This is a genomic window from Umezawaea tangerina (genome assembly GCF_003002815.1).
Lineage (GTDB): Bacteria > Actinomycetota > Actinomycetes > Mycobacteriales > Pseudonocardiaceae > Umezawaea > Umezawaea tangerina.
Window position 1 is genome coordinate 224,775 of the sequence record NZ_PVTF01000014.1, and the last position, 52,421, is coordinate 277,195.

Here is a 52,421-nt window from a genome sequence, read left to right on the forward strand (position 1 = left end):
CACCGTGCAACGCACCGGAACCAAGACCACCGGCCGACGACTCGACGGCCGGGTACACGACGCGTTTCCCTCCGAGGTGACCCGATGACGCGCGCCACGCCCATCACCGGCCCGTCCCGCGTGGCCATCGCCGAGCTCATCGGCCGCCTCGCAGCTGCAGGCCTCGACGACCCCACGATCGCTGCCCGCCTCGGGATCAAACCCCGTCAGGTCGCGGGCATTCGCAAGGACTTCGGCATCGAGCCGGGGCACCGTCCGTGACGACGGAACCACTGGTCGAGGACCGCGGGGGCGACCTCATCGAGGCCGCCTCCGCAATCCTCAACGCCGACCGCACCCATCGCTACGTCCTGACCCGTTGGTGGGCCGACGGGCCGACGTGGATGTTCATCATGCTCAACCCATCCACGGCTGACGCGTTCGCCGTCGACCCCACTTTGACCAGATGTCTTCGCTTCGCGCGCCGCGGCGGCGCGGGCACGCTGGTGGTGTGCAACCTGTTCGGTCTGCGCTCCACTGACCCCAGCGTGCTGGAGCACCACCCTGACCCGATCGGCGCGAGCAACGACCAGCTGCTCGTCGAACAGGCGGTGGCGGCCGACATCGTCGTGGCCGGATGGGGTGCGCACGGGCGCCTACACGACCGCGACCGGACCATCGTCGAACTGCTTGACGGGCACGTCCGGTGGCGGTGCCTCGCGAGCAACAACGACGGCTCCCCGCGGCACCCGCTCTACATCCGGGCCGACGCGCCCCTGTCCTACTTCAACCCCCAGACGAGGTGGTCATGACGAATCCACGCGGTACCAGCAACGCCCTGCCCGTCCCCCAGCACCTCGCGCACCGGCCGACACAGGGCGGCCTCGTCGTGCCGTGGGTGTCCGTCGAGCTGGCCAACGGCACCTTCGACCTGGGCAACATGAACAACACCCGTGCGAACCAGTGCTTCGTGCGGCGACGCTGTCAGGTCTGTGGGCAGAGGATCGGCGCCCGCGCAGTGTTCCTGCTGTCCGAGTCCGCCCTGGAGAGCATGTCGGCGGGCGAGCCGCCGCTGCACCCGGAGTGCGCCGCGTACTCGAAGGCGGCGTGCCCGATGGTCGCCGGGCGGGTGGACCACTACCGCCGGTCCCCAACCCGGACGGAAGGCCACGCTGGCGAGGAATGCGCTACGCCGGGGTGCGACTGCGCAGGCTGGATCCCGACGCCGGGCGGCGGCGACAACACGGGGCGGCCCGCCGAGCCGTGGCACCTGGTCTGGTGCGCCGGCTACGACATCACCGTGCCGGACAAGCGCACCGGCCAGCTGGTGAACCGCGGCCTGGTGCCGATCGGCGTGCGGCTGCGCGCACGGATCTCCGCCCCGCTGAAGATCCGGCCGATAGCAGGATGACGGGCGGTGGTGAGCAGGACGACGGTGCGGTTCAGGCGTTCGTGACCCGAACCGGCAGCCTGCCGTCGTCCTCGGCCGCCTTGCGGATGCGGCGGACCAGCTCGCGGTCCTGGCCGCACCTCCGGGCGATATCCATCGTCTTCTCGCCGCGGCGATACGCGGCCACGACCTCGTCTTTCAGCTCTGCGTGGAGCCTGTCCGCCCTGGTCTTGGCGCTGCGGTACGCACGCCCGATGCGTGCGAGGGTGTCATCATCCATTGCCGGATGGTCCCACGATGGTGTCGGCCTATCAAGTTTGCCTACCCTGTTGACATGCCTACTGGGTAGGCCTACCGTAGCGGCATCACCCACCGAGGAGGCCGAATGACCATCGCCCTGGAGGACAACGCGGGGGACGTCGCGGCCTTCGCCATGCCCATCGTGTCCAGTGTCCAGCACGTTACAGCTGTAACACAGGACGGGCGACCGGTTGTCGTCGACAACGCCTCGTACGCCTGGCGCAACAACGAGACCAACCCCCTCCGGCAGCTCCACGACGACCTGGTCCAGGACTACCGCGATGACCTCGACGACGCGGCCATCCAGCTGATCAGGCCGCTGCTCGCCGAGGTGTGGGCCGAGCGCGGCTACCAGGTCCGGTGGGGCACCGAGGACGAGGTGGACCACCTCCCCGACCAGCCCGACACCACCACCTACAGGTCCGTCTGGGACGAGGCCGCGAGCCGCGTCGACGTCGACCAGGTGGTCGAGGACGCAGAACTCGTCGCGGTCATGCGCGCCGCGTACAGCGACTGATCCTCCAGAGAGGACACCATGCTCAACACCGCCACCGACCACCGGAACCCGCTGGTCACCGCCATCACTGACCGCCTCGACGAGCTGGCCGAGAACGCTGGCACCGACTACGCCGAGCAGATCGTCGAGGGCCACCGTGCAGACCTCGACTCCGGCCAAGGCCTGGTGCGGCTCGCGCTCGAACTCGACCTGGACCCCAGCCTGCCGTGCTACATCGCCCGCGCCGACGGCTGCCGGCCCGCCGGACCGTTCGACTCGCTGACCGAGGCCAACGACTGGACCGCCTCCGACGACTGCTGGGACGTCGAGCAGATCACTGTCGAGGACGCGGCACGCCTGTTCCCGGCCTGCCGTCCGGTGGCGCAGGCCACGCCAACGGCGCTTACCGCACCGGTGAGGATCCCGCCGACCGTCCGCGAACGGATCCTTGGCCGCGTCCGCCCCAAGCAGTCCACGGCCGCGCTGGAGTCGCAGGACGGTGCATCGTGATCGCCCGCGGAAAGGTGTACGTGGACCTGGCGAACCGGTCCGCCACGATCGTCGACACGAACGGACGCTGGCGAGGCACCTGGTCGGGAGTCAGCCGAACCACCGCCGGCGACCGCATCGCCACCGACGGCTGGAAGTTCACCGACAACAGCTGGCGGATGACGACCGACGGCGGCACCCGCAAGGTATCCCGCTGGCGCGTTCCCGCCCGCGTACGCAGCTGTGCCGCCACCGGCGGCGCGATCCTGGCCCTCATCGCCGGGGTGGCCCTAGGCCTCGTCGAGCGGCCCGTGCCCCGCGCCATCACCTGCGCCGTGCTCGGAATCTCCAGCGCCGCAGCCGTCGTCTGGATGTGGCCGAGGTGAACCCCGACCCCGTCGGTCCCTGGGGCGTCATCGCCGCCGTCATCCTCGTGGTGCTCGGCGTCAGCGTCGCCGCATGCGCCGCCGTCGTCGTCATCGGCCGTGCCCTCCGCCGCTATCGCTTCCGCCTCGGGCTCTCCCGCGACGGCATTGACCACGTGCACGACAACGCCGGCCGCCTGTGGGCCGAAGGCCCCGACGGGCTCTTCGACCTCGTCGGCTCCGCCGACCCGGCCGAACAGGGCTGGACCTACAGCCAACTCGACCGCGTCCACGGCCGGCTTACCCGCGCCACCCCACCCGAGTCCACAACGGACACCCGATGAAGGTCCGACACCTCGCAGCCGCCCTCCTCGTCGCGCTGGTCGCTTGCACAGCCTGCGAGGACGAGGTCCCCAGCGACACCGAGACCGTGCCGGGCGCGGCTCCCGCGCCCTCAGCCGCCGTCATCAACCCCGTCGCCCGAACCCACGCCACCACGGAGGACACCCACTTGAGCGCCACGACCACCGCCGCCGCCGAGCAGTCGACGTTGGCACAGCAGCAGGCCGCAGGACTCCGCGCCCTGGCTGACATGATCGAGGCCAACCCCGACCTCGCAGACCTCGCGTGCTACCTCAGGTCCGCGGATGTCTTCTACGCCTGGTCGAAGGACGACGTTGCCAAGATCGTCCGGGCAGGCCTGGCCCACGGCTTCGGGATCGCGAAGAACCACTTCGGCGCGACCCTGAAGGTGACCCTCGAGTACGGGCCCCTCAACTTCACGATCCTCGGCGACCGCGAAGCCGTCTGCGAGAAGGTCGTCACCACGGAGACGGTAACCCGCACCGTGCCCGACCCGGCAGTGCTCGCCACCGTCCCGCTGGTCGAGGTCACCGAGACCGTTGAGAACGTCGAGTGGGTGTGCAAGCCGCTGCTCGCGGGCACCGCCGAGACGACGGCGTGATCGGCTTCCTTCGCTCCACGGTGGTGGTCCTCTTCGGGGCCATCACCGTGGGTGGGCCCGTCGGCCTCGCCCTCGCCACGGAGACCTCGCCCGTTCCGATACCTGCGACGCACGTCCTAGCCCACGCCCGCACCACCTGCCACGTGGACCGCTTCGACGAGCTGGAGCAGACCACCGCTGCCCGATGGTCGGACCTGACCGACAGCGCCCTCAGGTGCGTCCTCGCCGCGGTCGACGCCCCCGCCGACCTGGCTGGCGAGATGGTCGACCGATCGCCCGGGTACGGCACCAAGCCATGGGACACCAAGACCGGCCGGTGGACCGCGGCATGGAAATGGGGCCCGGCCGGACTCGTCGTCACCATCCGCCTCATGCCCACCACCCCCTCCTGATCTGCCGCCCAGGGAGCATCTCCATGCGCACCATCACAAACCACACCCCCGGACCCATCGAGCTGATCCTCAACATTGGCGCTGGCACGGTTGAGGTCCACGTCGAGAACCGCGACCACGCCGAGCTAATCCTCACCCCGGTCACCGCCGACGACACCACCGCAACCGACCTGATCAACCGCGCCAGCACCACCCCCCGACCTGGGGCGCTCCAGGTCGCCGTCCCCCGGCCTCCGGCCACCAGCTTCGGGAACCGCAACTCCCACGTGAGCGTCAGGGACAGCGGCGTCGTGATGGTGTCCGGCGGCAGCGTGAACATGGTCAACGGGCGAATCGTCAGCGGACACGGGGCCGTGATCTTCAGCAGCGACACGGACGGCGCGATCCGAACCACGGTCCGGCTACCCCTCGGCTCCAAGTTGACCCTCGACACCGACAACGCGGACCTCATCACCCACGGCCACCTGAGCAAGCTCCACGCCAACGTCGAATGCGGCGACGTCGAGACGATCGGCCTGGTCGACAAGCTGTACGTGGTGACCGTGACTGGCGACGTCACCGTCGCCCAGGCTGGGCTCGCCGCAGTGGACTGCCTGTCCGGCGGCATCCGCATCGACCGTCTCGACGGGACCGCTCACCTCCGCACCATGTCCGGTGACATCCGGGTTGAGGCCCAAGACGGCACCAAGATCCGCGCGGAGAGCATCTCCGGTGACATCACCGTGCACGCCATCGGCGGCGGGACGGTCGATACCGACGCCCGCACGATCTCGGGCCGTGTCCGCACCACCGGCGGTGCCCGATGACGACGCCTCAGCGCGCCACCGCCGCGGCCAACCCACACATCATCAACCCCGGTGACCGGTTGTCCATCGCGTTCACCGGCACCTACCGCAGTAGCCACCCCATCGACCAGCGCGCCATCCTGGTCTCCGCCGACACCGAAGCCGCACACCGCGAGTACGTCGTGCCGGTGTCCGCGCTACGTAGCGCTGGCGCCATTGACGTGTCTGAGGACGCGTACACCGCCGCCATCGCGGCTGGCCGCGATGCTCATGACAATAGCCACCAGCCAGGCCACTTCGACTGCTGCCACTCGTACTCCGAGATGTTCGAGACGATCCGTGCCGGAGTGAGCGCGGCCGCCCCCGTCCTGACCGTCGAACAAGACGTCGAGATCGCGCAGCTGCGAGCCCGTGAGGCCGCGTGGCAGGAGTACGCCCGCACGCTGGCCGACCGGCTCAGCGACATCTGGGCCCTCGTCGAGGGGCCCGCCAGCAAGGGCAACGCGTTGGAACACCGCGACGCGGTCGCGATCACGGAAATGACCTACCACCCGGAGAAGCCCGAACTGCTGCGCGAGCCCGCGGCGACCGATGAGGGGCAGCCGACGGAGGCGCCCAGTGACTGACACCTCCACCTTCACCGACGCGCTGACGTTCTCCGAGCGGGAGACCGCCGAGCTTGCAGCCGCGGGGCTCACCAACGCACAGATCGCGAGGCGTCGGTTCACCACCACTAGCACCGTCGAGCAGCACCTCACCAAGGTCTATCGGAAGCTCGGAATCGCAAGCCGCCGCGAGCTCATGGAGATGCGCCGTGGCTGACTGCACCCGACCTGGCTGCGACAAACCCGTCCACGCGCACGGTGCCTGCCGCACCTGCTACAGCAGGGAACGCCGCCAGGGCATGCACCGCCTGCGCGACGGATACCTCGCCCGTACACGCCTCATGGCGCTCCGACGAGCGGGCTGGACGACGCAGCAGATCTCCAACGCCACCGGGATCGAGAGGGCCAACGTCCAGAAGATCCAGTCCGGCCGCACTAGGTTCGTCCAGCAGGAGACCGAGCGCCTCGTGCTGGCGGTCGACATCGCACCACCACCCGGCCCAACACGACACGGGATCGACCCCACCGGATCCCGACGCCGCGTCCAAGCGCTCGCGTGGATGGGCTGGCCCGCAGCGGAAGTCGCTGCCCGCGCTGGCACCACCAAGGGCACCCTGCAGTCCGAACTCGCGCGGAAGCGCAGGATCTCCGTCTCCCTGGCCTGGCGAGTCGCGGCGGTCTACGACGACCTCTGGGACAAGCCCGGTCCCTCAGCTGCCGCAAGTGCTGCCGCGCGAGCAGGCGGGTTCGCACCGCCCGCCGCATGGGACGACGACACCATCGATAACCCCGCCGCCCGCCCGCGCGGGCTGGTTTCGGTGGCAGGCGGTGGGGAATCGTGATCCGCTTCTACCTCGGCACCCACCAACCGCACTGGTTGGAGACCGCGGGCGTCCCGCTGTTCGTGTCACACCGTCGTCTCGCGAAGCGCCGCAGCCTGCCGCGTGCGGCAGCCCCGTGGGCGCTGGACTCCGGCGGCTTCAGCGAGCTGTCGCTGTACGGGGAGTGGCGCACCACCCCGGCCGAGTACGTCGCCGCGGTGCGCCGCTACGACGAGGAGATCGGCTGGCTCGAGTGGGCCGCGCCGCAGGACTCGATGTGCGAGGACGCTGTGCTCGCCAAGACCGGGCTCACCGAGCTGGAGCACCAGCGCCGCACGGTGATCAACTTCCAACGGCTGCAGGACCTCTGGTACGCGGCCACCAGCGACGAGTCACCGTTCATGCCCGTCCTGCAGGCCAAGGACCGCGACGGCTACCTGCGGTGCGCCGACCTCTACGCCGCGGCGGGGATCGACCTGTGCGACTACGAGCTGGTCGGCGTCGGCTCGGTGTGCCGCCGCCAGGCAACCGGCGAGATCCACGACATCGTCACCGCGCTCCGCTCCGTCGTCGACCCCGAGCTGCCGCTGCACGGCTTCGGGGTGAAGACCCGCGGCCTCCGCTTGTACGGCGACCAGCTGACGACCGCGGACTCCCTCGCCTGGTCCTACGACGCCCGGCGCGGCCAGCGCATGGACGGCTGCACCAGCCACACCAACTGCGCGAACTGCCTGCGCTACGCCCTCGCCTGGCGGCAACGCGTGCTCGAACTCCCCGCCACCCACTACGAGCCCTTCGGAGCCCTCGCATGCTGACCGCCCCGCCGGTCCCGTACTTCGGCGGGAAAGGCCGACTCGCCGCCGACATCGCCGCGCTGTTCCCCGCCCACGTCCACTACGTCGAGCCCTACTGCGGGGCTCTGTCGGTCCTGCTGGCCAAGACGCCCAGCGCGATGGAGACCGTGAACGACCTCGACGGCGACCTGATGACGTTCTGGCGGGTGCTGCGCGACCGCCCGCGGGAGCTGGCCCGGCTGTGCGCGCTGACCCCGCACTCCCGCGCCGAGCACGAGCAGGCGTTCGACCGGCCCGCCGAGCTCGGCGACCTCGAACGTGCACGCCGCGTCTGGTCCTACCTCGTGCAGGGCCGCGCCGGGCTGCTCCGGAACACCGGCTGGCGGCACTTCGTCGACCCCGGCGGCTCGTCAACGGGGATGCCGGGCTACCTCCGCGGCTACGTCGACCGCCTGGCGCCCGCCGCCGAGCGGCTGCAGCGGGTGTCGTTGGAGTGCCGCCCGGCGCTGGAGCTGATCGAGCGCTACGGCCGCTCGCCCGAGGTGCTGCTCTACGTCGACCCGCCCTACCTCGGCAGCGCCCGGACGTGGGGCGCGAACTACCGGCACGAGCTGCGCACCGACATCGGCCACCGCGAGCTCGCGGCCGCGCTCAACGCCTGCAGAGCGTCGGTCGTGCTGTCCGGTTACCCCTCGCCGCTCTACGACGAGCTGTACGACGGCTGGCACCGCACCACCTTCAACGCCACCACCGGCCAAGGCGGCACCAGCGCAGAGCGCACGGAAGTCGTGTGGTCCAACCGGCTTCCGCAACCGACGTTGTTCTCCGAGCCCGACCAACTGGAGGCCCGCGCATGAGCCGAACCGCCACGCACCGCCCGGCCACGCGACGCCGCCGGTTCCGCCACGACGACCTGGTCGCGGTCGACTTGTTCTCGGGCTTCGGCGGGCTCACCCGCGGCATCGAGAGGGCCGGGTTCACCACGATCATGGCGGCCAACCACAACGCCTACAAGGTCGAGGTCCACGAGGCCAACCACCCCGACGCCGAGCACTGGATCGCCGACCTCGTCGACCCGGCCTCGTCGGACTACCACTCCGCCCGCGACCTCCCGGCCGCCGACCTGCTCACCGCCGGGGTGTCCTGCGTGAACCATTCGCAGGCCAACACCACCAAGGCCTACGCGCAGGGCCTGTCGCTGTTCGACTTGGACGACCCGGAGTTCGAGGCGCGGGTCACCCGCAGCGAGCGCGACCGGGCCACCGCCAACTGCGTCTTGCACTACGCCGCCCAGCACCACCCGCGGCTGATCCTCGTCGAGTGCACCACCGAGCTGGCCTCGTGGGGCCCGGCCATCCAGGGGCGCACAAAGATCGGCGACGGCTCGACGTACCGCTGGTGGCTCAAGGAGTTCGAGAAGCTCAACTACCGCTACCGCGTGCTGTACCTGAACTCGATGTTCTTCGGCGTGCCGCAGTCGCGGGACCGGCTGTACGTAGCCTTCTGGGACCGCGCCCTGCCGACCCCGGACCTGGACCACCGTCCTGAGTCGTGGTGCCAGCCCTGCGGGGAGGTCGTGCCCGCGGTGTGGTCGTGGAAGACCGGCGTCCCGCCGACCGGGTCGGTGCGGTACGGCAAGCAGTACAACTACCGCTGCCCGCGCTGCCGCCACGAAGTGTTCCCGCCGGCCAGCCCATCGCTGGACGCGCTCGACCTGACCTACCTCGGCACCCGGATCGGCGACCGCACCCGCCCGCTGGCGCCCGCGACGATGGCCCGCGCCGAGCGCTGCCGGCAGAGGTTCCCGGAGTTCCCGGCCATCCTGCTGCCCGCCAAGGCCACGCGCGGCAGCGAGCGGCACCCGTGGCAGCCGATGTCCACCCAGACCAGCCAGCAGGAGACCGCGCTCCTGTCCACCGGCGCGATCATGACCGCCGCCGGCCACACCTTCGAGCGCCCCGGATCGGACTGCAGGTCCCGCGACCTGGGCCAGCCGATGTGGGCGCAGCCCGCGACCAACACCACCGGGCTGATCACCCCGCCCGTCGCGGTCACCGGCCAGGTGCTCGCCGCGCACCGGCACAACGGCGACGGCCAGCACATCAGCAGGCCGATGGACACCGTCACCAGCACGCACGAGAAGGCCGTCCTGCTCGCCGCGGTGAACAACTACCAGGGCGCCCCGCGCGGCACGGACGAACCGCTGCCCACCCAGGGCGGGTCCGAGACCCTGAGCGTGCTGACCGCGCGGGTTATGCCCAACCGCACCAACGCCACCAGCCGCAGCGTGGGTGAGCCGATGGAGACCCTCGTCGGCGGCGCCGGGCCGGGTGGCCTGGGCCTGCTCGCCGCGGCCGGGACCATCAAGAACAACGGGCCCATCGACCAGGCCAGCTACCGGGCCCACCCCGTCAGTGACCCGCTCGGCACCCTCGTCGCGTCCTCCGCCAACCAGGCCCTGCTGTTCTCCGGCTGGTACAAGCAGAACGGCACCGGCGCGGAAGCGACCGCGGCCCACCCGGTCTCCGACGCGTTCGGCACGCTCACCGCCCGCGACACCACCGGACTCCTGACCGCCCAGTGGCGCGCGGCGCTCGCGGATCTGTCCCTGGAGGACTGCCACTTCCGCATGCTCGGCGCCCACGAGGTCGGCAGGGGGTGCGGGTTCGACGTCGACTTCCCCGATCACACCGGGGACTTCGTGGTGTGGGGCTCAGCCAGAGACCAGGTGGACGGGTTCGGCAACGCCGTCAGCCCGCAGGTCGGGGAGTGGATCGGGGCCCAGCTGCGCGCCATTCTCCACACCGCCGAAGGCGCCGCATGAACCCGAATCACCACGATCTTCAAGGCCAGCAAGGAAACCGAGGTGCAAGCAGCATGGATAAGCCCGCGCCCGCCCCGCCTGCAGATGAGCTGCGCGCCAAGCTGATCCGCGAGTTCGATGACCACCCGTCGGAATGGGTCTTCCCCAACGAGTTCGGTGGATACGACGTCGACAACGCAGCCGCAGCCGACCTCGCACTGGAGGTGTTGGGGCCAGAACTGGAAGAGGGCCGGTTCGCGATCGCCCACATCGAGCAGTGGCAGCGGGTGGTCGAGGCGAACAAGACCGAGATCGCCCGGTTGACCGGTCTGCTGCGCGGCATGGCCCGAAAGGTGGTCGCGTCACGGGCTGAACTACACCAAGCGGTGGAGGACTGGGCGCGCAACGACGCGAGCGTGCTCGCCGACTCCCAGCAGGTCGCCACCAGGAACGAGTACCTGCAGAGGCTGCTCGTCTGGGAGCGCAAGTGCTGGGGCATCGAACGCCAAGGCTGGCGTGAACTCCACGAGCGCACCGTCGCGGAAGCGTCGATCAGCTCCATCCCCGATGACGCACTCGCGCAGCTGGTGCACATGCTCGCCAACCGAGCCCGCACCTTGCCGGGGCTGGAGTACGACGAGCACCAGCATGCCGCGGCTGCGCTACTCGACCGCTTCCGATCGTGGCAGACGACGAATACCACCACCTCTGGAGCCCACCTGCAAGGGTCCTCCAACTGGCTCCAACGCTTGGAGCAAGCGCCCGTCGAGCCCGGTTCCCTACAACCACTTCGGCACGTCGTCAGCTACAAGCGCCACGAGGCCGGGTGGTGCGCGGTCTGCTCCGGGTGCCTCACCCACGAACACGGCCCCGAGCAGCAAGTGCGTGACTGGGGTGGCCAGCACGAAGCCGACGCACTCCGACCCGCCTCCGACACAACGAGGCCGCCGTCTGCCTCGCCCTCAACCCGACAGGAGGGATGAAGTGGCCGAGATCCTGCACACCGGCGAGCAAGCCCAGTACCCGTGGCCCGACGGGATGTACGTCCAGGGCGGCAAGCGCGGCCTGGCGTTCAAGCAGGGCTGCGGCGCCTACACCACGGCGTTCGTCGAAGCCTTCCCACCCGGCACGTTCCTCCGCGGCGAGGGCGCTACCGTCGCCGAAGCTGAGACCGCGTGTTGGGAGAAATACCAGCGCATCCTCGTCTGCTCTGGCGGTGGCGAGCACGGCCCGTACGAGCCCCGCTCCTACACCAACGGCGCCGGTTTCTGTACGAAGTGTGGGTCGTGGTTCAGCGGCGTTTGCGAGCCCTCCCGCGACCACCGCATCGGTGAGTCCGCCTGTGCACAGATCGTTGCGCTGTACGGACAAGACATCGTGCTCACCTCCAAATGGGCTGGCCTCGTGGCCGACGAGAAGGCCCGCATCACCGCGAACTTGGACGGCCTGCCCGAGCCACCCGCGACCACCGAACCGCCGACAGACGAGGAACTGCGACAGGCTGCCGCGCCGCTGGACTTCAGCGTCCTAGGTGAAGTACTCGCGGCGCTTGCAGGCAAGCATCTGGCCGCTCCTCCTCCCGCAGGTGAAGCCGGTGAAGAGCAGGAGGGGACCCGGTGAAACCGCACGCCTGCGACACATGCGGAAGCCAACCCTGCCGAGGCGGCTGCCACGGATATACCGATGCGATCGGGCGGCCCCGCCACGGGTGCACGGACATCCGAGCCTGCTCGAGGGTGTTCGACAACCCCGTTTCAGGGAGGCGCCGTCGTGCCTGAACTGTTTGCTATCCCGCCTGCAGGTGGGGAGGTCATCCACATCCACAAGCCCGGCTACGAGCCGAGCAGGAAACGCCGCCGCTCAGTGCGAGAACACTCCGCGCTCTGCGGCGTGCTGGTCCGGCCCACCGCGATCCCTGTTGCGGACGCGATCAGCTGGACCAGTCGTCGCCCCACCGAACTCGACCGGCGCGGCATCTGGCGGTGGTGCCGGGTGTGCCTCGGCCACGCAGCCGAGATCACTGGCCTCATCGACCTGCTGGTCCAGCAGATCGCCGCTCACCCGGCCGCCCAGAAGGACACGACTTGCTGACCCCGTGGGAGGCACGGTGAACACGACCGCACGCGACGTCATCGAGATGCTGCGCCGCCACTACCTGCCGGAAGGCAGGCCGCCCGGCGGGATCTTCGCGCCCGAGATCGGAGCGCCCGGCAACAGCGGCCGCCGCGCTGACCTCATCTGGCAGGGCTGCACCGCAGCCGGTGGCCACGAGCTCATCGGGCACGAGGTCAAGGTCACCCGCCAAGACCTGCTCGCCGAGCTGGCCGACCCGGCGAAGTCCGACCCGTGGCAGAAGTACTGCCACCGCTGGTACCTCGTCGTCCCTGACGCGCACCTGCTCGACGGGCTGGAGCTGCCGCACACCTGGGGGGTGCTCACGCCGCCATCCGGACGACGCACCCGCACCATGACCGTCCACATCCCGGCGCCAGCGTTGAAGCCTGACGAGCAGGCACCCGCGCTGAAGACCCTCGCGACCTGGCTGCACTGGAAGCGCGACTCGGAGCAACGGAACCATCGCCTCATCCAGGACGAGGCCCGACGGCTGCGGGAAGTCAACGAACGCCTGCAACGCGAGTCCACCTACAAGGCCAGACCGCGCCGCAAGGACGAAGAGATCATCGCCCGCATCATCGCCGAGCTCGGCGGAACCGTGGACGGCGACCAGATCGGTTCGTGGACGACCACCGTCCACATCGACGACGTCGTCGCAGCGCTCCGCGACCTCGCCGAGGCGAAGAACCGACGCGCCCAGGCCGAGAACTCCCACCGCATGTGCCTCGACCGGTTGCGCGGGCTGGGAAAGACCGTCGAGCACGCACTCCTGCTCGCGGAGAGGAAGACCCCGTGACGCACCCCACCGAAGGACGCACACGATGAACCCACGAGCCGTGCTCGTCATCGTCATCGGTGCCATAGCCCTCGCGGCACTGGTGATCTGGTGGCTCTCCCGCTCGGCCGGAGTCCGCCGCCGCGACTTCCGCCGCCTCGAACGCGAGCGAAACCTGCTCGCCACAGCCGTCCAGCAGATCGAGATCAAGGCCGACACCTACCGCGACCTCGACTCGGTTCTCGCATCGGACGTTCGCACCATCCTCCGCAAGCTCAACACCGACCGAATGGATCTCACCCGATGAAGTTCCGCCGCACATCCGCCGCCGTGCTCGCCGCGGCCATGACCCTCGCCGGCTGCTCGATCGCCAACACCACCGCGAGCGAGGTCGCCCTCCAATACGGCGCCGGGCCACTGGACTCCCGCACGTTCGTCCAGTGCGTCCCGACCGGCAAGCGCGAGGTCAACGACGTCAACGACGACCACTACTACTACCCGGCCGGGCAGCGCGACTTCACCTTCTCTGCGGACCAGGGCGCCGATTCCGCGCCGCTCACGTCGACGACGTCGGACTCCCAGGAGATCACCGTCAGCGGCACGGTGAAGTTCACCCTGAACACCTCGTGCGAGAAGTTCACCGACCCCAGCGGCAAGGAGTGGCCGGGCGGGCGGCTCCAGATGTTCCACGAGCTGATCGCATCCAAAGTGGACGCCGCACCCACCGACGGCGGTGAGCAGATGAAGGAGGGTTGGAAGACCCTCCTGCGCAACTACGTCGGCGCCGCACTGGACCGGGCCACCGACAACGAGGCCCTGAAGTACGGGTGGCAGCAGCTGTACACCGACACGACCTCGAAGGCCAAGTGGGAGAAGGACGTGCTCGACCAGCTCCCCGCCATCCTGAAGACCCTCACCCAGGGCGTCGACCTGATCACCATCAACAGCGTGCTGCTGCAGAAGCCCGGCATCCAGCCGAGCCTCGTGTCCGGCCTGACCGACAAGCAGGCCGCGGCACTCCGCAACGAGGCGGCCGAGGTCGACAAGCAGGCCGCGGTCAACTTCCCCGGCGGCCTCGCGGGCTACCAGGCGTACCAGCAGCAGCAGGCCATCAACCAGGCCATCAAGGACGGCAAGGTCCAGGTGATCCCGATCCCGCAGGGCTCGCCGGTCATCGTCGGCGCCAAGTAGGCCCTCCCCAGCCCCGGCCCGGTCGCGCCGACGCGCGACCGGGCCGGCTTCCACTCCAGCAGCAAGGAGAAGCAACGTGCGCAAGATCCCGACCCTGTTCCGCCGTGACCCCGACGACCTGCGACACGTGACCCGTGAGGTTCACCCGGACTGCCAGTGGGTGATGGCTGGCGAAGGCATCCCCACCCGGAAGTACGACGGGACGTGTGTCGGCTACTTCCCCGCCGTGCGCGGCGAGATCCGAGTACACGGCGGCGTCGGATCCGGAGAGGTCAACGAACCCAGCGACCTCACCGGTGTGTGGCTCGCCCGTCGAGAAGTGAAGCCTGGCAGAGCCTTCCCGCCGGGCTACGTTGCTGAGCAGGCCGACCCTGTGACCGGTAAGAACGTGGGCTGGGAGCCGATGGCCCAGTCCTCGTTCGCGAAGTTCCACGCCGAGGCGGCCGACAAGATCATGGACAACGGCGAGACGTGGGGCGTGCCCGTGCTCGGCGCGACATACGAACTCGTCGGGCCGAAGATCAACGGCAACCCGTACGGCCTGAACGAGCATGTCTTGGTGCGCCACGGCTACCAGGCTGCCGTCGACTACAACGCGATGCAGACGATCGCGCTCGACTTCGACTCCCTACGCGAGTGGCTGCTGGGCCACCCAGCTTGGGAGGGCGTCGTCTGGCACCACCCGGACGGGCGGATGGCGAAGTTGAAGCGCCGGGATGTGCTCGCCGCTGGTGCCGCGGTTGCTCCGCAGAGTTAGGCCGACCGGCCCTCTTGTGTAGATACACGGTTAAGGTTACCGTGTATCTACACGGTAACTACGACGGAGGCCACATGGCGACCCCCAGCAGCGACGGCGGACAGACCTTCCTCGACACCGAACAGGAGGCGATCGACTACCTCGCGGAGCGCTTCCCCAGCGAGCCCCCCGCCCGGATCGCCCACTTCGTCGACCTGGCCCGCGCCGACATGGCTGAGCAGGAGGAGAACCCCGACCTCTGGTGGGACGGCATCGACCGCGACGAGCTCGTGGGGTACGTCTTCGGCCTCATCTAGCGCACCGGGCTGGCGGCCCCGCCTGGACAGCACGCCGCCAGCCCGGTGTTCCCACACCCCGCCCACACAAGAACGGAGCATCACCATCATGGACTGGCGACACAGAGCCATCTGCCGCGACGAGGACCCCGAGCTGTTCTTCCCGGTCGGCAAGTCCGGCCCGGCGCTCCTACAGGCCGCCGAGGCCAAGACCGTCTGCCGCCGCTGCCCGGTCGTGTCCGACTGCCTCACCTGGGCGCTCGAGTCCGGGCAGGACGACGGCGTCTGGGGCGCGATGACCGAGGACGAGCGCCGCGCCCTCAAGCGGCGCAACGCCCGCACGCGAGCCAGGAGCAACGCCTGATGCCCGACAAGAGCACCCGCGGCCTCGCCTTACTCGGCGCCCTCGCGGCCACCTTCGACCTCGTCCACGGCGCGATGGACCAGTGGTTCCAGCCCGGCTGGGCGGCGGTGCACAAGCGGCGCCGCGGGCGCGGGCTGGTGTCCCTGCGCACCGGCCAGCCCATCGGCTCGGCAACGGCGGTCGACGGCGACCTGGTCGTCACCGAGGACACCCTCGGCCGCGCCGGGGCGACCCTGCACGTGGCCACCTACACCGCTGGCCAGCTGGCCGCCACGGTCGCGGTGACCCGAGCGCTCGGCGTGCGCCTCCCGGCCCGCGCGCTGCTCACCGGCGCGGCCGTGAACGCCGTGACGCACTGGGTGCTCGACCGCGGGCACCCGGTCGTCACGGCCGCGGGGTGGCTCGGCAAGACGGAGTACGTCACCGGGTGCACGGTCGTCCGCCGGGCCGGAACCGAGCCGGACGCCTGGGGGCCGGGCACCGCGGGGTTCGAGCTGGACCAGACCGCCCACAAGCTGATCGGCTGGGCGGCGGCCGCGATCACCACCGTGATCGCGGTCCGCCGAGAAACGGCCGACCGTGGCTCCACGACGTGACTGCCGTGTCCCCGCACCCGCGGGGGAGGTCCCCTCACCGGCCCACGACCACCCGGAGACGACGATGAGCCACCCCGACCTGCCCCCGCTGCACCTCGAAGCCCCCGAGGGGCACCGGTGGGTCCGCCCTGCCTCGCCGCCGTGCCCGCGCTGCGAGTGCTGCTCCGAGGACCTGTGCGAGCTGTCCAACCAGCGCGCGACGCTGTGCCGCAACGTCAGCGATACCGGGCCCGACGTCGACCCGCGAGTCGCGTCATGCCCGTGCACCGTCTACCAGCCCGACGAGGACACGAGGGTCCTGCTGCCACCGCAGCTCACCGAGTGCTTCAACACCGGGTGCGAGCGGCTGATGTCTCTCGGCACCCGGTACTGCTGCGCCCCGTGCCGCCTCGTCGACGAGGGCACCAGCGAGGCCTCCGGCCACAGCACGGCGTGCGACGCCCGGCGGGACGAGCGGCACGGCCACGCCGACGTGATCGGCATGACCTACGTGCTCGTGCGCCACACGCCCGGCTCGGCGGTGCTGGACGACCTCGTCCGCCAACTCCCTGCCGAACTCGACCGGTATGTCGACACCCGCCAGCACGACGACGGAACGGCCGTCCTCGCGGTCCGCCACAGCGTGCTGACGACCGAGCACCCCTCGGACGAGACCGTCACCGCCGCGGTGACCGCACACCCCGAGGTCGACCTGGTCGGCCTGATCACCGGCGCAGACCTCGACGCCCGGCAGCCGCGCCGGTGAGCGACGCTGCGGGACGCGATGGCCAAGGCGATCCCGTGGGGCGGCGGGCCGCACCGCGAGAAGGGACATCTGGCCTCGCGCGCGGTCCAGGTAGCGCTCGGCGACCTCGAGGGGTTGGGCGCCGCCCACCGTCTCGGCCAGGACCGGACGGCGACGGTCGCGGTATTGGACCGGGAGCTGCTGGCCCGGATTGCCGCGGTGTGGGGGCGTTAGATCCGCCAGTGCCGTGCAGCACGAAGGGCCCCGCACCGCTCGGTGTGGGGCCCTTCGTCGTCTGGTTAGGCCAGGTGCTCGCGCAGCGCCGCGGCGATCGTCGCCGCGGTCACCCATCCGTCCGGTTCGGCTGCCACGTCCGCCGCGGCGACCGGCTCGCCGGTCAGCTGGATGTCGTCGCTGGGCGGGTAGACCCGGACCGTGGTCCCGCCCGGCTGCAGCGGCACCACCTGCCCGCCCGGCCCGCGCAGTGCCATGACCTGGTGGTCGCCGTGACCGGGGTCCACCCGCACGTGGTCGACCACGGCCTCCACCCCGTCCGCCCGCAGCAGCGCGGCGACCGCTTCGGCCAGGCTGTCGGACACCGAGATGATCCTGGCAGCCCGAGAGATCCCGGACAGCCGCTCGGACGGCGGCACCGCGACCAGACGGCCGTCGTCGTCGCGTACCGGCGCGGGCTCGACATCCCGATCGGCCCAACGAGTCCGGGCGTCCTGCTCAACGCGGGTGGGGTCGACGGTCCTGACCATGCGGTTACTCCTCTGGTTAGCTGCGACGGGCAGCCTATGCGACCTGCCCAGCACGACGACCGGGTCGAGGGTTGATGTAGCGCTAGGGCCGGGAGGCACGAAGGTAGAGGCATGGTCGACTCCGAGGACAGCACCGCCAGCACACCCACACCGGCAGCAGGGGTGGTGCGGCCGCCGTTGCCGCAATGGACCGTCCCGGTGGTCGCGGTGGTGGTGCTGGCCGTGACCGCGGTGGCGTCGCTGCTGCTGTGGAACTGGGTCAACAGCCTGCAGCTGAAGCAGGAGCAGCGGGCCACCGCGGTGCTGGAGGTGTTCAAGCTCGCTGCGTCGGTTGCCGTCGGCGGCGGTGGGCTGTTCGCCCTCTACTTGGCCGCGCGACGCCAACGCACCCAGGAGCTCGAACTCGCACAACGCGAGAAAGTCCAAGCCCACGCCGAGCGGGTCGCGGAGGCTACCGAGCGGGATGCGGCGGAGCGGCGGATCACCGAGTTGTACGCCAAAGCCTCTGACCAACTGGGCTCGGAGAAGGCCGCGGTCCGGTTGGCCGGGTTGTACGCGCTGGAGCGCCTCGGTCAGAGCACGCCGGGCCAGCAGGAGGCGATCGGCAACCTGCTGTGCGCCTACCTACGCATGCCCCACCCCAAACCCCGCGAGCTACCTGAAGACTCCACGGCAGAGCAACTCGAAGCACACGCACTCGCCCAAGCCCTGTACGACCAAGAGCGCGAGACACGACAGACGGCACTGGACATCCTCACCCGCCACCACCCCGAAGCCGAGCAAGGCTGGACAGCGCTGCCGATCCTACTCAGCCGCGCCGATCTAATCGGTGCGAACCTCACTCGCGCGAACCTCGCCCGCGCGGACCTCACCGACGCGGACCTCACCAGCGCGAGACTCGGATTCGCGGACCTCACCTACGCGAGCCTCGGATTCGCGAACCTCACCAACGCATACCTCATCGACGCGCGCCTCACCGGCGCGAACCTCGTCCGCGCGCGCCTCATCGGCGCGAACCTCGTCCGCGCGGACCTCACTGGCGCGCGCCTCGCCGGCGCGCACCTCACCCGCGCGGACCTCACCCGCGCGTACGCCCGCGCGAACCTCACCGGCGCGAACCTCACCGGCGCGGACCTCGTCGACGCGAACCTCACCGGCGCGAACCTCGCCCGTGCGGACCTCACCCACGCGGACCTCACCCGCGCGGACCTCACCCGCGCGTACCTCGTCGACGCGAACCTCACCGGCGCGGACCTCGCCCGCGCGGACCTCACCCACGCGGACCTCACCCACGCGGACCTCACCGACGCGGACCTCAGAGGCGCGTACCTCAACGACGCGGTATACGACGACAAGACCATCGTTACCGGGGTGATCGTGGACGAGAACACCAAGGGGATGTGGTGGTGAGGTTCAGGCCGACATCGCAGCACCGTGTGGCGTCGGCTATGCGGAGCCGAACTGGCGCAGCTCCTCGAGGAGAAACCCGCGGGTGCGGTCGGGGTAGCGGTCGACGTTGCGGCGCTGCTCGGAGGGCAGCCCGGTCGCGTCGCTGATCTCCCGTGCTAGCGCGGCCACGATCGCCTGCCGCTGCGCGTCGCTCGCCCCGTCAGGCACCCGGCCGAGCCGCTCGGCCAGGTCCGCGGTCGACACGTGGCCGGTCTCGTCGTCGGCGAACAGCGCCAGCACGGCGTCGACCACCGACAGCGAGCCCTGCGCCTGGGCGGGCGCGGGCGGGGTGATGTTGCGCTGGGACTCCTCGACCGCAGGCAGGTCCCACAGCGCGGCCAGGTCGTCGGACATCTGGTCCCGGCGTCCGACCCCGGCTGCCGCGGCGTCGGTCGCCGCGGTCTCGCGCTTGACCTTCTTGATGGCGTCGCGCAGCTGCTGCCGCCCGCCCTTCGCTGCGCCCGCGTCCGGCTTCGGCGGGGCGCTGGCCGGGCCCGTGGTGGGGATCGAGGTCTTCCCGTCGGTCCGGTGGGCGTCGATGAACGCGGAGAAGGTCGGCGAGTCCGCGGCCTGGAAGTAGGCAAGGATCGAGGCGATCCGGTCAGGGTTCCAACGGCCGGTCCACAGGTCGCCCAGCGCGGCGGCCTCCTGCGCGTTCAGGGTGCCGATGGTGTCGGACTCGTCGGCGCGCATCGCGAACTCCGCGATCAACTCCTTGGTGTAGTAGCAGGCCTTGCCCTGGCTGGGCGGCGCGTCCGAGCTGACCGCCAGGTACATCGCGTTGTTGCGCAACGCCAGCGCGTCGAGCTTGGTGCCCTTGAGCATCTCGCCAGCGTCGTGCCTGGACGCCGAGTAGAACGCGGCCCGGCGGGCGACGTTGGACAGGAAGTCGCGCACCGGCACGCCCCAGAACTTGTCCGTCAGCCGCTGCGTGGACACCTCAAGTTCCACGCCCTCGGAGCGGCCCTTGGACCCGATGTCCATGATCATGTCCCAGACGTCGAGCAGCTGGCCGCTGGGCAGCCGGAACTTCGGCCTCGTCAGACCGCCCTGGGCGTTGGGCAGCTTGAACGAGGTCAACGCGTCGACCTCGTCCAGCTGGATCAGCACCCGCGGGTGCTCGGCGGAGACGACCAGGTTGCCGCCGTCGCGCGGTGTGTCGGGCGAGGACATGCGGTAGGTCATCAGCGCGTGCCCGGCGGCCACGACCCGGATCGCGGACCAGAAGTCCGCCTCGCTGCCGCTGGAGCCGCCGCCGATCATCGCGTACACCGGGCGCCCGACCCGCCCGTCGACCAGCGGCTGGATGAACGGCCAGATGAACGACTCGAACTTCGACACGCCCGCGGCCAGGTTGAGCACGTGCGCGCGGCGCGAGAGCTGCGCGGTGAGGCCGTGCTCGTAGGTGGACTTGCCCGAGCCGGACGCGCCCACTGCGCACCCGTGCGGTCCGGACTCGGACGGGTCGATCAGCTTGCCGTCCTCCCACCGGCCGAGGTCCAGTGGCTCGGTCGGGTCGTCGACCGGCTGGACCTCCTCGGGCGGCTGGATGGTCTCGGTGAGCACGCGACGCAGTCGGACCCGGATGGCCACGATCATGGCGTTCTCGGTCGGGGTGATCGTGATGTCGTCGTCGCCGATCTGCACGCCGTCCTCGCCGAGCACGCGGGCGGCGATGCCGACGATCTTGCCCTTGGCAGCGACGACCGAGCGGGCGGTGTCGGTGCGCTCCGGATCCAGCCGGATCCACACCGTGTAGCCGGACCAGTTGTCTTCCGGCCCGTGGTGCAGGGTGGTCGCGCCGAACCCGGCCCTGGCCATGATCTCGCCCCACGTGCCGGTCGCCTTCACCTCCTTGTTGCGGTAGTGGATGCGGGAGCGCGGGTCACGGGCGGAGGCGACGCGGTAGCGCAGCTGGGTGTATGCGGCGCCGAACGCGACCCCGCCCGCGACCAAGCCGAGCAGAGGTGCGGGCTGCCACATGTCGTTGAACATGTCGCTTGCCGACGCGATCCACGCCCAAGCGCCCATCGCCAGGCCGGTGACGCCGCCGAGGTAGCCGCTGGGGTGCACGTACTGCTCGGTGGTGTCCGACGACCCGTCGACCACCGCGGCGCCGACGCCCATGCCGAGAAACCCGGCGACGCCGACGCCGATCGCCAGGGTCGGTGTCGACAGGTCCAGGTGATCGATCCCGATGCCAGCCGCGCCGGTCCAGGTGGTGACGTTGAGCGGGTGCCACCAGCACGGGTGCGGCAGGCCATCGCGGGCCAGGGTCTGCCACACCGGCAGCCGTCCGCCGCGCGGCGTGGACTTGCGCGGCAGCGGCGCGGTCTCCGGCAGCGGCTGCTCGTCGAGCAGCTGCTCGTCGTCGTGCTCTTCGTCGGCGGTCACGGTGTCATGGTCAGGCACGACGGCCCCTCCTGTCGGTAGTCGATCCGGGTGGTGAACAGCCCGCCAGCCCCGGAAGCAGGGCCGGCGGGCTCGGCGAGCACGGGCTGGGTCAGGCGTCCGGACGCGTGCTGTGGTCCCACAGCTCCTTGTTCGCCTCGTCGTCGAGCAGCCGCTCGAGGCGGGTCCCGTTGGCACCCACCCACGCCTCGGTGCCCTCCTGGATGTCAGCGGCCATGCCCTGTGCCGAGGGGCCGAAGGACGCGGTGATCTCGTGGGCGCCCCCGGAGACCGGCAGCGTCTCGGCCGCGATCTGGGCGTCTGCCGCGACCCGGTCGGCGAGCGCCTCGTACAGCTCCTGCAGGTCCATGTGCCACTTGTAGACGGTCAGCGCGTGCGGGGCCTCGCCGCCGCCCAGCGGGCCGCCTTCGCGGATCGCCTCGATCAGCGGGCGGAGGTTGGTCGCGATATGGACGTCGGACAGGTCGGTCATGGTGCTCCTCGGTCGTGCGGCCGCCGGCTCGACGAGAGCGGGCGGGATGAACGGTGTGGTGGGCAGGTAGGCCCAAGGGCGCAGGCCGACGCCGACGGCGACCAACAGGCGCCGCAGCTCCGGGCGCAAGCCGTCGAACGGGACGGCGAGCGCGCGGACGGATGCGGTCCGGACGGCCAGCAGGCGGATCCCGGCGCGCTGCGCGGACTGCATCCACGCCGCCGAGCACACCGACGCCAGCGCCGCCAGGAACAGGCTGGTGTTGCGGCCCCGCCGGTACCCGAACGCCACACCGCGGCCGACGCGGTCGAGCAGGCGGCCCAGCAGCCAGCGCTGCCACCACCGGTCGTTCTGGCGCAGCGGGCGCCCGGCCATGCGCCTCTTGAACATCCGCCACAGCTTGCGGTAGAGCTTGCGGCGCTTCTTGCGGGCGTTGCGCTTGCTGTTCTTGTGGGCCGCCTTCGCCGCCTTCGCCGCCTTCGCCGCCTTCGCGGAGCCGCGGAACAGCCGGGCCAGTCCGCGCCGGAGCAGACCGGAGCGGCGCGACGTCGTGCCGGTGATCTTCCCGCCGCCCTTGCCACGGCCCTTGCTCTTGCCGCCCGGTGCCGTCCCGTCCCGGCGGCGGCTGCCCGGCCGCCCGGCGACCCGGCCCAGCAGGCGCCCCGTCCCGCGTGCCGCCCGTCCCGCCGCCCGCGCTGCCCGACCGAGACGGGACGGCCCCTTCGAGCCCTTCCCGCCGCGTCCCGTCCCGGACGTGCCGGTCGCGCCGGACGGCCGTCCCGTCCCGCCCTTGCGTCCCGTCCCGCCGGTGCCAGGACGTCCCGCCCCGCGCCCACCGGCGGGACGGGACGAGTTCGACCGGGACGTCCCGGCAGCCCCCGACCGCGCCCCGGCGCCGACCGGGACGGGACGCTTCCCTCCCGTCCCACGTCCCGCCCCGGCGGCGTGCCGGGATGAGGCCGCCCCGCGTCGTCCCGCGAGCGCGGCACCCAGACGTCCCGCCCGCCCGCGTCCTGGGACGCGGGAGCCGGGCGTCCCGCCGAGCAGCCTGCGCCGGGACGTCCCGCCTCCCACGCCCATCCCGGCGCGTCGTCCCGTCGTCCCGCGTCCCAGGACGGGCTTGGTGCGCAGGACGGCGCGCGTCCCGATCAGGCCGACCGTCCCGGCCCCGACCGCGGTCGCGACCGGACCGAACGCCACGGCGGACTGGAGCAGGCCGACCGCGCCGAACGGCGCGGCCGCGATCGCGGTGCTGACGGCGTGCCTGCCTGCGGCCCGTGGTGCTGGGGCCCTGGTGGCGGTGCTCATGGCGTTCCTCCAGTGCTCAGGGGGCTGAGGGGCGACTCGGGGTCTCGGGTGTCTCGGCTCGGCCGAACCCGAGACACCTCGGCGTGCTCAGGGGCGAAAACCGGGTCTGACCTGCGAGTCGGGCCGAGTCGAGACGCCGAGACACCCGAGACCCCGAGTCGGCGAGACCCCCGCCCGGTCCGCGGGGAGCGGACCGGGCGGGGAAGCAGCGCGCGGCGGGCGCGGGCGGGCATCAGCTGGCCTCGACGTGCACGGCGTGCAGGTCCGGGCGGCCCGAGTCCGGGGAGTCGACCTCGGCCAGGAGCTTGGTCGCGCGGCCGTGCCCCATGGGCAGGTGCTTGCGCAGCAGGTTCGGCGTCGGCAGCGTCCCGGTCGCGTCCCGGTACGCGCGGATCACCTGCCATGCCTCCTCGGCCGGGACGTCGCCGCGCTGCTTGAGCGTCCTGGCCATCTCCTCCCAGGACGTCCCGTCCTGCGTGGCGGCGGGCGCGGCCGGGACGGCGGGACGCTGCTCAGGAGCGGGCGGGACGTCCCGGTCGGCGTCCGTCGTCTCGTCGTTCCGGGATGCCGGGACGACAGGACGGCCCTCGGGACGGGACGCCGCCGTCGGGACAAGACGCTCCTCGCGGGACGAGACGGGCGCCGGGACGGCGGTCGCCGCGTCCCGGGACGGCGCGGGCAGCGGGACGCGCTCGGCCGCGGCCTTCGTGGCGGGACGTTCCCGCCGGACCGTCTTGGGACGCTCGTCCTGGGACGGCGCCGGGTCGGGACGCACGGCGGGCGCCGTCCCGGCGTCCCGCTGCTCGGACGTCGCAGGGGCGGTCTGGCTGATCGCGAGCAACGCGAACCCGGAGATCGTCATGAGGCCGTCGACCACGAGCGGCCCGACCCCGGCGCCGATCCAGTCGTACCCCCACGACAGCAGCACCTCGTGGATGTGGCCGTAGGAGATGACCGCCGACCCGAGCGCGACTACCCCGACGCCGCCGAAGCGCACCAGCATCCACGCCCAGGTGTTCTTCCACGGCGTGCGGGAGAGCACCTCGATGGCGATCAGCAGCATGACCGGCCACACCGCGGCGCCGAGCTGGGTGGCGATCGTCGGGTCCGGGTGGGGGTTCTCGGGGGTGGCCAGCCACGCGGCCAGCCAGTTGCCCGCGATGGACACCAGGCTCCCGAGGGCGAACCCGGACCACGCGACGAACCGGGCACCCGCGTGGGTGGAGGTGGTGCTCACTGGATCAGTCCTTCCGGTTGAGCAGGGTCAGGTGCGGGCGGGGCCGTCGGGGCAGGGCTGCCCCTGGCTGAAGCGGTGGCGGCCGGTGACGAGGTCCGGGACGGGGTAGGCCTCGGCGGGGTCGATGAGCACCTCGGTGAGCGGCCCGTCGACGGGGTCTGCGGCGGGCACGCAGATCACGTAGTGGACCTGGTCGGGCCCGCGGCCGGACGTGCCGGGGCCCTCGTGCCAGATCACCAGCGCCGGGTCGGGATGTGTGGCGGTCGGGACGACCGCCGTCGCGATGACGAGCACGAGGGCGGCGGCGCGTCTGAGTGCGCGGCGGTCGAGGGTGACGGCCATACCGTGCCTCCTGAGGAGTCTGGTCGAGTTGGGAGTCCGCTCAGCCTCAAACCGTACACGCCCGTGTACGGTTTGAGGCATGCACATCCCGATTGCGGTCGAAGATCCGCCAGGCGCGTGGGTCTTCCCGCCGCCCGGGGCAAGATGCACAGTTGTGTACGAACCTCCTGTTCCGATCCGCCAGCTCGCCGACGAGCTGGGGGTGGGCATGTCGCTGCTGCACCGCCAAGTGCGCTTCGGCAAGATCCCGGTCATTCGGGTTGGTAATCAGGTGTGCGTCACACCGGACGTTGCGCGCCGGATCAAGGCATGGCGTACGGAGCATCCTGCGTTCACGCGTTGGCCCAATTTCACGTAGCTTGAGCTGCCGACCGGCGGGGGCGATGCTTGACCCGGCAGCACCGGTGAAAGTTGAGGAGGACTCATGACTGTGATCCTGCGGACCCTCAACGGCGTGCCCGTCACCATCACCCACGACGAGCCCGAGGCCTGGGCACTCGCGGTGTCGGAGTTCCACTACTCCACCCCCGACGTCGGCGGTGTGCACTGCTTCAGCCACGGCGGCAAGTACGACGCGACCAACCGGCGTGGTCTGAAGCAGGTGGACGTAGTGCGCGAGTTCGCGATCGACTGCCTTGACGCGGATCGGGACCGGCTGATGGCCGCGTGGGCGGCCGGGTGCAACCGTGGATGACACGGGTGCATGGACGCCGCTCAGAGCAGAGGCCTTGGAGAGCGCGGCTGAGCGGCTGCAGCTGACGCACGCGGCCAAGCTGGCCCACGCGAAGATGGTCATCACGATGGTCGAGCAGGCGCTGGAGCTCGAGCAGGTTCCCGAGCGGACCAGGCGGCGTGTGGTCAACACCCTCTTGTGGGGACACCCCGACGGCATGCGGGCCGCCGAGACAGTTGCAGCCCACGAGCGGCGCATCCGGGAGCACATGGTCGCGGAGATCGCGGTCCCCAACGAGTTCCGCCAACTGCTCAACGCACCGCAGTGCCCTGCGGCCCCTGGCGCTGGAGCGCTCGGGTAACGCGGTGCCCGCGGTTGTGCGACATTCCCGGCATGCGCATACCACTGCTCATCCTCGCGGTCGCCGGAACGCTCGTAGCCTGCGGTACCGCCCCTGAACCTGCACCAGCGGCAGCGCCCACGTCCAGCACGTCCAGCACGAGCGCCACGACCGCGACCACCCCTGCCCCGCCTGCCATCACGGCCAGCGCCGGCGGTCTCACCCCGCAGGGCTTCCTCCCGAAAGTCCTCGGTCAGGTGTCCGGCTTGGACTGCGACGGCAGCATCGAGTCGTGCCAAATCAAGTTCACCGTGGACAAGATCGACATCAATCCCGCCTGCCAAACCAACAGCGTTCCGCCAGCAGCGGGCAACAAGACCGTGGTCCTCACCGTGTCCATGACCACCGGCACCCTCTCCGAGACCGGCGCCGCCCTGGTCGACACCATCTGGAACCCGACCTCCCTGAAGAGCCTCAGCCCGGACGGCAGCGTGGCGGACGCCGTGCCCGGCCGGTGCCTTTCCGAGGCTGGGAAGTTCCCTTTCGCGGTGCTCCCGAACGCCAAGCACACAGGGACTGTGGAGGTCGAGGTGCCAGAGTCAGCCACCTCGATCGCGTCCACCCACCCGGTGCGTGAAGACGGCGGCCGCGGGTGGGTGTGGCCGATCGGCTAGGCCTCGACGTACTGGGCGGCGAAGTCCTCGGCGCTCACCGTCGCGAACGACGCCTCCGCCGTCGACGTGCCACGCTTCGGCCCGTACGTCACCCGGTCCGTCAGCCGAGCCACCACCGTGCCGACGCGCGGGGACGACTCCAGGAACACCGCCCCGATCATCGCCGGGTCGCCGCCGCTGGACGCCTCGTCGATGATCTCCGGTGTCCAGGTGGACGTTGGCACGATCGCGGACACGAACGCCAGCAGGTCCTCGACGTTGTCGCCGGTCCACTCGATCGCTTCGAACGTGGGCTCTACCAGCTTGTACGGCATGTTTTGCTCCTATCCGGGCATGGGCTTCTGGATGATGCTGCGGTGGTCGACCGTGCCGGTGCCCGCGCTGACCCGGTATTGCATCGTGATCGTCCCGGCCGCGCCAGGCGTGAGGCCAGGGATGATGGTGGTTCGGGACGCGGTGTGGTCGTCTGTGCCGTTGGCGCTGATCGCGTAGTCGTCGGACGCTGCGACCGTGCCCGCAGCGCCGCTGATGCGGAAGCTGACGTAGGTGTAGTTCGTGCTTGAGTTGTCGATCGCTGCGTGGATCGTGACCTCGATCGACCCCGATGGGGGCGTGACGAACGCCAACGTCGCGTTGATCGCCCCGCTCAGGGTGTCGGTGTAGACCGCGCTGGTAAGGGTCCCCGTGTCGCTGATGTTCGTGAGCTGTGTCGACGTCGACGGCGCTGCGCGGTTGAGGTCGGCGGCGGTGATCTTCTGGCCTGCCTGGAACGTCACGGGTCCTCCTACAGGCCGATGCGAGCGGGCTCGGCGACGTGCACCGCGGCGTTCGCCGCGTGGGCCTTGGTGATGCCGTTCACGCCGCGGGTGACGGTCATCGTCTGGGACGCGGGTAGGCAGACGGCGCCGGACCGGCTGATCGCCGCGGCCCCGCCGGTCACGGTGAACGACGGGCCGACCGTTGGGCCAGTGCTGGTGCCGTTGCAGGCCATCCAGTCCCACACCAGCCCCTGGTCGTTGCCGAGGATGCTGGACGGCTCACCGATCTCCGCGAGCGGCGACAGCGTGGCCACGGATGTCCAGTCGTCCTGCTTCCACCCGACCATGATCACCAGGGAGGCGCCGCCCGCCATCGTCAGCGGGGCGGACACGAGGATGTCCTGCGCCGACCCGTTGAGCTGGTTGTTGCTGTCCACCACCAACGGCAATGCACCGGTGAAGCAGGCCATCTGCGCCGAGGTCGTCGCACCCGCGGCACCGCCGGTGAACGACACCGTCGGGGCGCCGAGCAGGTCGGCCGCCGTGGCGATCTTCCCGAACAACACCACGTTGCTCGCGTCGATCAGCACCACGTACCCGAGTGCCGTCAGCGCCGAGACGGTCGGCACACCGGTGCCAGAGTTCCGGATCGCTGCCAGCACCGTCAGCAGTTGGCCCTCCGCCAGCCCTGCGGGCAGGCCGGGCACCACTGATGCGTTGTCCGCGTGCGCCGCCGTCCCGGCCGCCACGAGCGCCGGTGCCGCCGCAGTGCAGGCGGTGCACGTCATCCGCTCCCCGCCGACCAGCAACGGGTACGGCACCGTCGACGACCACGTCTCTGTCCGCGACCACGTCAGCAGGCTCGTCGCCGAGCTCGTGACCGAGCTGTAGAGCACCGTCGACTCCCCGTCGAGGTAGCCGGGGTCGGTGTCGAGGACCGTCACGTCGTACGGCGCTGCGGGTGAGCAGTTGAACGTGATCACGTGCGTGAGGTTTGTGAACACCTCCCGGTAGCCGCGGGCCAGCTGCCGCACGTCGTTGTAGATCTGCGACGACTGGGCGTTGGTGATGACCACCAGGTCGTCGATGTTCACGTCCAGCGCTGCGCGTGCCAGCGCGTCGGTGATGTTCGGCGACCCGAGGTCCACTGTGAACTCGGGGATGCGGTACTCGTCGACTGTGCCCAACGCGAGCTGCCACCCGGCGGCGTCCTGCAGTTGGGAGTCGAACTCGGTGTTCACCTCGTAGGAAGTCTCATACCGGCCGGTGCCGCCCGACACCGCGGGCAGCACCGACATGGGGCCCTCGGCGAGCTCGGCGCGGAACGAGGACCCGTCGGTGCGCTTGGCGGTGACGTCGTTGCGCACCAGCTGGTCGTCGTCGATCGGCTCCCACGGCGGGGCGACCTGCCCGGCGGACAGGTCGAGGGTGAGCATCGGCTGCTGGGCGTACTCGGACGCGAGGGTGCGGTACTCGAGCACCGGCGCGGAGGCGAGCGTCACCGCGCGGGACTCGTACAGGGTGCCTTGGTCGGTCTTCGCGCATTGGCGCAGCAGCGTCAGCAGCGGCGAGACGCGTTGAGCGCCCATGGTGACGGTGTCGTCAAGGTCGTACCCGATCAGCGGCACCAGGTTCTCCGCGCACAACCGGCGCGCGCGGAGTCCGGCGGCCTCACCGACGTAGGCGTTGAACTCGTCCATCACGTCGGACATGGAGGTGATCGAGGACTGGACGGTGACGTGCCCGATGACCGTGGACCCGATCGTCGCCGCGGGGGTGAACGCCGCGGACGCGTTGAAGTCGAGGTAGGTGGCCTGCTTGATCGTGTACCCGACCAGAGTTCCGGAGGTGGTGGCGACCGCGCTGGCGCCGACCTCGTACACGCTCAGCCGCCAGTCGACGTTGGCGCCGTTCTGGTCGAGCTCGAGCGACACCCGCAGGAGCTTCCCGTCCACTGCAAACGGTGCCGCGGGCGACACCAGGATGTTGTTCACGCTTCGGTCGTAGGCCTCGACGGTCAGGGTGCCCGTGGTCTGGTAGAGGATCTGCCACAGCCGCGCGGACCCCGTGCCCCACACGCGCGCGATCACGGAGTTAGTGGCGACACCGGAACCGCTGTCCGGGACACGCATGACGAACCGCAGCTGGGTGCTGCCGTTGATGGTGGCGTTGTAGTTCGGGATGAGCCCGCCGACGACCGCGCTCCCGAGGGTCGGAAGTGGCGCTGACGAGCGGAACTCGGAGTTCGCGGCGAAGTTCGGCTGGGCGTCGGACTGCACGTCCAGGGGTGTGCCGTCGAGCACCGCGGATTCGAACCGGGTTGCCGAGTCGCCTTCCTCCATGGGCCAGTAGGCGACGAGGTCTGTGGCGCCGGGGATGGCGCGGCGCAGCGCGGACAAGACGTTTGCGTCGCCGGTGGAGAACCGGCGCAGCGCCCCCGCGCCCTGGATGGCCTGGGCCGTGAACTTGCCCGAGATGTCCCGGAGGGGCCTGAACGAGGCGATCTCCCCGGCGAACCGGTCCGCACGCACGACGAAGCTCTTGTAGCTCACGACGAAGTTGGCGTTGGTGTTGCCCGTGCCTGTGGCGGTGCGCAGCCCGACCCACCCGGCCTTCTTGGGCACACCGGACTGGTAGCCCTCGACGGTCCACAGGACTGGTTCTCCTTGGTCGGTGCGCCACACCTTGGCGGTGAGGTACCGGCCGGACACCACAAGGCGAGCGGAGAAGTCGACGCCGGTGGCGTAGGTCAGGCCGGGCACGGTGACCGACGCGACGAGCACGGCGCCGTCGTCGGTGCGGATGCCGCACGTGACGCTGTTGTCGGGGTTGATCTCGATCCGGACGTACAGGAAGTCGGTCAGACTCTGGCCGTGAGCGATCAGTCCGCCGGGCAGGACGAACGCGCCGGTGACCGCGGCCGAAGTGGACCAGGTGCACTCGAGGTCGACATCGGCGTGCAGTGCGTCGGCGAGGTAGGCGATCCTGGTGTTGGTCGCCGCAGGCACCACCACGGTGCCGATGCCGCCGGACTTGTCGAAGTCCGCGTCGGTGGGGACGGGGACGTTCCCGGTGACGCTGTGCGTCCACGCTTGCCCGCTGGTGGCCGTGCCCCACCCGTTGACGACGGTGGTGCCGAACTCCTCGTGCTCCTGCTGCTTGCGTACCTGCAGTGGCGTTCCCTTGCCCAGGAAACCGAAGTACTGCGACATGGGGTTGCGCCTGCTGTAGTCCCCGGCGGGATCTTTCAGCACGAAATCACACGACCCCGACGGGGTGTCGACTGAGCCGTCGGTACGGCCTTGGGTGATGTCGACGCCTCTCGACCACAGCACGTCCTCCGAGATGTTGCGCCATTTCACGCCGGGGTCGGTGGCCGAGTCACAGCAGATCTCGACCAGGACGTCGGGGCTGTCCGGGTAGCTCATTGCTTCCACCCGTTGGCATTCATCCCGCCGTTGTTCTTCAGGGCCTCCGCGATCCAAGCGATGAACACGCGCTGGTCGAACAGCCCGCGGGGTGCGGCGCCGAAGTCGAAGTTGAGCTGCGGCTGGACCAGGATCGTCGGCTGTGCGCCGTTTCCGGATGATCCGTCCTCACCGCGCACCGGCCGGTCCATCAGTGCCACCCCGCCGCCGGTGCGTGACGTACCGCCTTGGTTGGCCAGCGCCATCACCGCGTCACCGCCAGCACCTTCGTTGATGGCTTGGAGCAGTGGCAGGTGCTTGGCGGTCGCCTCCCGGTTGACCATGAACTCCTGCGGGGTAGCCATGATCGGCACGCTGTCGACGTCCGGGCCGTTGCCGGGGATCAGACCACCGTCGTTGTAGCCCAGTGCCGCGCGCGCGTTGTTGGCGGCGGCGGCGACGGCGTTGGCCGCCGTCGTCACGCCGGTGGTCACCACGTTCACGTACACCGTCTTGCCGGTCAACGCGTTCACTGCACCCTGCACAGCGGAAATCGCGTCCTGCGCCGCCGTGGTGGCAGCGTTGATCGTGATGTCCTTCTGGCCGGGGATCGACACGATGCTGTTGCCCAGCCCGTCCGTGCGCACCGTCGCACCCAACGCGGCCAGCTCCGCGCTGTTCATCCCGGACACCGTGTTCAGCAGCGAGTCCGACGCCTCCAACCCCGCGGCGCTCATCTGCTGGATCGCCCCGATGTACATCTGGTTCGCCTCGGTGTTGCTGCCCGTGGACGCCGTCAACGCCGTCCCGGTCTCCACCAAGCTCTGCTGCGCCGCAACAAGGTTGCCGCCCTCCGCGGTCGCCTGCTGCGCGGACAGCACCCCCAGGTCCATCAGCCGGTTGTTCTCGTCCAGCACGGTGTTGAAGTCGCGGGTGGACTGCGCCGCGTTCACCTGCGCCTGGGTGAAGGTCAGCAGGTCCGGGCCACGTTGCACCCCCGCCCCCAGGTCGTTGCCCTTGGCCGCAGTCGGTGGGATCACCCGCGGGTAGCCCGTCTGACTGCTCGTGTCGCCGATGCCGCGGTCGGTCCCCACTGGCACGTGGGTGTCGACCTTCCCCTGGTACATCGGGCTTCTCAGGTCGAGCATGTCGGCGATGGCCGCCGCCGCCTTGCGTGCGTCGCCGGGGATGTCGCGGATGTCGTACCAGAGCTGCTCCTGTGCTTCCTTCGACCCCTGCGCGGGGACGTTCTCCCCACCGAGCGCCTTCTCCAGGTTCGTGACGCTGGGCTGGCCTGCGGCGTTCTTGGCCTTGTTCTCCGGGTCCCGACCCATCGGGTTGATCGCGGCGGCCGCGATCCGACCGATCTCGTCCGTCGCCTCACCGGCGATCTTGGATACCGTCGCGCCCCACGTCCGGATCTCGGTCTGGTTGTCCGCGGTCCACGTGGAGATGTCGCCCAGCACCCCGAAGAAGCCCTTGAACGCCGCCGCCGCACCGTCCCCGGCGAGTTCGAAGGCGACCTTCATGTCCGGGGCTTTCTCCGACAGGTCCCCGATGCCGTCGCCGATCGCCCCGAACACCTTGTCCCCGAGGGACCCCAGGCCCTCAACGACGGGCCCGGCGTTCTTCACGGCCTTCTCGATGCCGGGGGCCAGCTCCTCCAGCCAGCCGATGGGCATCTGGATGAAGTCGTCCACCAACGGCTCGGCGTTGCGGAAGATCCGCTCCAGCGAGGGGCCGAGGCTGTTGTCCCACGCGTCGGCGACGTGCTTCGCCCCGTCGACGAACTCGTCCTCGAGCAGACCCGCGCGGCGGGTCGCGTCCTCACTGATGCCCTTCCAGGTGTCGCCCCAGGCCTTGCTGACTTTCTCGTTGTCCTTCAGGAAGAACGCGGCGAGACCGACCGCGCCACCGGCGGACAGGGCCACGGACAGGCCACCGACCAGCCCGGCGCCGACGGCCAGGCCGATGCCGCCCGCTTGCGCGCCGAGCGCCCCACCCACCCCGTAGAACGCGCCCTTGACCGACTTCTCCAGGGACTCCGCGGCGGAGGAGTTGAACTTGTACTTCAGGTTGGACGAGACGTCCTTGCTGATCTGCTTGCCAACCTTCGCCCCGGTGCCCTTGGTCGAGGCGGTGATGGAAGAGTCGATCTCCCTACCGGTGGTGTTGCCCAGGCCCTTGGTAGCGGAGCTGAACCCATCCGAGAACTTCTTCCCGGCCCGTTCTCCGGCGTCCTTGGTGCTGGCGATGAGGCCTTGGGTGACCTGGCGGCCCATCTTCTCGCCGGACCCCTTGGCCCCGGCGGTGATGTCCGCAGCAACCTGCTTGGAGACCTTGGCGCCTGTGCCCTTGGTGCCCTTGATGATCTCCAGGTTGAACGCGTCCGCGGCCTCCTTGCCTGCCTTGGACGCGTTGGCCCGTGCCGCGGCGAACCCGGCCGCAGTGCGGTCCTCCGAGGTAAAGATGATCTTGACTTCGTTGGTCACGGGTCACCTCCCTTGGCCAGGCGCTCCAGGCTCAGCAGCCGCAATGAGCGGGTGCCCATCGCGAGAATCTCGTCAGGGGTCTTCTTCCAGCGGTCACACAGGTCGAGCACGAACAGGGCGTGTCTCAGCTCGGCTGGTTGTCGGACAACGTTTCCGTCGGAATCGACGCCACCGCCGACTGCTCGCCAGAGGGCGACCGCTTGTCCAAAGGGCGGCTCACGCCCTGCACCGCGTCCAGCCACGCCTCGATCACGGCCGACTGCAACTTCTTTGCCAGGCAACCGAACGTGGCCCGGTCCAGAGGCAGCGGCCGGATGCTGCCGTCGGCCTCCCGACGCTCGAGCGTCCACGACACCAGCTTCGGTACAAGCAGGTCGTGCAACTCCTGCATGTCCTGCCGGGCCGTCGCGTGGTCGGGGAACTTGCGGTAGTACAGCTCGTGCACCATGAAGTACTCGGTGACCGACCCGTCCTCTGCGACGACTTCGAGGCCGGGAAACTGCTCGGGGTCGAACTCGAGGTCGATCGTGGTGTTGGCGATGTAGCCCACTGGTGTCTCCTTGCCCGGCGTGGCGGACTGCCCAGGGGCGCCGGGACCCCTGGGCATCGGCCGATCAGGACCAGGTGGGGACGGCGCCGTCTGCGAGCACGCCGGGCACCCCGTGGGTGAGTTCGCCGGTCTGTGCGCGGCCGAACGGGTAGTCGGTGTAGAGCATTTCCATCGCGAGGGTCTGCCCTGACACTCCGAGACTTGTGGTGCGCGGGACCGATGTGCTGGGAACGGTTTTGAACACCGAGTGCCCCTTGCCCGCGGAGTCGTCGAACACCAGAGTGGCCGTGATGGATGCGTCCGCGAGCAGCGCCAACCGCGCGTTGGCGGACATGGTCAGGGCTGTCACATCCTGGACGGCGCGAGGAGTGGCGAACTCCAGGTTCGTCGTGCAGGACCTGAGATCGCATGGGGTACCGCTAGCGTCGTCGACGGAAAACGTCGACCAGCCGAGGCCGGACTCGACGGTCATGGTCGTCTCCTATCCCTTGTTTTGTGCGTCGGCCAGCGTCTGCTGGTGCTCAGCGAAGTCCTCGACCCAGAACTCGGGCTTGGTGTGCTGACGCATCTCGCCGCGAGGGTTGCCTCGCCAGTCGCCGCCCCGGACCACAAAGAACTGCGGGCGACCGATATCGATGCGATGGCGCGATGCGCCGAAGCAGGTCTGCCCGGCTTCGAACACCAAGTAGGTGTGTCCCTCGGATACCTGAACCTCGCGGAACCGGGCACCAGCTGTTCGCGCGGTGTGCGCCAGTTCGGGCCCAACGGCCTCGACGTGGATGCGCCAACCGCGGAGGTAGTTCGGGCAGTCCACCTCGGCACACGTGGCCGGCCGGGTGTGGGTGGCCATTGGCGACTGGATCGAGTAGGTCTTCATCGCGGACGTAGGGAGCTTCGGCGTCCACGGCCTGTGCAATTGCTGGGTCACTAGAACACCACCGATACGTCGTTCTTTACGGCCATGACTTGGAACTGGAGGTTGGTGAAACCACCCGTGGTGACGGTTATCGCGCGCACGTAGCGCCGGATGGTCGCGTTTCGGGCGGTCTGGATGCGCTGCGCTTGCGGTCCTGTCGTGATGGCCGTGAACGCAGCACCGGCAATGTCGGCCCACGACGCGTTGTCGGCTGAGTCCTGCAACTTCACGGTCACGTCGGTGCCGGTGAACGCGAACACATGCAGGTATGCCTGAAGACCAAACGATGTCGACGCCGTGAGGTCCACTCCGGTGCCGTTCGCCGCACCGGTGTCCGTCTTCGTCCCGGCAGTGAGTTGGTTGCCCCACTCCAGGCCGTATCCGTTGGCGAGCGCCTTGATGGACATCGTGAAGCTGCCGTCCGCGCCGCGGGTGGGGTCGTAGTTCGTTTGTTTCGCATTCAGTGCTGCCGCTGGTGCTCCGAGGATGGTGCTGCGGCAGTAGGTCAAGATCACATCCGTGGTGGGCAACGCCGAGAACCGTTGGTGCGATTGGCCCGATGCGGGGTTGAAAAACGAAACGAACTCCATTCGGCCGTCGCGGAGACCGCCGATCCGCTTCATCGCCAGCTTGTTGATCGGGGTGACATCGAGCGGTGCGGGCCCACCACCGATTACGCCGAGGCTTTGGATGTCGCCCGACACGTCGTAGCCCTGGGCGTAGAGGGCGTCACCCAAGCCGCCTTGGATTCCCATCAGGGCACCTGCTCCCAGAGGTCGTTGATGATGAGCGGGACCGTGATGAGCGCGACCCGGTACTGGCTCTCGCCGTGCTTCCACCAGGTGAAGTCGGCGTCGAGACCGGGGCCGTGGCCGCCGTGCACGTCGACGTTGCTGATCAACCCGCCGAGGGTGAAGTCGTTGACGTAGGCGCCCATGAGCTTGCTGGCAGCGCCGAGGATCTGAGGGTCGATGGAGTCGGCGGGGGCCTGCGACAGGCTCGAGGCAATGCGGATGAGGAAGGGCAGCCGGGCGCTGGTGATGTTGAGCCCGGACCGGCCGCGGATAGGGCTGAGCTTGGTGGGCCAGATGACCGTGGTCAGCCCGTGGCCGGGAGCGTTGTCGGGCTGGTGTTGGTTGACGTGGTCGAACAACCCGAGGGACTGGATGTGCGTGACGAGCGCCGCCAGGATGGGCTCCGCGTTGAACTCGTCCACATCGGACGACGACACCAGCACGGTGACAGGGACCGCGGTGTAGGAAGCGGCGCCGAGGCTGTCAGTGACGGTGGCCAGCACCGCGTACGCCCCGGACTCCGCGTAGGTGTGCTGTGCGGTGCGGGTCGGGTAGGTGACGACGGTGTCGGGGGTGCTGTCGCCCCAGTTGAAGCGCGTCGTGGTGCCGGAGAGATCTTCGGCGTCAGTGATCGCGACGGTGGCGGTCACGGTGGCGCCGTTGGGTTCGGCGGTGAGCGCGGTGATCGCGGGCGAGGTGTTGCCGCCGATGCCGACGGTGTAGCGGAAGTCGCTGCCGTAAAACGGGTTGGTGCCTGGACCGGTGGTCGGGAACGTGCCCGGTGTGCCGTTGAACAGCCCGTTCCCGTTCGGTGCTGCGGCTGCAGCGACGCCAACCACGTTGCCGTCGGCCGACACCTTCTGGGTGGTGAACGCGCCGCTGATGAACCCGTAGTTGCCGCCGGTCCCGTACGAGGTGACGAACTGCGTCGTAGCGGGCAGCTCGACCGGGCTGTCGTACTCGTGCTCGGACCAGCCGGTCGGCAGGTCGGTCGGCAAGGTCGCCTCGCCGAGCACGACGCCTGCCGCCGACCAGACCCGAGCCTTCCGGCCGACCAGCCCGACCTCGCCCGCGCCGGTCCAGACGCGGGCGTGCGTGGCCGTGATGTCGTTGACCGCGCGCCAGAACGTGCCCAGCTCGTAGTCACCCGCGTCGGCTACCTCGACCGGGTCAGCACCACTCCACGCGACAGCCATCGGTCAGCTGCCTGCCGGGGTGAGCGGTGCGCCGAAGTTGTCCTGCGGGCTGGACACCGGGGTGACCAGAGGCTCGGACGTCTTCACGACGCCGAACGCCGCCAGCAGGCTGGTCACGAGCGTGACCGCGCCGGGGATGGCGACCAGCACCGCGTTGGTCGCGCTGGCCTCGGCCGCGTCGAGCACGCCGTACGTGGCCCCCGCGGACACGAGGGTGCCGAGGAACGCCACGGCACCGCCGACTGTCCGGAACTTGTCGAGGATCGGCCGCGGCCGATCGATCCACTTCAGCGCCATGGCGCTGCTCCTCTCGTTGTGAGCCAAAGGCTCCAGGGGGTTACTGCGGCTGGGGGCTGTCGCCGTCGACGATCGCGATCCGCTCCCCCTTGCGGACGACGTCGGCGAGCGGGCCGCCGTTCTGGGTCGCGCGCTGCACGGCCGCGTCGAGCTGGGTCTCGGAGACGGCGCCGGTCTCGACGTCTCCGATGCGCTGGGCCAGGTCGTCGTGCGCTGTGACCGCGTACGCCTGGACGGCGGTGGTCAGCTGGTGCAGTGAGTCGTGCGCGGCTTGAACCAGCGCGCGGATCTCGTCACCGTTGCGCTGGACGATGTCGTGCACCGTCTCCGCGGGGTGACCGGGCACCGCCGGTGCCTTCGCGGTCTCCTTCAGCGCGGCGCGGATCTCGCCGACCGCGCTCATCAGGTTGTTGATCTGATCCTGGGTGAAGCCCGCCATGTCGTCCTCCGTGGTGGTGTTGCCCCACCCGCCACCGCTGGCGACGTAGGGGATGATGTCTTTCCGGATCTGCGCCGACCGGCTCACTCCGGGGCACTGGCGGGCGCCACCGGCCCACCGCACGGCGAACCAGTTGTGACCGCCGATGCCCCCCGAGTTCCACGCCGCGGGCTCTCGCGCAGGGATGTCGTGCACGTCAGCGCACCAGGCAGCCAATCGCTTGGCAGCGGCCAACATCGCTGGATTCCAGGCGAGCAGCGGGTCCCGGTTGCTGTCGTCCCAGGTCTCCACCGAGATCGCGAAACCATTGGCGTCGACGTTGGCGTCGGCGCGGACCTCGGTGTCGACGAACTGATAGATGACGCCGGTCTTGCCGATGTAAAAGTGGGACTCCAGCTCCACACCCGGCGAGTTCCAGTAGTCGCGCAGGGAGTCCGCCGAGGACACCGCCTCGTGGAAGATCAGCGTTGTCGGCGTGATCCGCCCCTGGGTGCGGCTCTCAGGGATGATCTGCTGGACGGCGAACGGACAGAACATGGCGTCACGCTCCGATCAGCTGGTTGGCGATGGCGACGAGCTCGGTGCCATAGCTGGGCGAGGGCGCCCACTTCCCGCCGAGTTCCTCGAAGGTCTCGATCCGGTACTTGCCCACGACGAACACCCAGCGCGGGTCCACGTTGAGGTGGCCCGTCACCAGACATCCCGTGTAGGCACGCAGGTGCTGGACGTGCGCCTCGGCACCGACCTCCCACGACGGGAACTGGGCGTGCGCCTGCGGCTGGTCGCCGCTGGTCTCCGGGTACAGGCCGGGGTAGCGCAGCTTCAGACCCGCGGTGTTGCAGTGCTCCGGCTTCACCTGCCCGCCGTACGCGCCGCCCTTGGTCTCCTTGAAGGCCTGCGCGAGCACTCCGGGCGGGTAGACGGCGTACTTCTCTGCAGCCGTCCACAGTGGTCCGGCCATCTCATTGACGAACCGCGGAGTCGCGCCGAGCGCGGGCAGCAGCGCCTTGACCGTGGCGAGGGTGACGCCCACCGGGGACGGGCCGAGGATGCGCATCACGGGTTCCTCTTCTCCTGGCTGGGCAACGGATGAGGTGGCGGCGGCAGCAGCGGCGGCGGGTCCGGGTAGTCCGGTTGGTTACGGCGCAGCTCGTTGAGCGCGCGCCAGTCCCACGGCGCATGGCCGGTAGCGAGGAGCCGCATCTCGTACAGCTCGCGCTCGACGTAGTCCAGCCGCGGCACCACGTGGTCGAGTTGCCCCTGGATGTCCTTGATCCGGACGTCGGTGAGCGATGCCGCGCGCGCTGCCCGCCGCGCCTGCCGCGCGCCGAGCCACCGGCCGAGCGGGCCGAGGAGCTTCTGGAGGTTCTCGGACACCGTGGCGAGGTAGCCGAGCAGCAGCACGGCCATCGAGCCGTACACGAACCAGCCCGACGACTTGAGGGACTCCAACGTCGACGTCGCTTCAGCCAGCACCATGAGAGCCCCCGATCCGCCGGGCAAGGGCTCTGCGCACCGTGATGGCGTGCGTCGCCACGATCATGTGCCAGGCCACGGGCGCGGTGAGGCCGGTCGCACCGCGGATTCCGTCGAGCGCTGGGCGGCCGAGGTACTCGAACAGCAGCCCTGCGGTCAGGCCGAAGTAGACGACGGCGAGAAGCAGTGATCCGCCGATGACGAGGCGCGGCCACCTGCCGGTCATGCCGGTGAGCACTAGGCCCGCACCGAAGGCCAAGGCCGCCGACCACACGCCGAGCGGGAACGCGCGCTCCACCGCGCCGAGCGCGCTGTTGGGGGTGGCCGCGACGCCGTCGACTCCGGTGGCGTAGTCCAAGGCGCGCACCAGCGCGGTGGCGCAGAACAACACCATCAGCAGGTTGCTGCTCCTGCCGTGCACCTGTGGGGCGGTCCAGTTGCCGCGCACCCTTACTCGGCGCGCGGCCATCAGTTCATCCTCGGCAGGTGGCGGCGCAGAACCTGCTCGGCGACGTGTTCCGCCTCGCCGCTGTTGAGGACTCCTGTCGCCTGATCGGCGGACCCGTAGCCTGGGAACACGGTGACGGGCGCGTTTTGGGATCCGGTGCCCTCGAGCCACGGCCCGTAGAGGCTGCCGTGGTCGTGGTCGACGGTCGCGAAGCCCTGGTCCTCGGAGACCATCCGGGACTCGTACGCCCCGGTGCGCTCGCGGATGTGGCCACCGAGGATCGAGTGCCAGACGTTCAGGCCTGCTTCGCCTGCCTCGGTCCTGCTGTCGTCGACGACGTCCTCCATCGCCAGCTCGGCGCGCCCGTCGAACAGGGGGCCCGACACGCTTACTCCGCCCACGTCACACCGTCCCGATCCGAGTAAGGCGCCCGTAGGTCGCGCAGACCTCGGCGCGCAGGTCCTTCAAGCCGCGAGTGCCGTGTTCGCGGGCGTACTCGCCCTGTCCGATCTGGCGGGCGTAGCCGGAGTTCTCCTGCTGGATCGTGTTCAGGGCCTCGGCGATGCACAGGTCGCGCACCGGGCCGGGCGCCAGGTCCTTCGCGATCAGCGCGGCAGTGTCGTGCGTGGCTGCGGTGGTGCCGAGCGCACCGCGCTCCACAGTGAGGCGGCGGCGAGCGAAGATCTCGGCACCGGTGTGCGAGGCCAGCACCGAGCCGTCCCACGACCGTCGGACGATCAGGGTGTTGCCCGCGACTTCCTCGACCAGTAGCCGCTCGGCGTCGAGGACGATGACCTCGTCCGCGGTGAACGCCGCCCCGCTCGCGACCGTCAGGTTGGTGGCGGCGTTGTCCTTGGCGAGGGTCCCCGTCTGCCCAGTGGTGATCAGCGACTTGGACTTGACGATCATCCGCTCGGAGTCGATGCGGATGAGGGAACCGACGCCGACGGCAGCGGAGTCCGTGACGTCGACCGCGGTCTCTGACACGTCCAGCGGTTCGGCCAGCGCACCACCGGGCTCGGCCTCGGTCGGGTAGTTGAACACCCCCGTGATGGACACGGCGCGCTGGCCTGCGCTGAAGGATGCCGAGGACGACCTGTTGATCTCAACGCAGTTGTACGGCGGCCCACTCGCCTCGCCCAGCAGGTAGTCGCCCTCGGCGATCTCCGTGCCGCCCGCGGTCAGCAGGCTGACCGCGGTGAGCTCGTGCTCGTCCAACCACAGCCGCCACGACCGCGAGTACGGCGCCGGCCAGTCGAACGTCCTGGTCCCGAACCACGGGTAGAAGACCCGTCGGGTCAGGCCTTCGACGCCGCGGGAGGCAGCTTCGATCGCGCGGTCCACACGGTTGTTGTCGCGTGCGGTGATGGCCGAGTCCATTGCGGACTTGACTTCCTCGCGGGTGGCGTACCAGACGCCCATGGCTGCCTCCTTCCTTTGTGCCGTAACACCTATTGACCATCGCTCCGCCAGCCGTCCGACCGACAGAACAGGACTCCGTTGGGTCCTGTCTGGAGCGGCTCCCCGTCGTTGGGGCACGCAGTCGGTGGAGTGGATCGCTCGGTGAGGAGCTCCGCAGCCGCGTCTCGGACGATGCTGAGGAGCTCCTCCCAGCTCACGACTCGTCCGTCGCCGCGGCGCGGGCCTGATCGTTCTCGTTGAGGCGGGCGACGAGTTCGAGCTTCTTGCCCGTGGTGGGCAGCCCGCGCTCGGTGAGGAAGCCGCGCAGCTGCTCCGCCGTGCAGGCGTCGTAGTCGACGGTGTGCTCGCTCTCGACGGTGTGCTCGCTCTCGACGGCCTCGTCCGCCTCCGCCGCGCTGTCGTCGCTGGGGGGCAGGACGGAGAAGGTCGCGGTGACGGGCTCCCCGTCGTCGCCCACGAGGGTCTGCGGCTCGTAGTGCCGGACTCCGTCGGCGTCCTCGGTGTACGGGGTGCCGCCGCCCTCGGGCTTCGTCACGTTGTCGGGGTCGAAACCGGAGTCGACGCCCTCGAGAGCGGCCGACTGGTGTCCTGCGTCCTCATCGGCGGTCGGGTCCCAACCTCCGCCGGTGATGGCCGGAACGGCGGCGTTGGTTGCTCCACCGTGGACGCTGATCTTCGCCATCTCTTCCCCCTGCTCGTGGTAGTCGGTCGACCCGCAGTTCGGGCACTTCGGTGCGCCGACCGAGTAGGCGGCGGTGCACCGGTTGCAGATCAAGAGCACGTCAGACCTCCTGCTCGCCGAGGTGAGTGCGCACGACCGCGGCCGCGGCCGCGGTCCACGCGGCGCGGATCAGGTCGCCGAGGTCGTCCCAGGACGGCATGGGAAGGCCCTGGTAGTTCAGGCCTCCAGTGGTGTCGCCGTACGCCTCGTAGGCGGCCTGGGCGAGCGCAATCCGCGCCGCGTGGTCCATGGCTAGGCCGCCACCACGGTCGCGCCGTCGTCGATCGGGACGTACGTGAGGATCCACGTGATGCCGCCGTCGGCGCCGGTAGCGGTGACCTGCTCGATGGTTCCGGTGTCGACGTACAGGTCCTGCTTGGGACCGGGCACGGCACCGGGGCCGGTGAGCGCGCTGTCACCGGTGAGGCCCTGGAAGGAGATGAGGTTGCCCGCGGGGGAGTCGGTCGTGCCGAGGTCCGTCGCGGCGCACAGGTCCTTCGTTGCGCCCACGGTCGGGTTCGCCTGCAGCTTCACCGTGTTGGCGACCGTGATCGCGGTGGTGACGCGGCCGACGATGCTCGTGATCGCCACCAGGCCGTTGACGTTGAACAGGGTCTTGGTCTCCACGACCAGCGGGGTGTAGGCCTTCTCGACCCGGATGCCGCGGTTGATCGACCGGACCTGGTCGCCCTTGATGAGGGTGCTCATGGTGTCCGTCTCCTTAGGACAGCAGGGCCGCGAGGTTGGCCGGGGTGCGGGAGACCTGGAGGTCGCGCATGAAGTAGAGGACGGCGAGCGTCTTGTCCCCAGCACCGAGGTCCGGGACGTTGACGGAGATCCACTCGCAGCCGTCGGCGAGCGAGGCGGCCTCGACCTCGAAGACGAGGAGGTTCTGCTGGATGTCGGTGTTGGCCGACGCGGGGACGGCGATCTCCGACGCGGCGGCCTGCGTGAACCGGGTCCACGTCTCGCTGTTGTCCATGGCCACGGCCGACTTCAGCCAGTACTCGGTGATGCAGTCGAGGTCCGAGGTGTTGCCCCCGGTGCCGGCGGTGTGCTGCTGCAGGTCGACCTGCAGGTCGTCACCGCCCGACGCGACGCCGCCGACCAGCACGACGGTGACGCCCATCGCGTTGTTGAGGTGAACGCGCTTGCCGGTGACGAGGCCGTTGGTGGCAGCCGGCGGTGCGCCGAGGCCGATGTCGAAGCAGTTGCCGAGCCCGTGCATGGTGCCCTCCTGGAGGGGGTTGATTGCCTCTGCGGATGGGCCGGGGCGGGGGTGTGAATGCCCGCCCCGGCTGGCGTGCTGCTAGGCGCGGACCGCGACCTTCACGAAGGGCGACAGCTTCTTGCTGCTGTTCTGCGGGGTGATCGCGGACTGGATCCACGGGCGGCCGTCGACGCGCTCGATGACGCGCATCGCCGTCTTGTCCGTGGAGAACGCCGAGTGCGTGGAGGTCTCGGCCTGCATGGCCATCCGGTCGCCGACCAGGTAGTAGCCCAGGTCGACGAAGTTGATGTCGCCCTCGGCGCCGAGCGCGTTGACCTTCTCCGTGAAGATCACCGGCCTACCCAAAATCGTGACCGGCGGGGCGCCTGCGCCGTCGCCGTTGCCGATCCAGACCGCGGAGCCGCCGGTGCCCACGGACAGCGCCATGGTGGCCAGCTCGGGGAACACGTCGATGTTGCAGATCCACACCGCGCGGCCGAGCGAACCGGGCAGCATCCGGCTGTAGGCCTTGACGATGTTCTCCCACAGCACCGTCGCCGCGCCCTGGCCGGACTCCTTCGGCACCGTCACCGCAGCCGGGGCGTTGAGGAAGCCCAGCGGCTCGTAGACGCCCGAGCCGGAGATGAACGCGGTGTCCTCGAACCAGGAGATCGCCTCCGGGTACGCCTCGTTCATGAACGCCTCGAGCGAGATGAGGCTGTCCTGGAACAGTTCGTTCGGGACCTCGGAGTAGACCGTCAGCTTCTTGGCGGTCAGGGTGACGCGGCCGAACTTCGGAGCGCTGTCGGTGAGGGCGCCGCCCTCCTCCGTCCAGTAGCCGACGATGCCGCCGTGGACGGACGTCGCGTTGGAGGTCGCGTCGATCGTCGGGAACGGGACGGTGAGGCTGTCCATCGGGATGATCCGTGCGAGCGGCCGCACGACGGCGGTCTCCAGCGACACGCGGAGCAGCTCGGCGCGCAGCGCCTCCGGGATGAGGAACCCGCCGTCCGACGGCACCGTCGACCCGAAGGAGTTCATGACCTTCGTGATGTCGGAGCGCGCCTGCAGCGCCTCCATGCTCTGGTTGCCCGCCCAGATGGTGGACATGTAGTCCGACCAGTTCTGGTACTGCTTGTCGAGCTTCCGGCCGGGGGCCTTCGGGTTGTAGCCCTTGGCCCGGCGCGCCTGGGGGGCGTCGGGGTCGAGGTTCAGCCGGTTGATGTTGCGCGGCGTCGGGTCCAGCCCCTGCTCGCGCAGCGTCTCGGCCACGGTGGCCTGGATCTGCTCCTTGACCTCGCGGTTCATGACCGTGCCGGGGCCCTGCTGGGCGTCGCCGTAGGCCTTGATCCAGCCGCCCAGGGTGGCGGGGTCCTTCATGACCGGCGCCATCTTCGCGGTGTCGAACACCATCTCGGCCAGCTCGTCCGAGTTCTTCGGGACGGGGACGTTCTTGGGTGCGATCAGCTGGGTCACCATGGAGACCCGGCCGACACGACGGGCGTCGACACCCAGTGCAGCGAGCCGTGCGCGCTGCCCCGGCAAAAGCGTCTTGGTCAGCATCGGAGGAAACCTTCCTTCAGGGCATCGAACGACACGGCGTCCTGTGTGGACGGCGCTGAGTTGTGGAAGCCGTTGGTGAGCGCGGCCCACGAGTCGGTGGCGGAGTCGGACTCGGCCGGGGTGGGGTCGACCTCGTCGACCACGGGCGGTGCGTCGGCGGCCGGCTCGGGGGCGACCTCCGCCGCGGTGGCATCCGCCGTACCTGCGGCCTCCTGCTGGACGCTGGACACGGTGGGCGCGACAGGAGTCGTGCTGGCCTCGGTGGTGTCCTCCGGCGCGGCTTCGACCGGCGCCGGGGCGACCGGCTCGACCGCAGCCGGTTCGGTCAAGGCCGGTTCCGTCACGGCCGGTTCGGCCACGGCCGGTTCGGCCACGGCCGGTTCGGCCACGGCCGGGTCGGTGGTCTCAGTGGCGGAGGCCTCCGGGACCGTCGGCGTGAGCCCGGTGTCCGCGGTGGAGTTCGACGGACGCGCGATGGCGGGTGGCGGAGGTGCCGCGGTGCGCCCGGCGTAGGTGAACACGCTGAGGTCCCAGGTGTTCTGCGGCACCGGCGACGGCCGCTCCTGTGTCGCCGCGACTGCGTTCGCGAGCCCGGCGGCCACCGCTTCCTCGGCGGTGTACCAGGTCTCGGCGCGCATCATGGCGCGCCACTGCTCGGTCGTGCCGCCCGCACGGTCGGCGTAGATCGCCGCGACGCTGTCCGACACGGTGTCGAGCAGGTCCGCGTACTTGCGGAAGTCCTCGGCGTTGCCGATCTCGATGCCGGACGCGTCGTGGATCATCATCGTGGAGCCGGTCGCCATGGTGACCGTGTCGCCGGACATCGCGATGACGGAGGCGATCGACGCGGCGAGCGCATCGACCGTTACGTGAACCTCGGCGGAGTGCTGGCGGAGCGCGTTGTAGATCGCGATGCCGTCGAAGGCGTCGCCCCCAGGGCTGTTGAGGTGCAGCTCGATCCTGGAGGCCGTCACCTGCTCCAGCTCGCGCACGAAGTCCTGAGCGGTGATGCCCCAGTAGCCGATCTCGTTGTAGATCCGGATGACCGCGGTCGACTCGTTGGCGAGGTTCTCGATGCGGTACCAGTCCTGCCGACCCTCGCGGAGCTGGACCCGCGGGCGTGCGGTCCGAAGTCGCTCCTTCGTGGACGTCGCGCTGTTGAACACGCGACGCCGACCGCAGGCGTTCGCCATACCAGCGTAAATCCACTGGACACTGGACGCAGTGGGCATGGCAAAGACCGCGAGAGCCGCGGTGTTGCTCTCCGGCACGGGTCCGGCCGGTGTGTGGTCCTTCACGCGGCACCTTCCTTGGTCGAACGCCAGATGCCGACGACGGTGCCGCGGCAGCGCGCCTTGCCCGCGCAGTTCACGTAGCCGCCAGCCGGGTAGAGCTTCCGCACCAGCTGGAGGTCATCGGTGCGACCGAGCCACTTCCCGTGGATGGCGTGGCAGGCTGTGCACGTCGACTTGTCGAGCACCTCGCTCGCGTACACGTCGGTCACCGGTGCGCCGGCCAGCGTCGCCAGCCGCGCCAGGTTCTGGGCCGCGGTGAGGGCGCCGCCGAGCGCGCTCGCGATAGCGGACACCGCGAGGGTGCCGAGGAAGATCGACACGTAGTCGGCGATCTCGTCGTCGGTCAGGGTGCCGCTGGCCATCCGCGCGGCCTCCCGCCCTGCCGCCAAGGCGTACCTCTGTCCCTCCAGCGCGGCGACGGTCACCGCGATGGCGAGCAGCACCTCCTCGGCGGGCGTGACCGGGTCGACCGTGGTCTCCTGGGCCTCGGCTTCGGCGACGACGTCGTCCGCGGCGGACGCGGCCAGCTCGGTCATCGCGGCGAGCAGCTTCTCCACGGCATCCGCGGTGTCGACGCTGAGGTAGGCGAGCTCGGAGACGTCACCTGCGGCGAGGACGTCGCGCACCGCGGCGAGCAGCTGCTCGATCCAGCCCGCCACGATGTCGGCAACCCATGCCGCGACCAGCGCCGCGAGCGCGGCCGCGAAGGCCTCCTCCATCGGAGTGAGGTCGACAGACTCCACCGCGTCGGGATCCTCCGCGGGCACGCCGTCCGGCGGTGCAGGAATGTCGGTCTCGTCGACATTGCGGACGAGCTGGTGCGAGCACCCCGTGTATGTGGTGCGCGCGGAGCCGGGGTTCGCCGCCACCAGCTCCGCGCGCACCACCCGGCGCACGGCCGCGACCACGTCGGCCGGCGCCGCGGCGGCGGGCGCTGGCGCGACCGCGCGTACCGGCATGTCCGGCACTCCGACGGCGGCCAGTACCGCGCTCGGCTCGAAGCCCGCGTCGATGTAGGTCTTCACAGCCTCGGACTTCGAGGTCCGCTCCTCGTTGTCCGCTTCCCGGTCGGCCGGCACCGGGCTGTCGTAGTCGAACTCCAAGCCGGTGCCGAGCTCGCCGTACAGAGGCAGGAGGTCGTTGTTCAGGAAGCCCTTCCACCGCTCCAGGCGGGGTACGGTGAGGTCCTCGGCGAACAGCAACTTCCCGGCGATGGCGTTGGCCTTGTTCACGTCGTCGGAGATGCCGAGGCTGATCTTGTGGATGCCCCAGGCCTCCATGACGGTGTCGCGGGAAACCCGCCGCACCTCGACCAGCTGCATGTCGCGGTTGGTGTACTTGCGGTCGACCCACTTGCCCTCGGTCAGCATCGCCACACGGTGGGCATTCGCGACACCCTTGTGGCCCTCGGCCCAGCGCTCGCGGAACTCGCGGAACTCGGCGGGGCCCATCCGCTTGGCCAGCTCGATGATGCCGCCCGGCTCGGCCCCGTTGAGGAAGAAGTTCAGATTCCACTCGGCGGAGTAGCGGCCCGCGTCGGCGTCGGTCAGCACCGTTTGCAGCGGGCCCAGGCCGTGGTAGGGGTCCCACGGGTTGGGGGTGCGGATCTGCAGGAGCTGGTCCAGCTCGAGCGGCACCGTCTCGCCGGACGGCGACTGGTAGAGGTAGCCCGCGAGGAACGTCTCCGGGTCGGGCACCGGCGCCACCCGGTGCGGCTGTACGGGCCACAGCTCCAGCGGCAGCGAACGGAACCGCGGGTGGTAGCCCACGAAGACCGACGACTCGCCGGTCAGCTCGATGTGCTGCTGCCCGGCCTCGACCAGCTCCTGTCGGGTCATGAACCTGTTCGGCTTGTTCCACAGGTCCAGCGCCGCGTGACGGGTGACCTCGACGCGGTCTTCCTTCTTGCCCGACTCGGCCGACCGGTAGAGGTGCCAGGTCGCCTTGGAGGTCGACGAGGCGCACCGGCTGACGATCGAGTACACGATGCCGGAGGTGCCCATGCGGCGCAGCAGGCCTTCGCCGTTGCTGCGGCCGAGCCCGAGCCAGCCGCTGCGGCCGCCGGAACCGGGTGGTGCCATCGAGATGGTCTCGACACGGTTCATGACCGTGCGCAGGGGGCTCCTCATTCGCTCAGCCCTTCAAGGACGAGCACGGCCACCCCGCTGGCGAACAGGCCCACGGCGCTTCCGCCGAGGGTGCCGAAGAGGGCGACCCCGCCGACCCAGAGCCCGGTCACGATGAGGGTGAAGCCGATCAAGATGAGAAGGGTCGAGCGGAGCGCGCGGAAGTTGATGAGCCCACGGATTCTCATGAGCGCCTACCGGCAGTCGCGAGCCTGCGCGGTGTCGCGCTTTCACACACACGTTCGAGGCTCGACATGTGCGCAGAGTACATCCGGTTTGGCCGAAGAATCTGCGGGTAAGGCATAGATTTTCCGGCATTTCGTTGGTGTACATCAAATCTGACCGGACGAATAATTGGTCTGATGTGCGTGCGGGGCAAAATCATTCGCTCGCATAGCGTGGCGTGTTGCTCTGCGGATCACCCGGATGCGACCCTCCGGTTGTGAACAACAGCGAGCGCGACACGCCGGGTCCGGTTGGGACAGTCCTCGCGGACAACGTCCGCCGGATACGGGAGGGGCAGCGGCTGACGTACGTCGCGCTGGCTGCTCTGCTCGCCGAGGTCGGGCGCCCGATCCCGGTGCTGGGGCTGCGCCGGATCGAGCGGCGCGAGCGGCGCGTCGATGCGGACGAGCTGCTCGCGCTCGCCGTCGTGCTGCGGGTGGCGCCGGTCGACCTGCTGATCCCGGCGCAGGCTGACGGCAGCTACCAGGTGACGCCGACGGTGCAGGCATCACCGAACCGGGCCCGCAACTGGGTCGCCGGGAGCGAGTTCCTCGTCGAGCCGCAGTCGGCCGCCGAGCTGAGCGACCTCGTCCGCTGGATGCCGCGCCCGCGCGCGCAAGCCGCTGTCACCAACTGGGCCAGCCCGCCGACGCAGGCTGGCTGACGCCCGAAGCCTGCGCGGTCGGGCGGCTTCGTGGCAGTGAAGCTGCCCGACCGCACGTGTTCCGTGCCCGCGTGAAGGGGCCTCCGGACGAGGTTGGACAGAGCCGGACAAAGTCAGACAAGGTCGGACGGGGCTGGATACGGCGATGGCCAGCCCGCCTCGGCGAACCGGCCATCTGCTCCCTCCCAGGAACACCGCGGCAGAGACGCTACAACCACTGGACGTCGGGCTGGGCACCGAGGTCGCGCTCGGCGACGACGTACCGCATCGTGTCGCAGCCGTCGTCCTGCTCCTTGAGCGGCTGCTCCTTCAGCTTCTTGCCGTTGCTGGTGTCCCACACGTAGCCGGGGATCTCCTCGATCAGGCACGTCGGAGCCTTGGCGTCGGCCAGCACTTCGTCGCGCTCGATGAGCGAGTCCTGCAGGACGTACAGCCGACGCTTCCCGTCGCCCGGATCCTTCAGGCGGGCCTGGACCGCCTGGATCCCCTCGGTGACCGCCTTGTGTGCGGGGGTCGTGGACATCCCGAGGTGCAGCTCCAGCGTGCCGCGGCCCTCGGCGTCGTGGTCGCACACGATGCCCCGCGGCTGTGGCTCGGTCCACTCGCGTGCGCCGGTCGCGATGTCCTTGAGTACGTCGTCGCCGGATGCGTCCTTCCCTGCGGTCGTCTCGCCGACCACCTCCGTGACGGCCTTGAGGATGACGGCCGCGTGCTTCTCCACCAGCCGGTTGGTCATCTGCAGCTCGCGGTACAGGTACAGGCGGCCGTCCGGGTCTTCCGCCCACGCCTGCCACACGAAGGGGTGGTTGAACCCGAAGTCGACTGCCCACCACCTGTCCCAGCTCTCCGGGATGTCGAACCGCTTGATCCAGTGGATGGTGGTGTCGAACTCGTCGTAGATCATGCCCTCGGCGCTGACCCACTTGCCCTCGTAGAGCCGGGCGCGGCGGACACCGGAGAGGTTCTTGAGCTTGCCCTCGACGTAGGCTAGGCCCGCGGGCGTTGGAGTCCGGTCGTCGTTGTAGTAGACCGGGTTCTCCCAGTGCCGCGACTCCAGCATCCGGGTCTTGCCCTCGTCGCACCGGATCTTCAGCCAGTGCGTGGGGCGGTCCGGGTTGCAGTCCGCGAGCAGCTGCTGGAACGACAGCACCCCGGAGCGAAGGCGGCTGGTGCAGGACTCCCAGTCGTCCAGGGTGAGCTCGGTGGCCTCCTGGACGTAGATCACGTCGTACTCGGTGGACATGATCTTCACGGGCTTGTCGAGCCCGCCGACCACGATCACGCTGCCGTTGCTGTACTTCCACTGCGCGGGCTCGCGGCTGGAGCCGCCGAACCACTTCACGTGGCCAGCGAGGATCGACTCCTTGGCGACGAACTTCTGGTAGGTGACCAGGCCGCTGGACGTGAGCGACACCAGGGTCTTGCGCACCATCAGCAGACGGACACCTGGTGTCGAGAGCGCCATGAAGTGCAACTTCTCGATGCACGCGCGGCTCTTCCCGGTGCCTGCGGGGCCAGCCATGAGGACTTCGTCGTCGCGGCACTCCATCACCGTCCTCGCGCTGCCGCGCGGGGCGTAGACGTGCTCGATGACGGCGGTCACCGCGGCGCTCCGGTGGCGCTGCGGTGCGGGCGGTCGGTGGGGCTACTCGGTCTTGCGGGGGCGTCCGCCCTTGCGTGATCGGCGCTCGGCGAGCTCGCGCTCCGCCTCGTCCAGGAGCGCCTTGTCCTCGTCGGTGCCGTTCTTCCGGATGTCCTGGCGCATGGCCTCCATGAGGGCCTCGGTGCGGTTGCTGCCGCGGCGGGCGACGACGTTGCCGTAGGCGGTCCAGAGCGGGTCGGGCACGCGGATGGGGCGGACTCGGGTGGTGCGTTCTTCGCTGGCGTCGGCCATGGGGCGGGGGTCCTCCCTGTGTAGATACAGGGATTCTGGCACAGGTTCTTGTGTAGATACACAGTTTCGGTTACCTTGTATCTACACAGTTTGAACCACCGGAGGACGACATGGCCGCCACGACCACCGCAACGATCACCCGCTGCATCGACTGCGGCCGCGTCCTCCGCGCCACCAAGTCCATCGCCGCCGGCCGCGGCCCCGGCTGCCAGGCCAAGATCCGCAAGGCCATCAAGGCCAAGGCCGTCGCCGAGTTCAAGCCCGCCCAGGTCGCCAAGGCGACCGAGTTGATCGCCGACGGCGGCATCGTCGCGATCCGCGGCCGCAGGGTCTTCCGGGTCGTGTCCACCAACGGCGCCAGCACCTACCTGACCGCCCCGCAGGCCTGCAACTGCGCCGCCGGGCTCCGCGGCCAGCACACCTGCTACCACCGCATCGCTGCGACGATCCTCGCCGCAGCCTGACCCCGCACCCATCACAAGCAGGAGGAGCCCCGCATGGACCGCGACCAGACGACCGCCCCCCGACGTGGCGACTTCGTCGTCTACCACGGGAGCAAGCGCCGCTACGACGGGTGGGTGATGCAGGTCGAGCGCGTCGTCCGTGGAGAGGTGGAGCCGCTGCTCTACCTCGAAGCGGGCGGTGTTCGACTCCGCAGCGTGCGGCTCAGGTCCGTCCAGCCCGACACGCCTGCAGCGTGGGGTGAGGCCTGAGTGACGCAAGGCGCTCGTCACGGAGCCCACCCCCGGTTCGTCCAGGGGTGGCGCTCCCGGAACAGCGCAGGCGACAGTGGCCGGATCTTCACCACCACGCATTCCGACGGCCAGCGCCGCCGCGCGCGGTCCAGCACGCGGGCCGTCATCGCCGCTCCAAGAGGTAGCGCCACCGGTGCGTCCGGTCGCTGATCACGTCGCGCCGGTAGGTCTCCTGCACGGACGTTGGCGCCGCGACGAGGCCGTCGGCGGGGACGAACTCGGCCAACCCCACCGGGCGTTCGCAGGGGAGGTGCAGCCGCTCGGCGGGCTGGATGTGCATGACCTGGCCGTCGTGCGAGCCGCCGACCAGTTCGATCTCCTCGGCCGTCATCACGTGACCCGTACGTAGCGGAGGAGGGCTTGGTCGCGGTGCAGGCCGCGGTACAGCAGGTCGAGGTGGCGCAAGTACGCGGGCAGCATGCTCGGCGGCCGCGGCGCCAACGGCTGGTCCACGAAGACGAACTCAACGTCTGGGAGGACCTCCACAATCATCCGGGTCATCCGCTCAGCAACGGCTTCGCTGATCTCCTCCCACGACGCCCCTGGGTGCGTCGGCTCCGGCACGTCCGGCATGTGCACGCCGTCGGGGATTTCGTCGACCGCACACCAACCGGGCCCGCACTCGTGCTCGTCGGGCGACACCCACGGCGAACAGCACGACCGGCACGCGGGCAGTTGGGCGCCGGTGTCGTCGAGCAGGTGTAGGTGCTCACGGCACCGAGCCCACTCCTCGCGGCTGCTCGGGTCGCGCACGCACGTGTCGAAGCCGCTGTCGTGCGCCGCAACACCAGCCGCGAGCCACGCCAGGGCGCTCACCGGGAGCCCGTTCCGGAGCTGCCGGTCGGGCCATCGTCCTGGCCGGTCTGGCGCAGGAACGGCGTGGGGCGAGAGTTGTAGGCCGCCGAGTCGGCCGGAGCCCACGGATTTCTGTGGCTGATCTCGGCCCGGCGCGCGGCAGGCTCGTTGAGGTAGGCCGTCAGGGGCGCCTGCTGGCCAACCTCGTTCAGCAGGCGGAGCGGCGCGACAGCGTGCAGCCTGCTCGGTGCAGCGTGGGCGGCCAGCCACCTCGCCTGGAACTCGGCGAACTCCTTGTTCGAGAGGGGGCGCAGCACCAAGCTCGGC

The 52,421-nt window shown here is 69.9% G+C and carries 72 protein-coding genes (2 of these 72 cut by a window edge); 37 read left to right on the forward strand and 35 right to left on the reverse strand.

The genetic code is table 11. From position 1 onward, the window contains the following. The 4 genes in view from CLV43_RS38035 to CLV43_RS38045 are tightly spaced (each overlapping or abutting the next) and all read left to right on the forward strand, a layout consistent with a single transcriptional unit that may run on beyond the window. A protein-coding gene (locus tag CLV43_RS38035; RefSeq protein ID WP_106193790.1) for a DUF5131 family protein crosses the window boundary here: on the forward strand, nt 1-88 show its final stretch. The gene continues 1,022 nt to the left of window position 1, outside the view; only the last 88 of its 1,110 coding nucleotides appear in the window; its start codon lies beyond the left edge, outside the window; it ends in the stop codon at nt 86-88. Beyond that, nucleotides 85-261, forward strand: a complete 177-nt coding sequence (locus tag CLV43_RS48160) for a hypothetical protein (RefSeq protein ID WP_170156196.1) — start codon at nt 85-87, stop codon at nt 259-261. The genes CLV43_RS38035 and CLV43_RS48160 overlap by 4 nt, the downstream gene beginning before the upstream one ends. Continuing rightward, a complete protein-coding gene (locus tag CLV43_RS38040; protein ID WP_211304751.1) occupies nt 258-791 on the forward strand; it encodes a DUF1643 domain-containing protein in 534 nt (177 codons plus the stop codon). The genes CLV43_RS48160 and CLV43_RS38040 overlap by 4 nt, the downstream gene beginning before the upstream one ends. Beyond that, nucleotides 788-1,390 (forward strand): hypothetical protein, encoded by a 603-nt coding sequence (locus tag CLV43_RS38045; RefSeq protein ID WP_106193791.1) that lies wholly within the window; start codon nt 788-790, stop codon nt 1,388-1,390. The genes CLV43_RS38040 and CLV43_RS38045 overlap by 4 nt, the downstream gene beginning before the upstream one ends. Nucleotides 1,391-1,421: 31 nt before the next feature. Here the strand turns inward: CLV43_RS38045 and CLV43_RS38050 are convergent, their stop codons facing one another. Further along, complete coding sequence (locus CLV43_RS38050; RefSeq protein WP_106193793.1) at nt 1,422-1,649, reverse strand: hypothetical protein; 228 nt, start codon at nt 1,647-1,649, stop codon at nt 1,422-1,424. A 105-nt stretch (nt 1,650-1,754) separates the two neighbouring features. On the opposite strand from CLV43_RS38050, the gene CLV43_RS38055 reads away from it, so the two are divergent. The 25 genes from CLV43_RS38055 (at nt 1,755) to CLV43_RS38175 (ending at nt 17,214) form a co-directional block, all read left to right on the forward strand. Next, nucleotides 1,755-2,186, forward strand: coding sequence for a hypothetical protein (locus tag CLV43_RS38055; RefSeq protein ID WP_106193795.1), 432 nt, complete (start codon nt 1,755-1,757; stop codon nt 2,184-2,186). 18 nt (nt 2,187-2,204) lie between these two features. Beyond that, nucleotides 2,205-2,675 carry a hypothetical protein gene (locus tag CLV43_RS38060; RefSeq protein ID WP_106193796.1) on the forward strand — a complete coding sequence of 157 codons (471 nt, stop codon included), beginning with the start codon at nt 2,205-2,207 and terminating at the stop codon, nt 2,673-2,675. Between the two features lie 20 nt (nt 2,676-2,695). Further along, nucleotides 2,696-3,040: a hypothetical protein gene (locus CLV43_RS48165; protein ID WP_170156197.1), complete on the forward strand. Its 345-nt coding sequence runs from the start codon at nt 2,696-2,698 to the stop codon at nt 3,038-3,040. Further along, entirely contained in the window at nt 3,028-3,363 is a 336-nt protein-coding gene (locus CLV43_RS48170; protein WP_106193799.1) for a hypothetical protein, read from the forward strand. The genes CLV43_RS48165 and CLV43_RS48170 overlap by 13 nt, the downstream gene beginning before the upstream one ends. Beyond that, nucleotides 3,360-3,983, forward strand: a complete 624-nt coding sequence (locus CLV43_RS38075; RefSeq protein WP_106193801.1) for a hypothetical protein — start codon at nt 3,360-3,362, stop codon at nt 3,981-3,983. Before CLV43_RS48170 ends, CLV43_RS38075 begins: the two co-directional genes overlap by 4 nt. A gap of 143 nt (nt 3,984-4,126) precedes the next feature. Beyond that, on the forward strand, nt 4,127-4,375 hold the full coding sequence (locus tag CLV43_RS48175; RefSeq protein WP_170156198.1) for a hypothetical protein: 249 nt from the start codon (nt 4,127-4,129) through the stop codon (nt 4,373-4,375). Next, on the forward strand, nt 4,300-5,181 hold the full coding sequence (locus CLV43_RS38085; RefSeq protein ID WP_170156199.1) for a DUF4097 family beta strand repeat-containing protein: 882 nt from the start codon (nt 4,300-4,302) through the stop codon (nt 5,179-5,181). Before CLV43_RS48175 ends, CLV43_RS38085 begins: the two co-directional genes overlap by 76 nt. Then, nucleotides 5,178-5,786 (forward strand): hypothetical protein, encoded by a 609-nt coding sequence (locus CLV43_RS38090; RefSeq protein ID WP_106193805.1) that lies wholly within the window; start codon nt 5,178-5,180, stop codon nt 5,784-5,786. The genes CLV43_RS38085 and CLV43_RS38090 overlap by 4 nt, the downstream gene beginning before the upstream one ends. Then, entirely contained in the window at nt 5,779-5,982 is a 204-nt protein-coding gene (locus CLV43_RS38095; protein WP_245887280.1) for a helix-turn-helix domain-containing protein, read from the forward strand. The genes CLV43_RS38090 and CLV43_RS38095 overlap by 8 nt, the downstream gene beginning before the upstream one ends. After that, a complete protein-coding gene (locus tag CLV43_RS38100; RefSeq protein ID WP_146175072.1) occupies nt 5,975-6,607 on the forward strand; it encodes a hypothetical protein in 633 nt (210 codons plus the stop codon). The genes CLV43_RS38095 and CLV43_RS38100 overlap by 8 nt, the downstream gene beginning before the upstream one ends. Further along, nucleotides 6,604-7,401: a deazapurine DNA modification protein DpdA family protein gene (locus tag CLV43_RS38105; protein ID WP_106193810.1), complete on the forward strand. Its 798-nt coding sequence runs from the start codon at nt 6,604-6,606 to the stop codon at nt 7,399-7,401. Before CLV43_RS38100 ends, CLV43_RS38105 begins: the two co-directional genes overlap by 4 nt. After that, nucleotides 7,395-8,237: a DNA adenine methylase gene (locus tag CLV43_RS38110; protein WP_106193811.1), complete on the forward strand. Its 843-nt coding sequence runs from the start codon at nt 7,395-7,397 to the stop codon at nt 8,235-8,237. The genes CLV43_RS38105 and CLV43_RS38110 overlap by 7 nt, the downstream gene beginning before the upstream one ends. Beyond that, entirely contained in the window at nt 8,234-10,204 is a 1,971-nt protein-coding gene (locus CLV43_RS38115; protein ID WP_106193813.1) for a DNA cytosine methyltransferase, read from the forward strand. Before CLV43_RS38110 ends, CLV43_RS38115 begins: the two co-directional genes overlap by 4 nt. Nucleotides 10,205-10,257: 53 nt before the next feature. Further along, the gene (locus tag CLV43_RS38120) at nt 10,258-11,166 is read left to right on the forward strand and encodes a hypothetical protein (protein ID WP_106193814.1); all 909 of its coding nucleotides are present in this window, start codon (nt 10,258-10,260) and stop codon (nt 11,164-11,166) included. Between the two features lies 1 nt (nt 11,167). After that, nucleotides 11,168-11,803: a hypothetical protein gene (locus CLV43_RS38125; RefSeq protein ID WP_106193816.1), complete on the forward strand. Its 636-nt coding sequence runs from the start codon at nt 11,168-11,170 to the stop codon at nt 11,801-11,803. A gap of 150 nt (nt 11,804-11,953) precedes the next feature. Beyond that, entirely contained in the window at nt 11,954-12,274 is a 321-nt protein-coding gene (locus tag CLV43_RS47385; RefSeq protein ID WP_146175073.1) for a hypothetical protein, read from the forward strand. A gap of 16 nt (nt 12,275-12,290) precedes the next feature. Beyond that, a complete protein-coding gene (locus CLV43_RS38135; RefSeq protein WP_146175074.1) occupies nt 12,291-13,094 on the forward strand; it encodes a hypothetical protein in 804 nt (267 codons plus the stop codon). A gap of 40 nt (nt 13,095-13,134) precedes the next feature. After that, a complete protein-coding gene (locus CLV43_RS38140) occupies nt 13,135-13,380 on the forward strand; it encodes a hypothetical protein (RefSeq protein ID WP_106193822.1) in 246 nt (81 codons plus the stop codon). Continuing rightward, the gene (locus CLV43_RS38145) at nt 13,377-14,264 is read left to right on the forward strand and encodes an SPFH domain-containing protein (protein WP_106193824.1); all 888 of its coding nucleotides are present in this window, start codon (nt 13,377-13,379) and stop codon (nt 14,262-14,264) included. The genes CLV43_RS38140 and CLV43_RS38145 overlap by 4 nt, the downstream gene beginning before the upstream one ends. Nucleotides 14,265-14,340: 76 nt before the next feature. Further along, on the forward strand, nt 14,341-15,021 hold the full coding sequence (locus tag CLV43_RS38150; RefSeq protein ID WP_106193826.1) for an RNA ligase 1 family protein: 681 nt from the start codon (nt 14,341-14,343) through the stop codon (nt 15,019-15,021). A gap of 74 nt (nt 15,022-15,095) precedes the next feature. Continuing rightward, nucleotides 15,096-15,317 carry a hypothetical protein gene (locus CLV43_RS38155; protein WP_106193828.1) on the forward strand — a complete coding sequence of 74 codons (222 nt, stop codon included), beginning with the start codon at nt 15,096-15,098 and terminating at the stop codon, nt 15,315-15,317. An 88-nt stretch (nt 15,318-15,405) separates the two neighbouring features. Further along, entirely contained in the window at nt 15,406-15,660 is a 255-nt protein-coding gene (locus tag CLV43_RS38160) for a WhiB family transcriptional regulator (RefSeq protein WP_106193829.1), read from the forward strand. After that, entirely contained in the window at nt 15,660-16,256 is a 597-nt protein-coding gene (locus CLV43_RS38165) for a hypothetical protein (RefSeq protein ID WP_106193831.1), read from the forward strand. The genes CLV43_RS38160 and CLV43_RS38165 overlap by 1 nt, the downstream gene beginning before the upstream one ends. Before the next feature lie 64 nt (nt 16,257-16,320). Beyond that, complete coding sequence (locus CLV43_RS38170; RefSeq protein WP_106193833.1) at nt 16,321-17,001, forward strand: hypothetical protein; 681 nt, start codon at nt 16,321-16,323, stop codon at nt 16,999-17,001. Between the two features lie 18 nt (nt 17,002-17,019). Continuing rightward, the gene (locus CLV43_RS38175) at nt 17,020-17,214 is read left to right on the forward strand and encodes a hypothetical protein (RefSeq protein ID WP_106193834.1); all 195 of its coding nucleotides are present in this window, start codon (nt 17,020-17,022) and stop codon (nt 17,212-17,214) included. A gap of 65 nt (nt 17,215-17,279) precedes the next feature. Here CLV43_RS38175 and CLV43_RS38180 read toward each other — a convergent pair whose 3' ends face one another. Continuing rightward, a complete protein-coding gene (locus tag CLV43_RS38180; protein WP_106193836.1) occupies nt 17,280-17,744 on the reverse strand; it encodes a hypothetical protein in 465 nt (154 codons plus the stop codon). Nucleotides 17,745-17,855: 111 nt separating this feature from the next. Between CLV43_RS38180 and CLV43_RS48740 the strand changes: the two genes are divergently transcribed. Further along, nucleotides 17,856-19,154, forward strand: a complete 1,299-nt coding sequence (locus tag CLV43_RS48740; protein WP_211304752.1) for a pentapeptide repeat-containing protein — start codon at nt 17,856-17,858, stop codon at nt 19,152-19,154. A 36-nt stretch (nt 19,155-19,190) separates the two neighbouring features. On the opposite strand, the gene CLV43_RS38190 is transcribed toward CLV43_RS48740, so the two are convergent. The 4 genes from CLV43_RS38190 to CLV43_RS38205 form a co-directional block, all read right to left on the reverse strand. Further along, a complete protein-coding gene (locus tag CLV43_RS38190) occupies nt 19,191-21,587 on the reverse strand; it encodes a hypothetical protein (RefSeq protein WP_106193838.1) in 2,397 nt (798 codons plus the stop codon). A gap of 109 nt (nt 21,588-21,696) precedes the next feature. After that, a complete protein-coding gene (locus tag CLV43_RS38195) occupies nt 21,697-23,385 on the reverse strand; it encodes a hypothetical protein (protein WP_106193839.1) in 1,689 nt (562 codons plus the stop codon). Nucleotides 23,386-23,617: 232 nt separating this feature from the next. Continuing rightward, a complete protein-coding gene (locus CLV43_RS38200) occupies nt 23,618-24,622 on the reverse strand; it encodes a hypothetical protein (protein ID WP_106193841.1) in 1,005 nt (334 codons plus the stop codon). Between the two features lie 27 nt (nt 24,623-24,649). Continuing rightward, nucleotides 24,650-24,964 (reverse strand): hypothetical protein, encoded by a 315-nt coding sequence (locus CLV43_RS38205; RefSeq protein ID WP_106193842.1) that lies wholly within the window; start codon nt 24,962-24,964, stop codon nt 24,650-24,652. 79 nt (nt 24,965-25,043) lie between these two features. On the opposite strand from CLV43_RS38205, the gene CLV43_RS47390 reads away from it, so the two are divergent. The 4 genes from CLV43_RS47390 (at nt 25,044) to CLV43_RS38220 (ending at nt 26,651) form a co-directional block, all read left to right on the forward strand. Continuing rightward, nucleotides 25,044-25,322: a hypothetical protein gene (locus CLV43_RS47390; protein ID WP_146175075.1), complete on the forward strand. Its 279-nt coding sequence runs from the start codon at nt 25,044-25,046 to the stop codon at nt 25,320-25,322. Nucleotides 25,323-25,388: 66 nt separating this feature from the next. Continuing rightward, on the forward strand, nt 25,389-25,658 hold the full coding sequence (locus CLV43_RS38210; RefSeq protein ID WP_106193844.1) for a hypothetical protein: 270 nt from the start codon (nt 25,389-25,391) through the stop codon (nt 25,656-25,658). A gap of 34 nt (nt 25,659-25,692) precedes the next feature. Then, nucleotides 25,693-25,998, forward strand: coding sequence for a hypothetical protein (locus CLV43_RS38215; RefSeq protein WP_106193846.1), 306 nt, complete (start codon nt 25,693-25,695; stop codon nt 25,996-25,998). A gap of 245 nt (nt 25,999-26,243) precedes the next feature. After that, nucleotides 26,244-26,651 carry a hypothetical protein gene (locus CLV43_RS38220; RefSeq protein ID WP_106193847.1) on the forward strand — a complete coding sequence of 136 codons (408 nt, stop codon included), beginning with the start codon at nt 26,244-26,246 and terminating at the stop codon, nt 26,649-26,651. On the opposite strand, the gene CLV43_RS38225 is transcribed toward CLV43_RS38220, so the two are convergent. The 24 genes from CLV43_RS38225 to CLV43_RS50220 all read right to left on the reverse strand — a co-directional run bounded on the left by CLV43_RS38225 (nt 26,648) and on the right by CLV43_RS50220 (nt 47,895). Beyond that, a complete protein-coding gene (locus CLV43_RS38225; RefSeq protein WP_106193849.1) occupies nt 26,648-26,965 on the reverse strand; it encodes a hypothetical protein in 318 nt (105 codons plus the stop codon). The genes CLV43_RS38220 and CLV43_RS38225 overlap by 4 nt on opposite strands. 9 nt (nt 26,966-26,974) lie before the next feature. Beyond that, nucleotides 26,975-27,427, reverse strand: coding sequence for a hypothetical protein (locus CLV43_RS38230; protein WP_106193851.1), 453 nt, complete (start codon nt 27,425-27,427; stop codon nt 26,975-26,977). Nucleotides 27,428-27,435: 8 nt separating this feature from the next. After that, complete coding sequence (locus CLV43_RS38235) at nt 27,436-30,837, reverse strand: hypothetical protein (RefSeq protein WP_106193852.1); 3,402 nt, start codon at nt 30,835-30,837, stop codon at nt 27,436-27,438. Further along, complete coding sequence (locus CLV43_RS38240) at nt 30,834-33,308, reverse strand: hypothetical protein (RefSeq protein ID WP_106193854.1); 2,475 nt, start codon at nt 33,306-33,308, stop codon at nt 30,834-30,836. The genes CLV43_RS38235 and CLV43_RS38240 overlap by 4 nt, the downstream gene beginning before the upstream one ends. A gap of 124 nt (nt 33,309-33,432) precedes the next feature. Then, a complete protein-coding gene (locus CLV43_RS38245; RefSeq protein ID WP_106193855.1) occupies nt 33,433-33,858 on the reverse strand; it encodes a hypothetical protein in 426 nt (141 codons plus the stop codon). 64 nt (nt 33,859-33,922) lie between these two features. Beyond that, complete coding sequence (locus CLV43_RS38250; RefSeq protein ID WP_211304753.1) at nt 33,923-34,330, reverse strand: hypothetical protein; 408 nt, start codon at nt 34,328-34,330, stop codon at nt 33,923-33,925. Nucleotides 34,331-34,339: 9 nt separating this feature from the next. Next, nucleotides 34,340-34,735, reverse strand: coding sequence for a hypothetical protein (locus tag CLV43_RS38255; RefSeq protein ID WP_146175076.1), 396 nt, complete (start codon nt 34,733-34,735; stop codon nt 34,340-34,342). A 50-nt stretch (nt 34,736-34,785) separates the two neighbouring features. Continuing rightward, on the reverse strand, nt 34,786-35,529 hold the full coding sequence (locus tag CLV43_RS38260) for a hypothetical protein (RefSeq protein WP_106193858.1): 744 nt from the start codon (nt 35,527-35,529) through the stop codon (nt 34,786-34,788). After that, nucleotides 35,529-36,764: a DUF4082 domain-containing protein gene (locus CLV43_RS38265; protein ID WP_106193860.1), complete on the reverse strand. Its 1,236-nt coding sequence runs from the start codon at nt 36,762-36,764 to the stop codon at nt 35,529-35,531. Before CLV43_RS38265 ends, CLV43_RS38260 begins: the two co-directional genes overlap by 1 nt. Before the next feature lie 3 nt (nt 36,765-36,767). Continuing rightward, entirely contained in the window at nt 36,768-37,061 is a 294-nt protein-coding gene (locus tag CLV43_RS38270; protein ID WP_106193861.1) for a hypothetical protein, read from the reverse strand. Nucleotides 37,062-37,101: 40 nt separating this feature from the next. After that, nucleotides 37,102-38,037, reverse strand: coding sequence for a peptidoglycan recognition protein family protein (locus CLV43_RS38275; protein ID WP_106193863.1), 936 nt, complete (start codon nt 38,035-38,037; stop codon nt 37,102-37,104). A gap of 4 nt (nt 38,038-38,041) precedes the next feature. After that, a complete protein-coding gene (locus tag CLV43_RS38280) occupies nt 38,042-38,557 on the reverse strand; it encodes a glucosaminidase domain-containing protein (protein ID WP_106193864.1) in 516 nt (171 codons plus the stop codon). Next, entirely contained in the window at nt 38,557-38,979 is a 423-nt protein-coding gene (locus tag CLV43_RS38285) for a hypothetical protein (RefSeq protein ID WP_106193866.1), read from the reverse strand. Before CLV43_RS38285 ends, CLV43_RS38280 begins: the two co-directional genes overlap by 1 nt. Beyond that, complete coding sequence (locus CLV43_RS38290; RefSeq protein WP_146175077.1) at nt 38,966-39,445, reverse strand: hypothetical protein; 480 nt, start codon at nt 39,443-39,445, stop codon at nt 38,966-38,968. The genes CLV43_RS38285 and CLV43_RS38290 overlap by 14 nt, the downstream gene beginning before the upstream one ends. Then, nucleotides 39,445-39,810 carry a hypothetical protein gene (locus tag CLV43_RS38295; protein ID WP_106193869.1) on the reverse strand — a complete coding sequence of 122 codons (366 nt, stop codon included), beginning with the start codon at nt 39,808-39,810 and terminating at the stop codon, nt 39,445-39,447. Before CLV43_RS38295 ends, CLV43_RS38290 begins: the two co-directional genes overlap by 1 nt. A 16-nt stretch (nt 39,811-39,826) precedes the next feature. Beyond that, a complete protein-coding gene (locus tag CLV43_RS38300; protein WP_106193870.1) occupies nt 39,827-40,846 on the reverse strand; it encodes a hypothetical protein in 1,020 nt (339 codons plus the stop codon). A gap of 193 nt (nt 40,847-41,039) precedes the next feature. Next, complete coding sequence (locus CLV43_RS38305; RefSeq protein ID WP_106193872.1) at nt 41,040-41,627, reverse strand: SAP domain-containing protein; 588 nt, start codon at nt 41,625-41,627, stop codon at nt 41,040-41,042. A 1-nt stretch (nt 41,628) separates the two neighbouring features. Further along, entirely contained in the window at nt 41,629-41,817 is a 189-nt protein-coding gene (locus CLV43_RS38310; RefSeq protein ID WP_106193873.1) for a hypothetical protein, read from the reverse strand. A gap of 2 nt (nt 41,818-41,819) precedes the next feature. After that, nucleotides 41,820-42,275, reverse strand: a complete 456-nt coding sequence (locus tag CLV43_RS38315) for a hypothetical protein (protein WP_106193875.1) — start codon at nt 42,273-42,275, stop codon at nt 41,820-41,822. A gap of 13 nt (nt 42,276-42,288) precedes the next feature. Beyond that, nucleotides 42,289-42,795: a hypothetical protein gene (locus CLV43_RS38320; protein ID WP_106193877.1), complete on the reverse strand. Its 507-nt coding sequence runs from the start codon at nt 42,793-42,795 to the stop codon at nt 42,289-42,291. Between the two features lie 81 nt (nt 42,796-42,876). Further along, nucleotides 42,877-44,340, reverse strand: a complete 1,464-nt coding sequence (locus tag CLV43_RS38325) for a phage major capsid protein (protein WP_106193878.1) — start codon at nt 44,338-44,340, stop codon at nt 42,877-42,879. Then, nucleotides 44,334-45,638, reverse strand: coding sequence for a head maturation protease, ClpP-related (locus tag CLV43_RS38330; RefSeq protein WP_106193880.1), 1,305 nt, complete (start codon nt 45,636-45,638; stop codon nt 44,334-44,336). The genes CLV43_RS38325 and CLV43_RS38330 overlap by 7 nt, the downstream gene beginning before the upstream one ends. Next, nucleotides 45,635-47,764: a phage portal protein gene (locus CLV43_RS38335; protein ID WP_106193881.1), complete on the reverse strand. Its 2,130-nt coding sequence runs from the start codon at nt 47,762-47,764 to the stop codon at nt 45,635-45,637. Before CLV43_RS38335 ends, CLV43_RS38330 begins: the two co-directional genes overlap by 4 nt. Continuing rightward, a complete protein-coding gene (locus tag CLV43_RS50220) occupies nt 47,761-47,895 on the reverse strand; it encodes a hypothetical protein (RefSeq protein ID WP_281262197.1) in 135 nt (44 codons plus the stop codon). The genes CLV43_RS38335 and CLV43_RS50220 overlap by 4 nt, the downstream gene beginning before the upstream one ends. A 308-nt stretch (nt 47,896-48,203) precedes the next feature. Between CLV43_RS50220 and CLV43_RS38345 the strand changes: the two genes are divergently transcribed. Next, nucleotides 48,204-48,650, forward strand: a complete 447-nt coding sequence (locus tag CLV43_RS38345; protein WP_106193885.1) for a hypothetical protein — start codon at nt 48,204-48,206, stop codon at nt 48,648-48,650. Between the two features lie 208 nt (nt 48,651-48,858). Here the strand turns inward: CLV43_RS38345 and CLV43_RS38350 are convergent, their stop codons facing one another. Beyond that, nucleotides 48,859-50,253, reverse strand: a complete 1,395-nt coding sequence (locus CLV43_RS38350; protein WP_211304754.1) for a phage terminase large subunit — start codon at nt 50,251-50,253, stop codon at nt 48,859-48,861. Between the two features lie 42 nt (nt 50,254-50,295). Continuing rightward, nucleotides 50,296-50,544: a hypothetical protein gene (locus CLV43_RS38355; protein WP_106193886.1), complete on the reverse strand. Its 249-nt coding sequence runs from the start codon at nt 50,542-50,544 to the stop codon at nt 50,296-50,298. A gap of 110 nt (nt 50,545-50,654) precedes the next feature. On the opposite strand from CLV43_RS38355, the gene CLV43_RS38360 reads away from it, so the two are divergent. Then, nucleotides 50,655-51,008, forward strand: a complete 354-nt coding sequence (locus CLV43_RS38360) for a DUF6011 domain-containing protein (protein ID WP_106193888.1) — start codon at nt 50,655-50,657, stop codon at nt 51,006-51,008. 33 nt (nt 51,009-51,041) lie between these two features. After that, nucleotides 51,042-51,257 (forward strand): hypothetical protein, encoded by a 216-nt coding sequence (locus CLV43_RS38365; protein WP_106193889.1) that lies wholly within the window; start codon nt 51,042-51,044, stop codon nt 51,255-51,257. A 145-nt stretch (nt 51,258-51,402) separates the two neighbouring features. Here CLV43_RS38365 and CLV43_RS38370 read toward each other — a convergent pair whose 3' ends face one another. The 3 genes in view from CLV43_RS38370 to CLV43_RS38380 are tightly spaced (each overlapping or abutting the next) and all read right to left on the reverse strand, a layout consistent with a single transcriptional unit that may run on beyond the window. After that, nucleotides 51,403-51,630: a hypothetical protein gene (locus CLV43_RS38370; protein WP_106193891.1), complete on the reverse strand. Its 228-nt coding sequence runs from the start codon at nt 51,628-51,630 to the stop codon at nt 51,403-51,405. Next, nucleotides 51,630-52,115: a hypothetical protein gene (locus tag CLV43_RS38375; RefSeq protein WP_106193892.1), complete on the reverse strand. Its 486-nt coding sequence runs from the start codon at nt 52,113-52,115 to the stop codon at nt 51,630-51,632. The genes CLV43_RS38370 and CLV43_RS38375 overlap by 1 nt, the downstream gene beginning before the upstream one ends. Next, nucleotides 52,112-52,421: the 3' portion of a hypothetical protein gene (locus tag CLV43_RS38380; protein WP_106193894.1), read on the reverse strand. The gene runs 206 nt beyond the window's last position; only the last 310 of its 516 coding nucleotides appear in the window; its start codon lies off the right edge, out of view; the stop codon is at nt 52,112-52,114. The genes CLV43_RS38375 and CLV43_RS38380 overlap by 4 nt, the downstream gene beginning before the upstream one ends.

Excerpts from the sequence above, each read along its gene's own strand:
- CLV43_RS38055 (WP_106193795.1), top strand. The coding sequence starts at position 1,755 with ATGACCATCGCCCTGGAGGACAACGCGGGGGACGTCGCGGCCTTCGCC.
- CLV43_RS38280 (WP_106193864.1), bottom strand. The coding sequence starts at position 38,557 with ATGCGCATCCTCGGCCCGTCCCCGGTGGGCGTCACCCTCGCCACGGTC.
- CLV43_RS38275 (WP_106193863.1), bottom strand. The coding sequence starts at position 38,037 with ATGTTCTGTCCGTTCGCCGTCCAGCAGATCATCCCTGAGAGCCGCACC.
- CLV43_RS38225 (WP_106193849.1), bottom strand. The coding sequence starts at position 26,965 with ATGCCGTACAAGCTGGTAGAGCCCACGTTCGAAGCGATCGAGTGGACC.
- CLV43_RS38075 (WP_106193801.1), top strand. The coding sequence starts at position 3,360 with ATGAAGGTCCGACACCTCGCAGCCGCCCTCCTCGTCGCGCTGGTCGCT.
- CLV43_RS38260 (WP_106193858.1), bottom strand. The coding sequence starts at position 35,529 with ATGGGAATCCAAGGCGGCTTGGGTGACGCCCTCTACGCCCAGGGCTAC.
- CLV43_RS38285 (WP_106193866.1), bottom strand. The coding sequence starts at position 38,979 with ATGGTGCTGGCTGAAGCGACGTCGACGTTGGAGTCCCTCAAGTCGTCG.
- CLV43_RS38180 (WP_106193836.1), bottom strand. The coding sequence starts at position 17,744 with ATGGTCAGGACCGTCGACCCCACCCGCGTTGAGCAGGACGCCCGGACT.
- CLV43_RS48160 (WP_170156196.1), top strand. The coding sequence starts at position 85 with ATGACGCGCGCCACGCCCATCACCGGCCCGTCCCGCGTGGCCATCGCC.
- CLV43_RS38360 (WP_106193888.1), top strand. The coding sequence starts at position 50,655 with ATGGCCGCCACGACCACCGCAACGATCACCCGCTGCATCGACTGCGGC.
- CLV43_RS38045 (WP_106193791.1), top strand. The coding sequence starts at position 788 with ATGACGAATCCACGCGGTACCAGCAACGCCCTGCCCGTCCCCCAGCAC.
- CLV43_RS38270 (WP_106193861.1), bottom strand. The coding sequence starts at position 37,061 with ATGGCGCTGAAGTGGATCGATCGGCCGCGGCCGATCCTCGACAAGTTC.
- CLV43_RS47390 (WP_146175075.1), top strand. The coding sequence starts at position 25,044 with ATGCACATCCCGATTGCGGTCGAAGATCCGCCAGGCGCGTGGGTCTTC.
- CLV43_RS38110 (WP_106193811.1), top strand. The coding sequence starts at position 7,395 with ATGCTGACCGCCCCGCCGGTCCCGTACTTCGGCGGGAAAGGCCGACTC.
- CLV43_RS38315 (WP_106193875.1), bottom strand. The coding sequence starts at position 42,275 with ATGAGCACCCTCATCAAGGGCGACCAGGTCCGGTCGATCAACCGCGGC.
- CLV43_RS38195 (WP_106193839.1), bottom strand. The coding sequence starts at position 23,385 with ATGAGCACCGCCACCAGGGCCCCAGCACCACGGGCCGCAGGCAGGCAC.
- CLV43_RS38300 (WP_106193870.1), bottom strand. The coding sequence starts at position 40,846 with ATGGGCGTCTGGTACGCCACCCGCGAGGAAGTCAAGTCCGCAATGGAC.
- CLV43_RS38060 (WP_106193796.1), top strand. The coding sequence starts at position 2,205 with ATGCTCAACACCGCCACCGACCACCGGAACCCGCTGGTCACCGCCATC.
- CLV43_RS38120 (WP_106193814.1), top strand. The coding sequence starts at position 10,258 with ATGGATAAGCCCGCGCCCGCCCCGCCTGCAGATGAGCTGCGCGCCAAG.
- CLV43_RS38155 (WP_106193828.1), top strand. The coding sequence starts at position 15,096 with ATGGCGACCCCCAGCAGCGACGGCGGACAGACCTTCCTCGACACCGAA.
- CLV43_RS48740 (WP_211304752.1), top strand. The coding sequence starts at position 17,856 with ATGGTCGACTCCGAGGACAGCACCGCCAGCACACCCACACCGGCAGCA.
- CLV43_RS38205 (WP_106193842.1), bottom strand. The coding sequence starts at position 24,964 with ATGGCCGTCACCCTCGACCGCCGCGCACTCAGACGCGCCGCCGCCCTC.
- CLV43_RS38290 (WP_146175077.1), bottom strand. The coding sequence starts at position 39,445 with ATGGCCGCGCGCCGAGTAAGGGTGCGCGGCAACTGGACCGCCCCACAG.
- CLV43_RS38160 (WP_106193829.1), top strand. The coding sequence starts at position 15,406 with ATGGACTGGCGACACAGAGCCATCTGCCGCGACGAGGACCCCGAGCTG.
- CLV43_RS38250 (WP_211304753.1), bottom strand. The coding sequence starts at position 34,330 with ATGACCGTCGAGTCCGGCCTCGGCTGGTCGACGTTTTCCGTCGACGAC.
- CLV43_RS38365 (WP_106193889.1), top strand. The coding sequence starts at position 51,042 with ATGGACCGCGACCAGACGACCGCCCCCCGACGTGGCGACTTCGTCGTC.
- CLV43_RS38265 (WP_106193860.1), bottom strand. The coding sequence starts at position 36,764 with ATGGCTGTCGCGTGGAGTGGTGCTGACCCGGTCGAGGTAGCCGACGCG.
- CLV43_RS38335 (WP_106193881.1), bottom strand. The coding sequence starts at position 47,764 with ATGAGGAGCCCCCTGCGCACGGTCATGAACCGTGTCGAGACCATCTCG.
- CLV43_RS38210 (WP_106193844.1), top strand. The coding sequence starts at position 25,389 with ATGACTGTGATCCTGCGGACCCTCAACGGCGTGCCCGTCACCATCACC.
- CLV43_RS38090 (WP_106193805.1), top strand. The coding sequence starts at position 5,178 with ATGACGACGCCTCAGCGCGCCACCGCCGCGGCCAACCCACACATCATC.
- CLV43_RS38115 (WP_106193813.1), top strand. The coding sequence starts at position 8,234 with ATGAGCCGAACCGCCACGCACCGCCCGGCCACGCGACGCCGCCGGTTC.
- CLV43_RS38370 (WP_106193891.1), bottom strand. The coding sequence starts at position 51,630 with ATGACGGCCGAGGAGATCGAACTGGTCGGCGGCTCGCACGACGGCCAG.
- CLV43_RS38310 (WP_106193873.1), bottom strand. The coding sequence starts at position 41,817 with ATGGACCACGCGGCGCGGATTGCGCTCGCCCAGGCCGCCTACGAGGCG.
- CLV43_RS38050 (WP_106193793.1), bottom strand. The coding sequence starts at position 1,649 with ATGGATGATGACACCCTCGCACGCATCGGGCGTGCGTACCGCAGCGCC.
- CLV43_RS38320 (WP_106193877.1), bottom strand. The coding sequence starts at position 42,795 with ATGCACGGGCTCGGCAACTGCTTCGACATCGGCCTCGGCGCACCGCCG.
- CLV43_RS38170 (WP_106193833.1), top strand. The coding sequence starts at position 16,321 with ATGAGCCACCCCGACCTGCCCCCGCTGCACCTCGAAGCCCCCGAGGGG.
- CLV43_RS38255 (WP_146175076.1), bottom strand. The coding sequence starts at position 34,735 with ATGAAGACCTACTCGATCCAGTCGCCAATGGCCACCCACACCCGGCCG.
- CLV43_RS38235 (WP_106193852.1), bottom strand. The coding sequence starts at position 30,837 with ATGAGCTACCCGGACAGCCCCGACGTCCTGGTCGAGATCTGCTGTGAC.
- CLV43_RS38145 (WP_106193824.1), top strand. The coding sequence starts at position 13,377 with ATGAAGTTCCGCCGCACATCCGCCGCCGTGCTCGCCGCGGCCATGACC.
- CLV43_RS38325 (WP_106193878.1), bottom strand. The coding sequence starts at position 44,340 with ATGCTGACCAAGACGCTTTTGCCGGGGCAGCGCGCACGGCTCGCTGCA.
- CLV43_RS38175 (WP_106193834.1), top strand. The coding sequence starts at position 17,020 with ATGGCCAAGGCGATCCCGTGGGGCGGCGGGCCGCACCGCGAGAAGGGA.
- CLV43_RS38355 (WP_106193886.1), bottom strand. The coding sequence starts at position 50,544 with ATGGCCGACGCCAGCGAAGAACGCACCACCCGAGTCCGCCCCATCCGC.
- CLV43_RS38165 (WP_106193831.1), top strand. The coding sequence starts at position 15,660 with ATGCCCGACAAGAGCACCCGCGGCCTCGCCTTACTCGGCGCCCTCGCG.